The organism is Helicobacter muridarum (assembly GCF_000765805.2).
GTDB lineage: Bacteria > Campylobacterota > Campylobacteria > Campylobacterales > Helicobacteraceae > Helicobacter_A > Helicobacter_A muridarum.
Genome location: NZ_JRPD02000017.1, coordinates 1 through 45,368, shown reverse-complemented (window position 1 = coordinate 45,368; position 45,368 = coordinate 1). Strand labels below are relative to the sequence as shown.

Annotated in this window: 39 protein-coding genes and 1 tRNA gene; 23 read left to right on the top strand and 17 right to left on the bottom strand. The window is 31.5% G+C overall.

Translation table 11 applies throughout. From position 1 onward, the window contains the following. Positions 1-357: 357 nt before the first annotated feature. Complete coding sequence (gene dnaJ, locus LS73_RS07290; RefSeq protein WP_233708802.1) at positions 358-1,470, bottom strand: molecular chaperone DnaJ; 1,113 nt, start codon at positions 1,468-1,470, stop codon at positions 358-360. A gap of 103 nt (positions 1,471-1,573) precedes the next feature. On the opposite strand from dnaJ, the gene recR reads away from it, so the two are divergent. The 7 genes from recR (at position 1,574) to LS73_RS07255 (ending at position 6,836) form a co-directional block, all read left to right on the top strand. After that, entirely contained in the window at positions 1,574-2,155 is a 582-nt protein-coding gene (gene recR, locus LS73_RS07285; RefSeq protein ID WP_034558669.1) for a recombination mediator RecR, read from the top strand. 49 nt (positions 2,156-2,204) lie between these two features. Further along, positions 2,205-3,425 (top strand): chorismate-binding protein, encoded by a 1,221-nt coding sequence (locus LS73_RS07280; protein WP_052089832.1) that lies wholly within the window; start codon positions 2,205-2,207, stop codon positions 3,423-3,425. A gap of 77 nt (positions 3,426-3,502) precedes the next feature. Continuing rightward, complete coding sequence (gene rplM / locus LS73_RS07275; RefSeq protein ID WP_034558667.1) at positions 3,503-3,949, top strand: 50S ribosomal protein L13; 447 nt, start codon at positions 3,503-3,505, stop codon at positions 3,947-3,949. Between the two features lie 9 nt (positions 3,950-3,958). After that, positions 3,959-4,351: a 30S ribosomal protein S9 gene (gene rpsI / locus LS73_RS07270; protein ID WP_034558665.1), complete on the top strand. Its 393-nt coding sequence runs from the start codon at positions 3,959-3,961 to the stop codon at positions 4,349-4,351. A gap of 375 nt (positions 4,352-4,726) precedes the next feature. After that, positions 4,727-4,803, top strand: a tRNA-Arg gene (locus LS73_RS07265). Between the two features lie 187 nt (positions 4,804-4,990). Then, positions 4,991-5,302 carry a thioredoxin family protein gene (locus LS73_RS07260; protein ID WP_034558663.1) on the top strand — a complete coding sequence of 104 codons (312 nt, stop codon included), beginning with the start codon at positions 4,991-4,993 and terminating at the stop codon, positions 5,300-5,302. Between the two features lie 223 nt (positions 5,303-5,525). Beyond that, on the top strand, positions 5,526-6,836 hold the full coding sequence (locus LS73_RS07255; protein WP_034558661.1) for a hypothetical protein: 1,311 nt from the start codon (positions 5,526-5,528) through the stop codon (positions 6,834-6,836). Between the two features lie 158 nt (positions 6,837-6,994). Here LS73_RS07255 and pyrH read toward each other — a convergent pair whose 3' ends face one another. After that, entirely contained in the window at positions 6,995-7,738 is a 744-nt protein-coding gene (pyrH, locus tag LS73_RS07250) for a UMP kinase (protein ID WP_034558659.1), read from the bottom strand. A 120-nt stretch (positions 7,739-7,858) separates the two neighbouring features. Between pyrH and rnc the strand changes: the two genes are divergently transcribed. Continuing rightward, positions 7,859-8,548, top strand: coding sequence for a ribonuclease III (gene rnc / locus LS73_RS07245; protein ID WP_034558657.1), 690 nt, complete (start codon positions 7,859-7,861; stop codon positions 8,546-8,548). Positions 8,549-8,690: 142 nt separating this feature from the next. Here rnc and LS73_RS07240 read toward each other — a convergent pair whose 3' ends face one another. After that, complete coding sequence (locus LS73_RS07240) at positions 8,691-9,689, bottom strand: hypothetical protein (RefSeq protein WP_034558655.1); 999 nt, start codon at positions 9,687-9,689, stop codon at positions 8,691-8,693. 64 nt (positions 9,690-9,753) lie between these two features. Further along, positions 9,754-10,335 carry an ATP-dependent Clp endopeptidase proteolytic subunit ClpP gene (gene clpP / locus LS73_RS07235; RefSeq protein ID WP_034558653.1) on the bottom strand — a complete coding sequence of 194 codons (582 nt, stop codon included), beginning with the start codon at positions 10,333-10,335 and terminating at the stop codon, positions 9,754-9,756. Between the two features lie 262 nt (positions 10,336-10,597). Between clpP and traF the strand changes: the two genes are divergently transcribed. From traF to LS73_RS07220, 3 genes are all read left to right on the top strand, one after another. Then, entirely contained in the window at positions 10,598-12,262 is a 1,665-nt protein-coding gene (gene traF, locus LS73_RS07230) for a conjugal transfer protein TraF (RefSeq protein ID WP_052089830.1), read from the top strand. A 128-nt stretch (positions 12,263-12,390) separates the two neighbouring features. Beyond that, a complete protein-coding gene (locus LS73_RS07225; protein WP_034558651.1) occupies positions 12,391-13,800 on the top strand; it encodes a ComEC/Rec2 family competence protein in 1,410 nt (469 codons plus the stop codon). Between the two features lie 32 nt (positions 13,801-13,832). After that, positions 13,833-14,420 carry an HAD-IB family hydrolase gene (locus LS73_RS07220; protein WP_034558650.1) on the top strand — a complete coding sequence of 196 codons (588 nt, stop codon included), beginning with the start codon at positions 13,833-13,835 and terminating at the stop codon, positions 14,418-14,420. 136 nt (positions 14,421-14,556) lie between these two features. Here LS73_RS07220 and LS73_RS07215 read toward each other — a convergent pair whose 3' ends face one another. Then, complete coding sequence (locus tag LS73_RS07215) at positions 14,557-15,321, bottom strand: carbonic anhydrase (protein ID WP_052089829.1); 765 nt, start codon at positions 15,319-15,321, stop codon at positions 14,557-14,559. 224 nt (positions 15,322-15,545) lie between these two features. Between LS73_RS07215 and LS73_RS07210 the strand changes: the two genes are divergently transcribed. From LS73_RS07210 to LS73_RS07200, 3 genes are read left to right on the top strand one after another with little or no spacing between them, the layout of a single operon-like run. After that, complete coding sequence (locus LS73_RS07210) at positions 15,546-16,268, top strand: hypothetical protein (RefSeq protein ID WP_052089827.1); 723 nt, start codon at positions 15,546-15,548, stop codon at positions 16,266-16,268. 19 nt (positions 16,269-16,287) lie between these two features. Beyond that, complete coding sequence (locus LS73_RS07205) at positions 16,288-17,484, top strand: hypothetical protein (RefSeq protein WP_052089825.1); 1,197 nt, start codon at positions 16,288-16,290, stop codon at positions 17,482-17,484. Positions 17,485-17,487: 3 nt separating this feature from the next. Beyond that, the gene (locus tag LS73_RS07200; RefSeq protein WP_034558648.1) at positions 17,488-18,141 is read left to right on the top strand and encodes a type III pantothenate kinase; all 654 of its coding nucleotides are present in this window, start codon (positions 17,488-17,490) and stop codon (positions 18,139-18,141) included. Between the two features lie 81 nt (positions 18,142-18,222). Here LS73_RS07200 and LS73_RS07195 read toward each other — a convergent pair whose 3' ends face one another. From LS73_RS07195 to LS73_RS07175, 5 genes are all read right to left on the bottom strand, one after another. Next, positions 18,223-20,139, bottom strand: a complete 1,917-nt coding sequence (locus LS73_RS07195; protein ID WP_052089869.1) for a methyl-accepting chemotaxis protein — start codon at positions 20,137-20,139, stop codon at positions 18,223-18,225. A 146-nt stretch (positions 20,140-20,285) separates the two neighbouring features. Beyond that, entirely contained in the window at positions 20,286-21,095 is an 810-nt protein-coding gene (gene mreC / locus LS73_RS07190) for a rod shape-determining protein MreC (protein WP_034558641.1), read from the bottom strand. A gap of 14 nt (positions 21,096-21,109) precedes the next feature. Then, positions 21,110-22,633 (bottom strand): ribonuclease Y, encoded by a 1,524-nt coding sequence (rny, locus tag LS73_RS07185; RefSeq protein WP_034558638.1) that lies wholly within the window; start codon positions 22,631-22,633, stop codon positions 21,110-21,112. Further along, positions 22,630-23,349 (bottom strand): 5-formyltetrahydrofolate cyclo-ligase, encoded by a 720-nt coding sequence (locus LS73_RS07180; RefSeq protein ID WP_052089823.1) that lies wholly within the window; start codon positions 23,347-23,349, stop codon positions 22,630-22,632. The genes rny and LS73_RS07180 overlap by 4 nt, the downstream gene beginning before the upstream one ends. Before the next feature lie 72 nt (positions 23,350-23,421). Beyond that, on the bottom strand, positions 23,422-24,381 hold the full coding sequence (locus LS73_RS07175; RefSeq protein ID WP_104692199.1) for a chemotaxis protein: 960 nt from the start codon (positions 24,379-24,381) through the stop codon (positions 23,422-23,424). A gap of 119 nt (positions 24,382-24,500) precedes the next feature. Here LS73_RS07175 and serS point away from each other — a divergent pair, with 119 nt between their 5' ends. Then, complete coding sequence (serS, locus tag LS73_RS07170; RefSeq protein ID WP_034558634.1) at positions 24,501-25,823, top strand: serine--tRNA ligase; 1,323 nt, start codon at positions 24,501-24,503, stop codon at positions 25,821-25,823. Positions 25,824-25,875: 52 nt separating this feature from the next. After that, the gene (locus LS73_RS07165; protein WP_104692200.1) at positions 25,876-28,407 is read left to right on the top strand and encodes a tetratricopeptide repeat protein; all 2,532 of its coding nucleotides are present in this window, start codon (positions 25,876-25,878) and stop codon (positions 28,405-28,407) included. Between the two features lie 881 nt (positions 28,408-29,288). On the opposite strand, the gene LS73_RS07160 is transcribed toward LS73_RS07165, so the two are convergent. The 5 genes from LS73_RS07160 to flgH all read right to left on the bottom strand — a co-directional run bounded on the left by LS73_RS07160 (position 29,289) and on the right by flgH (position 36,433). After that, positions 29,289-30,755 carry a UDP-N-acetylmuramoyl-L-alanyl-D-glutamate--2,6-diaminopimelate ligase gene (locus LS73_RS07160; protein WP_034558552.1) on the bottom strand — a complete coding sequence of 489 codons (1,467 nt, stop codon included), beginning with the start codon at positions 30,753-30,755 and terminating at the stop codon, positions 29,289-29,291. Then, complete coding sequence (locus LS73_RS07155; protein ID WP_174887588.1) at positions 30,748-31,476, bottom strand: hypothetical protein; 729 nt, start codon at positions 31,474-31,476, stop codon at positions 30,748-30,750. Before LS73_RS07155 ends, LS73_RS07160 begins: the two co-directional genes overlap by 8 nt. Positions 31,477-31,515: 39 nt before the next feature. After that, positions 31,516-33,027, bottom strand: a complete 1,512-nt coding sequence (locus tag LS73_RS07150) for a DUF2972 domain-containing protein (RefSeq protein WP_104692201.1) — start codon at positions 33,025-33,027, stop codon at positions 31,516-31,518. Between the two features lie 156 nt (positions 33,028-33,183). Beyond that, a complete protein-coding gene (locus tag LS73_RS07145) occupies positions 33,184-35,481 on the bottom strand; it encodes a TonB-dependent receptor (protein WP_158654942.1) in 2,298 nt (765 codons plus the stop codon). Between the two features lie 241 nt (positions 35,482-35,722). Continuing rightward, positions 35,723-36,433: a flagellar basal body L-ring protein FlgH gene (gene flgH / locus LS73_RS07140; RefSeq protein ID WP_034558542.1), complete on the bottom strand. Its 711-nt coding sequence runs from the start codon at positions 36,431-36,433 to the stop codon at positions 35,723-35,725. A gap of 76 nt (positions 36,434-36,509) precedes the next feature. On the opposite strand from flgH, the gene LS73_RS07135 reads away from it, so the two are divergent. From LS73_RS07135 to LS73_RS07125, 3 genes are all read left to right on the top strand, one after another. Further along, on the top strand, positions 36,510-36,959 hold the full coding sequence (locus tag LS73_RS07135) for a GatB/YqeY domain-containing protein (protein ID WP_233708800.1): 450 nt from the start codon (positions 36,510-36,512) through the stop codon (positions 36,957-36,959). A 308-nt stretch (positions 36,960-37,267) separates the two neighbouring features. Beyond that, on the top strand, positions 37,268-39,511 hold the full coding sequence (locus LS73_RS07130; RefSeq protein WP_034558545.1) for a TonB-dependent receptor: 2,244 nt from the start codon (positions 37,268-37,270) through the stop codon (positions 39,509-39,511). A gap of 222 nt (positions 39,512-39,733) precedes the next feature. Further along, positions 39,734-40,951, top strand: a complete 1,218-nt coding sequence (locus LS73_RS07125; protein WP_052089799.1) for an aspartate aminotransferase family protein — start codon at positions 39,734-39,736, stop codon at positions 40,949-40,951. Here LS73_RS07125 and LS73_RS07120 read toward each other — a convergent pair. Continuing rightward, entirely contained in the window at positions 40,948-41,847 is a 900-nt protein-coding gene (locus LS73_RS07120) for a DMT family transporter (RefSeq protein WP_034558546.1), read from the bottom strand. The genes LS73_RS07125 and LS73_RS07120 overlap by 4 nt on opposite strands. Before the next feature lie 294 nt (positions 41,848-42,141). Next, on the bottom strand, positions 42,142-42,774 hold the full coding sequence (locus LS73_RS07115) for a restriction endonuclease (RefSeq protein WP_081955618.1): 633 nt from the start codon (positions 42,772-42,774) through the stop codon (positions 42,142-42,144). 243 nt (positions 42,775-43,017) lie between these two features. On the opposite strand from LS73_RS07115, the gene LS73_RS07110 reads away from it, so the two are divergent. From LS73_RS07110 to LS73_RS07095, 4 genes are all read left to right on the top strand, one after another. Continuing rightward, on the top strand, positions 43,018-43,632 hold the full coding sequence (locus LS73_RS07110) for a MotA/TolQ/ExbB proton channel family protein (protein ID WP_034558547.1): 615 nt from the start codon (positions 43,018-43,020) through the stop codon (positions 43,630-43,632). 2 nt (positions 43,633-43,634) lie between these two features. Further along, a complete protein-coding gene (locus LS73_RS07105; protein WP_034558548.1) occupies positions 43,635-44,027 on the top strand; it encodes a biopolymer transporter ExbD in 393 nt (130 codons plus the stop codon). A 13-nt stretch (positions 44,028-44,040) separates the two neighbouring features. Then, complete coding sequence (locus tag LS73_RS07100) at positions 44,041-44,949, top strand: TonB C-terminal domain-containing protein (RefSeq protein WP_034558549.1); 909 nt, start codon at positions 44,041-44,043, stop codon at positions 44,947-44,949. A 161-nt stretch (positions 44,950-45,110) separates the two neighbouring features. After that, positions 45,111-45,368, top strand: a 258-nt coding sequence (locus LS73_RS07095; RefSeq protein ID WP_201273579.1) for a gamma-glutamyltransferase, incomplete at its 3' end; no start/stop codon positions are given.

The following is a 45,368-nucleotide window of genomic DNA, read 5'->3' as shown; positions in this document are numbered from 1 at the left end:
AGTTTCTATGCGAAGCTGGAAAAACAAGCGATAGCTAGTTTCTATGCGAAGCTGGAAAAACAAGCGATAGCTAGTTTCTATGCGAAGCTGGAAAAACAAGCGATAGCTAGTTTCTATTGCTCTAACTCCATTACATAGCTAAGGAGAGCTAGAAAGTGACCTATTAGAGTTTTAGATATTTCTAACAAAAAGTAATTCAACCCTATCTCTTGGGGCGAGAGTTTTCTTGCTTAGAATATGATAAATAGATTCAGATAATAATAAAATCTCCTAAGACCCAAACATTATATTAACTATTAAATAAAAGCTAAAGCAATATAAATAAGGAAAGCCAAGTATTTAAAAAATAAATAATCATTATTTCTTTTTATTAAGCCAATTCTTGACCTTATCAAAGCATTCATCAATAAAACCCTTATAAGGCTTACTATTATCACCAAAACTATCTTGTAATTTTAAAACTAACCCTCTTTGCTCCTCATTAATATCATTAGGATAAGTAATTTTAATTTGTGCAACCAATCTACCCTTTCTAGTGCTATTTATATCTTGCACACCCTCATTGTTAAATACAAATTGATAACCATCAGGGGTATTTACAGGTATATTCAACTCCGCCTTACCAGTTAATGTAGGAATTTCTATTCTACCTCCTAAGATAATTGTAGTAAAAAACACAGGAACTTCCAAATGCAAATCATTACCATGTCGGACAAAATGAGAATCTTTTTGAACTTGAACTTGGAAATATAAATCACCCCTTAAATCACGTTTAACTTCATTGCCTTTGCCACGAAAAATAAGCTGATGTCCATTATCAATACCAGCCCTAACATTTAAGACTATATCCTCTTTTACTAATTCATAACATTCACCAAGACACTTATCGCATTTTTGCACAATAACTCTACCTGTTCCATTACAACTAGGACAAGCAACCTGCATTTGTATGATGGCTTGTTGCATAACAATACGACCTTTCCCATTGCATCTACTGCAATCTTGCATCTTGCCATCTTTAGCCCCTGTGCCATTACATGACTTGCAATAACTCTTGTATTTGGTTTTAATGGTCTTTTGACAGCCAAATACAGCTTCCTTAAATGTGAGCGAAAGAGGCAACACATAATCTAGATCAAAAGCATAGTATTCTTGTTGACGAGATTCTCCCATATTGAAAAAATCTTCAAAAATAGAGCTAAACATATCACCAAATCCAGCTCCATTTGAGAACCCTTGAGATTGTAAACCTTCTTTGCCATATTTATCATAAATTGCTCTTCTCTCATTATTGCTTAAGACCTCATATGCCTCATTAATTTTTTTAAAGTTTTCTTCAGCTTCTGTGTTATTTGGATTTCTATCAGGGTGATATTTGAGTGCTAGCTTTCTAAAAGATTTCTTGATAGTCTCATGATCTGCATCTCTGCTTACTTCAAGAATTTCATAATAATCCATATTAAAAGACAAAATATCTCCTTACTCAAAAAACTTAAGAATCTAAAACATTGTATTATAGTAAAAGAAAGACAATTTAATAAAATCACATAAAAATTTTGCTAGAATTCCCCGCATGAAAAATTATCAACATCAATTATTTAGCTTTGATACATTAGTAAAGGCACTAGAGAAACTTCCAAGCATAGGTAAGAAAAGTGCAATGAAAATGGCTTACGCACTAACAGTTGATAATGCTCCATTAGGATTGCAAATTTCCCAAGCCATACATGATTGCATTATAGACGTGCAAAAATGTGATGTATGCGGAGCATTAAGCCATGGAGAAATTTGTCATATATGCGCAGATTCAATTCGCAAAAATGGCTCTTTGTGTATAGTTTCTCATCCTAAAGATGTATTTTTAATAGAAAACATAGGAGAGTTTGACGGAGTATATTGCGTTATAGAAGACTATCAAAATTACAATTTTAGTCAGCTTATAAATAGAATCCGTCACGAACAAATTAGCGAAGTTATTTTTGCATTTAGCCCATCATTGCAAAGTGATGTTTTAGTTATGTTCATTCAAGAAAAACTAGGAGATCTAGGTCTAACATTTAGTAGAATAGCCCAAGGTGTACCATCAAATGTGAGCTTAGACAATATAGATCATTTTTCTCTAGCTAGAGCTTTTAGCTCTCGTGTAAGCTTATAATATGTGGCTTATTATATGAATCTAGAATTCTATTGCGAGATTTAATAATATGTTCATATATGGCAAACATATATATCTTAATCCAATAAAAACCATAGCAGCTTTTAATTATCAAGAATTATTATCATGCTTTGCCTCATTGCAAGAGCATATAGATACAAAAGGGACTGGATACTTTGTAGGATACTTGTCCTATGAAGCTGGCATAATCATGCAAACAAAAGACAAAGCATTATTTGATGATATATACAAAAATACTTGTTTAATACATAAAGAGAGGCTAGAACCACTTGCTTATTTCAGGCTATTTGAAAAAAGAGAGAAAGTTTCAAAAATATTCTTTAAACAGAATAAGCAAAACTTAAGGGTAAAGAATCTAAACATAATAAGCGACATTGACATACAAAAGTATAAAAGGGATTTCTCTGCAATAAAAGAGCATATTGCAAAAGGCGATACATATCAAGTAAATTACACGCAAGAAATTTTATTAGCTACAAATAAGCCCCATACTAATAACTTAAATAGACATAATAAATCAACAATAGATAAGAAAATACTAAAATCAGGTCTAAAACTATTTAAAGCACTATGCAAAAAACAAAACGCACCATATAAAGCATTCTTTTATAACGAATTTTTAACAATTCTATCTTTCTCTCCAGAGCTTTTTTTCTCAATAAAACGTAATGAAATTACAACCAAGCCAATGAAAGGGACAATAAACAGGGGAATAGAAGATTCTAAAAAACACAAAATTGACAAAAAAAAGGATAAAGAATTAAAGAAAAAACTAAAACAAGATAATAAAAATCGTAGTGAAAACATAATGATTGTAGATCTATTGCGAAATGATTTAAGCCGTATATATAATGCAAAAAACATAAAAACAAAAAAATTATTTACCATTCATAGCTATAGAACATTGCATCAAATGGTATCTACCATACAAGCAAAGCTACCCAAGCCATTTAAGCTACTAGATATTTTCTTAGCAATCTTTCCATGCGGATCAATAACTGGTACGCCAAAGCTTAAAACAATCGAAATCATACAAGCATTAGAGTGCCGTAAAAGGGGAATCTACTGCGGAGCTATGGGTGTTGTATCAAGCAAAAAAATTGTCTTTAGCATTCCTATTCGCACATTGATTCGATATAAAAATGAGGATTTTTATCGATATGGCGTAGGAAGTGGAATAGTATGGGATTCAGACGTAAATGATGAAATTAAAGAGTTAAAACTTAAATGCAAATTTCTCAAAATATAAAATATTGCTTAAATTAAGCTATATGTAAGTTATAGATAAATACAATTCTCGATTTAAAAACAAGTTAAGGTTTTATTATGGAAATAACAAAAACACCAAAGCAATCTGAAATAAAGCGAGATTGGATTGTAATCGATGCAAAAGGCAAGGTATTTGGTAGGCTAATAGCAGAGATTGCTATACTAATACGCGGAAAACATAAGCCCACATTCACTCCAAATTTAGATTGTGGAGACTTTGTAGTAATAATTAACGCTAGAGATGTTAGCTTTAATGGCAACAATAAACTAAACGATAAAAAGTATTTTACTCATTCTGGCTACTTTGGTAGCACAAAGTCAAAGACATTAGGCGAAATGTTGGAAAAGCAACCAGAGAAACTATACAGACTTGCCGTTAGAGGTATGTTGCCAAAGACAAAATTAGGCAGAGCAATGCTTAAGAAACTAAAAGTTTATGTTAGTGAAAATCACCCACACACAGCCCAAGTAGCAGATTCTAATGCTAATTCAAATAAAGAATAAAGGATAAAAATGAACAAGGTTTATGCAACAGGAAAAAGAAAAACAGCCATAGCAAAGGTTTATCTAGAAACAGGCACAGGCAAACTTGTTATAAATGGCATAGGCTTAGACGAATGGCTAGGCGGACATGATTCCATAAAAATGAAAGTCATGCAACCATTAGTGCTAACAAATCAAGATAAATCTGTTGATATTCATGCCACTACACTTGGAGGTGGATATTCAGCACAGGCTGAAGCTTTAAGAAGCGGTATTGCAAAAGCCTTAAATAATCTTGATAGAGAAGCTTTTAGAAAAACATTAAAAAGTGCAGGTTTGCTTACTAGAGATGCTAGAATTGTAGAACGTAAAAAATATGGTAAAAGAAAAGCAAGACGAAGTCCTCAGTTCTCAAAGAGATAATATTAGCTTGCTACAATGTATTAGCTTTAGACTTCAGTATTTTAGTTATATTACTAAACTTGTTAGATTATATTTAAGTTTTAGCTATAGGCTAGAATCCAATACCATATTTTAAGATTCTACCTTCTATATTTATTTTATTTTTAGCATAAAAGTGCAGAAAACAATTAAAATACATTTGATGAAGCTAGTAATTCATTAATAACTACATAAGTTATGGCAATTTAATGATTGTTAATTTTTTATTAATTAGCTAGGATATATCAAAGATAGCAAAATATTAATTTACAATAACTTAACATTGATACTTAATATCCATTTAGTTAATTATTTACAATAGTTGATAATTTTTAGCTATAATACTTTAAGTATAATGTGCTCGTAGCTCAGTTGAATAGAGCAACAGGTTGCGGTCCTGTAGGTCGGGGGTTTGAGTCCCTCCGAGCACGCCATAATACACAATGTAAACTGAGAATCAATATATTATTTTATCAATAACCACAATAAATATTCATACTAAAATAATAAGCTGTATAAATACTATTATGATACCAATTAATTATTAAATCAATATTTATTTAAGCATTTATAAAGTTAGCTTACAATACAAATATAGCAACTAAATAACAAGGAATAAACATGCTTGAATTAACACGAGAAAATTACTTCGATTCTATATCAAATGGCTTAGCGATAGTTGATATTGGTGCGTCTTGGTGTCCAGACTGCAGGCACATTCAACCGATAATGGAAACATTAGAAAGTGAATACGATAATATAAAATTCTTTGCTGTAGATTTTAGCAATGAAGAAGAGCTTAAAGATACTCTAAATATCAAAAGAATTCCAACACTAATTTTTTACAAAGATGGCAAGGAAGTTGGGCAAAGACTAGTTGAACCAAAAAGCAAAGCAGTAATACAAGAGCAAATTGAGAGTCTCCTCAAATAATAATCTAACCAAATAATTCAAATTATTATTAATATTGTAAGTATACAGCATTAATATATATATAATTTATAATTTTTAATAAAATACAAAAAATATTGTATAATATTAACATTAATATATTTATGTATATGTAAGCTTACAAGACTATATAGTTAGCAATAAAACAATTATCCGCATATATATAATTTTTGAAATTTATTAATATAATTAGGAGTTAATAATTATGAAGAATAAGATTCGCAACCTGTTCATTGCAACAAGTGTTAGCATTAGCATCTTAACTACAATAAGTCAAGCTCAAGATAGTAAGATAGATCTAACCACTCACGGAAGATTAAGCCTTGGATATTTCGGCAATAATGGCGCATTCACAGGCAACAATAATGCTCCCGGTCTTTTTGGGTTAAATGCTCATATTATGGCAAATTTTGGCTTGAATGAAAATTGGAATGTAGGTATGGGTGCAGCTGGTATTTGGAATGTATGGGCTCTATTCCCATTCAACAATATAGGGATAAACTCCAATGGTGATGTGTCTGACATATATGTAGCCTATAAAAATGGAGGCTTTAAACTGGTAGCTGGTAGATATAATGTAGATAAAGGAAAAACTATTATAAGAACCACTGACTTTCTTAATGGACCATTACAAGGTGTTAGTCTACAATGGATTCCAGATAACGTATCTGCGTTTAGAATGTGGTTTAGCTATATTAATTCATTCTTGGATAATGGATTCTTGCCTGGTAGAATAGGCTCTGAATTGGCTTCTTTAGCACCATATTTTAGCAGTGGAAAAATTAAACTAGGTGGAGAAGTGTTTGTTCTTGGAGCAGACTACAATAAATCACTTGGCAAAACAAAACATAGAATCTTTTTTGCCCCTTGGATTTTGCTAAACACAAAAGCACCAGCTACAAACCCTACAACCACAGTAAAACTTGATCCGCTTTTCCAAATCGGAGTAAAAGGCAGATTAAGATACGAAGTCAATGAGGCATGGGAATCTTTTACAACTGGAAATGGGGTATTTCAATATGGAAATGGATTAACGCCAAATACAACAGCAGATGATATATTAGGATTTTTTATAATCGATGAGGAACTTAAATATACTCGCAAAAGGACAAATCAAGAAGGTAAACAATATGTAGATTACTCTATATCAATGGGAGCTGGCTTTAGAGGGATATTTGGCAACCAAAATGCAAGATTTTTTACTATCAATGATAGAAATAGATTCTATGGAAGATTTTTAAATGGTGCAAACTATAATGTTGGCAACACATTAACATTCTATATATTTGGTAAGATGCAGCATCGATTTTTTGAGGTGCAAGCTTTACTTGGAGCTGGAACATATAGCGAACTTAGTCTAACTGGCTTTTACAAAGCATATAGACAAAAAAGACTAAGCGATGAGGGATCTGTATTAGGATTTGATATAGGTGCAGGATATTCTTTTGCATCATCTAGTGTTGAAACTGTTGCTGGAAATCATGGATTTATGCTATTTGGAAAGCTCTCATACTAGAAAATAGAATTAAATTAAACTTAAATTGCAATACATAGCTAAGCCAAATTATTACAATTATTGATAACACTATGCTTAAGTATTAAATCTAGAATTTGATTGATTTCTATAATTAGAAATAAAATCAATTCAAGTATAAACTAGATTACCTATAGCAACTATCCAACTCGAGAAAACTCCCCTCTGCCATGAACCAAAACATCTATTAAATGTTTAGACTTGAACATATTGCAAACGATAATAGGTAATTTATTGTCTTTGGCTAGAGCTATAGCTGTATCATCCATTACTTTGATATGATCTCTAAGAGCATCATCATAACTTAATCTATCAAGTAATTTTGCACCTTTAAATTTATTTGGGTCTTTGTCATATACGCCATTTACTTTAGTTGCCTTAACTATAACTTCCGCTTCAATCTCAATAGCTCGGAGCACAGCCGCTGTATCTGTTGTAAAATAAGGATTCCCTGTTCCTGCGGCAAATATTACAATCCTACCCTTATCTAGGTGTCTTATAGCCCGCCTATAAATATAACTTTCACATACCTCTGTGATATCAATACCACTTTGCACTCGCACACAAAGCCCTAAGCTTTCTAATGCCTCTTGAATCGCAACTGCATTAATTACAGTGGCTAGCATACCCATGTAATCACCACTCGTTCTCTTAATCAGCCCACTTTGCGCGGCAGTTACACCACGTATAATATTTCCTCCTCCAACAACTATTCCAATCTCTAAACCCTCTTCATAAAGCCCCTTAATCTCTTGAGCAATAAACTTAAGAACATCTAAATCAATTCCAAAGCCATTTTCATCAGATAATGCTTCACCTGAAAACTTAATTAAAACGCGTTTTTTTTTATTCAAATTATTATCTTGACAACTATCAAAATGCATTATGGACCTCACTATAAAAATTGATAAATTGTATTTTTTTTGTATATATAGATTTATAACAAAAATGTAATTTTATATTTTTTGTTACAATTTAAGAATCTTAAAAACTAAGGAGATAATTTGAGCCATTATAATAGTAATATAGAAAGTCTCCAAAAAAAACTTAATTATATTTTTAAAAACCAAAAATTGCTTAGAGAATCGCTAACACACAGGTCAGTTAAAAAGAATTTCAATAATGAGAGACTAGAGTTTTTAGGTGATGCGGTGTTGGATTTAATTGTAGGAGAATTCCTATTTCATCAATTTAAAGATAAATCAGAAGGTAGTTTATCTAAAATGCGAGCAAGCTTGGTAAGCGAAACTGCATTCTTCAAAATGGCATGCTCTATCAATTTGGGAGAATATATATATTTATCTCCATCGCAAGAATACAATGGCGGCAGAAATAGACCCAGTATATTAAGCGATGCTTTCGAAGCATTAATGGGGGTTATTTATCTAGAATCGGGTATAGATGAACTAAAGAGGGTTTTCTATCCAATTATGCAACAAGAGTTTAATATTAGCGAACAAATGGTTTCTGAAGATTATAAATCAGCCCTGCAAGAATTCACACAAGAATATGCATCATGTGTTCCAAATTACGTAACAATAAGCGAAGACGGTCCAGATCATGAAAAAACATTTATGATTGAAGTTACAGTAAATGGGAAAAAAATAGCTCAAGCGAGTGGAAGTAGCAAGAAAAATGCCCAGCAAAAAGCAGCAAAACTAGCCTTAGAGATATTAAAAGAATCGTTTAAGTAAGTAATTTCTAATAAAATTTAAGCTAAGAAAGGGAGTAATCAGACAAAATAAAAACTTATTTACATTCCGATACCAAATAAAAGATTGAGTTTTGATTCTAAAACTTAGACTTCATGATTTAGAGCCATGCAATGGCAAAATATTACCAATGCGTTACAGAACGAATATCATATTTATTAAGCATAGAATAAAAATTATCCATAAAATTATTCCCATAAAAAGACATAATCAAAAATTGACCCAGATTAATTGTCTCATTTTCACTTCCACGAACCAATATTTTTATGCTTCTTTTATGTGAGTTAGGATCAAGCAACTTGGCAAAATCAGATAATATATTGTCTAAGTTTTTCCTGCTTATTGAATTTAGTTTTTTATTATTATTCACACTATACTTATATGATGCTAGCAAAAATTCTAAATTACTATAATATGCCTGATATGCTTGTGTTTTGTTGTCATACCGTTTAATATTCTCATCTAGGAAATAATTAGATAAATTTGGAGCATGTATATTAATCTTTATTTCCTTGATTCCCAAATTATAATAGTTTAACCAATCAAAAATTTCATATAAAACCCCAATTGAACCAAAATTTTCGCTATTGTCAATATATTGAATTAAACGGTTTTGAAATTCTATAAGTCTTTTTGTATTGGATAGCTGAATAAAATAAATATCCTTATATCTAAATATATCCGAAACTACAAAAGAACTCACATCAATGTTCATAGTTATTGATTCTGATTTAATAGTGCAACTAGCATCACTTTTTAATACATTAGTATCTTTTTTTAGATATGTGCTATTTTCACAAACAAAGGATTTAGGGAACAAAAAGTTGTTAGACAAATATGAGTTAAACTCACCAGAGACTAGGCTTGTCATCATATCTTGGTTTGGATACTTCAATTCTAATACTAAGTTATTGATATTAAAATCATCATCCCCAATGGGCAGAAACTCACATGAAGCAAATTTAGAATCTCCGCTACAATAATATCTCTTCTCACCACTAGTAAATAACTTAGTGCTTTCATTAACAAAGTCTAGCGCGCTACCCCTCGCAAAACAAAAACCATATAAAGCAGCACAATAAATAAATAAAGTGAATGCTCTCTTTATACAACTAATCAACATAATATTCTCCTAATTAAATAAGTAATTGTGCTATCTGTTATATAAGCACATAAACTAAGGAAATTCAATGTCTAGCCATAACGCTGTCTATGATTCCATATTTTACTGCCTCATCAGCACTCATATAAAAATCTCTTTCGCAGTCTTGTATTATTTTTTTAATATTCTGTCCCGTATTTTTAGCTAGAATATCATTAATAATATCCTTTAATCTTAAAATTTCTTTTGCCTGAATCTCAATATCACTTGCTTGTCCCCTTGCTCCGCCTAATGGTTGATGAATCATAATGCGAGAATGAGGAAGAGCATATCTCTTACCTTTTGCACCACAACTAAGCAAAAATGCGCCCATAGATGCCGCTTGTCCCACACATATGGTGCAAACATCTGCCTTGATATAATTCATCGTATCATATATGCTAAATCCACTAGTAACGCTTCCACCCGGTGAGTTAATATAAAGAAAAACATCTTTTTGTGTATCTTCTGCCTCTAGGAACAAAAGCTGGGCTACAATAGAGCTAGCCACACTATCATCTATCTCACCGCTAAGCATAATAATCCTATCTTTTAATAATCGTGAGTAAATATCATAACTGCGCTCCCCCCGACCAGTTTTTTCAATAACATATGGGATGTAGTTCATATTTATAGTCTCCTTAAGCTAGTGAATATGGAATCCACTAATAACTGATATAAGCATTTTATTATAGCCAAAAAGCAAAATATTAAAATCTTAAATATACCTAACAAATCTAATGATTATGTAATATAAAATTATATTTAAAGTATTATCAAAGTGTAACAATAATTAAGTTTTTTTAATTTAAAATATATTGCAAAAGTTGAAATCTTTAAAATTAATGCTAAAATTCATTCATAATAATTTTGTTAGGGAGGGAAGAATTATGAAACTGCAAAATAAAATTTTAAAGATTAACATAAAAACTCCATTCATATTAACTAGCTTATTTGCTAGTGCAACATTATTAAACGCTATGGAGTTTGGAACTATGGGTAACGTATCAGCATCAATGGGTGGTGCTGGAGTTGCCCTTAAAAGTCCTTTTGGTCTATATTACAATCCTGCATTGATAGTATCAGACACTAGGACTAGAATAGGATATAGCATTGGCATAGGTTTTAGCCAACACAATCTTGACAAATTAACGAATCTAAATTTCGTCAAGATGTTTGATACCCTAAATAGCGTTGGCAATCAAATGGCTGGAGGGAATAAAGAAATAACCAAAGACCCAATTACAAACAATCCAAGTAATGGTTCAGCAAATCAAACTGACAATCTAAATAAAGTGCTTAAAGAAGCATTGCAAAAAACAATTGGTAATACTAATGAAACTGATTTAGATAAATTGTGGAAAGAATACAGCGGCAAACACACAACTGACCACTCAACATTGGCAACAAACTTAGAAAAAGAAGTGCAAAATTCAAACATGCCTCAAGATCTAAAAGATGTATTTAGCGACTTTGCTAGATCGGTAGATTGGAGTAACTTTGATGTAAGTAACGGCAAAGTCTCTAAAGTAACTATAAAGTCTGGGAGCAATGGTGCTCTTGATGCTGCTATGAAGGACTTAGATACGATATTTAAAGTATTTAAGGATAATAATATCAACCTAGTAAGTCAAAATGGTTTTGTAATACAATTTTCTAGCGAAACCCTAAAAGAGAAATATGGCAGTATGGCAATAGGAATCTTTAACACTGTGCAAGCAGGTGTTGCACTAGCAGCAAATAAAGAAAAAGTGCGCTTAATATTTGGAGATTCCCAAGGTTACTATGAACTAAAAATAACAGATAATGGATACACTTTACAGCAATCAGATAAAGATACTCATGATAAGTATTCACTTATGAAAGCAGTAGATGATGGTGATGTGCACAAAATTGTAAGTTCAATCGTTACAGTTACAGAATTGCCAGTTGGTTATGCATATAATTTTAATTTTGGTAACTATGATCTTAGTTTAGGTGTAGCCCTTAAAGCTATGTTAGGCACAAGCCTATATCATGAGCAATTTCTAAATGCAACTATGCGATTTAATAAAAACTTCTCAAACTTAGTGCAATATTCAGGGACTGCTGGAATTGATGCTGGAGCATTATTTTCACATAGAATAGGAAATAACCAAGAGGTATCACTAGGACTTGTAGTAAAAAATATTAATTCTCCTAAGTTTGAGTTTAATACTGCTCCAACAATTTTAATAAAGCCTCAATATCGTGCTGGTGTAGCATATAATGGAAAGTGGTTTTCTTTAGCATTTGATGCTGATATACTGCCAAACGAAAGGCTTAATTATAGCAATGATGGATTGTATTCACAGGTTGTTGGTGGAGGATTCAAACTTGATTATCGTATTGTTGATATAAGGGGTGGTGTTTCATACGACTTTAGGCAGGATAATGGAATCATATTTACTACAGGTATAAATATCCTAGGATTCCTAGATATTGCAGCAGAGCTCGGAACTAAATGGGTGAATTACTTCGGATATAATGCTCCAAAATATGCAAATGTCCGCATAGGGGGAAGCTTTAGCTGGTAATTACCTAAAAACAAATGAAGTACTAATAATTATAAATCATGAATATATCATGATTTTGTCTCTATTAATCAGCAATAAATATATGTTAAATGCCGATTAACAAATATATAGCGATTATAAAGCAAGAGATGGCAACTCTGTTAATAAAAGCTTGGGAATTAATACAAAATATATACTATCTAAATACCCGCCATAGCAAAGCTATATATTTTGATATAAAAATCCCTATTAGACATTATATTTGTCTAATTCTTTTTCTCTTAATAATCCTATGTATTAATCTGTATAACAAATATCAAATATTTCAAGAGTTAAAAGATGGACGAACTTTTGAAGCTAGAATCATTAATCACTATTCAAAACCAAAGTCAAAGTCAAAAATCAAGACCTCAAGCGAAACATTTAGATTCCAAGATAATTTTGGCAATACTTACTATGGTATATATAGGGGAAAATTTAAGAATCTAAAAGGAATGAAAGCAATAGTTTATGGAAAGATATATAATTGTAGCTTTTGGCAATTCTTAAAAAGTTGTAAAATTTATCACTCAAGTTTTAATATTCTCCCAGAAAAGCAAATAAAATCAAGTCTAACTAAATTTATACAGTCTCAACATAAAAATCCGCTTATAGCAAATTTATACAACACCCTATTCTTCGCTGAAACACTAGATAGCTCAGTACGCCAAGCTGCTATTGCGCTCGGTATATCACATCTAATAGCTATTAGCGGACTTCATTTAAGTGCCCTATTAGGAATATTTTTATTATTTATCACACCAATATATTTTTGTTTACATCGATATTTTTGCTATCGCAACGCTATGTATGATTTAGGGTTATTAGGACTTATATTTAGCTTTATTTATTTGTGGTTAATTGATTTTCAACCTAGCTTTCTTCGAGCATTTATCATGTTTTGCATAGGGTTTTTTATGATGTTTAATGGAATTAAAATCTTAAATATGATGAATCTTTTCTTATGTGTGATACTTGCCATTGCACTTAATCCAAATTTAATATTTAACATCGGATTTATCTTATCTATCTCTGGAGTATTTTATATATTTTTGTTTATCAAATACTTTATAAAATCTCAAAGATACTCAACTACCAAATCTTTAGATAATTCAAATAAAGAATTAAATTCATTAAAACTACTAAAATTATTCTTTAAATTAATATTGTTTATGTTAATAATATTCTTACAAATGATTCCAATAACACATATATTTTTTCCATATTTCTCGCCAATGCAATTGATTTCAATACCTCTTGGCATTATATTTCCTCTGGTTTTTCCATTATTGATTTTCATGCATATTACAGGATTTGGCGATATTTTCGATTTTATAATTGAACAAACAATGACGCACGAATTTTTACTATCACAAGTAACAACCCCCATATGGTTAATTACCTCATATATTATATTAAGCCTATTTGCTATATATAATAAGTTGGCTTACTTTGCTAGCTTAATTATGGCTATTAGCTTTTATATATATAATATCATTATCTACCTACTAAAGCTTTAGTATAATGAATAAGAAACTTAAAGGAGTATAGATTGGTAGTAGCTTTTTTTGATTTTGATGGAACCATTACTAGAGGAGATTCATTTGCATTATTCTTAAGATTCATGATTGGTAAAAAATTTATTATAAAAATAATTCAGAATCTGCCATCATTAATATTATATAAATTAAAAATGCAAGACAACACAACTACAAAGGAGAAGATTCTATCATCTTGCTTAAAAAATATGGATATAGATTATTTCAATACAAAATGCAATGACTTTACGGCCATACTAAAAAATTTTTGCAAGGACTCAGCATTGCAAAAGATTCATTGGCACAAGGAGAGCGGGCATAGAGTGATTATGGTTTCAGCAAGCTTTGAAGAATATTTACGTCCATTTTGCAACACATTAAATATAGAGCTACTAGCAACAAAAATGGAGGTAAAAAATAATAAACTAACAGGAAAATTAGCAAGCCCAAATTGCTATGGAAAAGAAAAAGAGAGGCGAATAAGAGAATATTGCAACCTAGCATCATTCAAAAGCATATATGTATATGGAGATACTAAAGGCGATAAGGAGATGCTAGCCCTAGCTAGTCCCTATCAAGCCTTTTATAGAGTTTTCAACTAATATGCATTTTAAATAGTAAGCATTATCCAAGTATGCTTGATAAGACTTTACTGCCACTCCATAAATGAGATTGCTATATATTAAAACATAAATTAGCCTAATATCTATCAAGTTGAAAGATTTAGATTAATAAAATTTAATAGCTTATACTTATGGTTCTGCCATTTAGTGGTTGCACATCTCTGGCATTATCCTTCATAATTTCATTTAAAGCATGTATTTGAGACTTTGAAGCATCTATTGAATCCCTCATAACAACCCATGTAACATTGCCACTACAAGGAGGAGTAGTAAGGCTTCCTTGGAATTGGTAGTAAGCTATATTTTGGGGAAGCAATGAGCTTAAAGATATATCTTTAAAGTCTATTTTTGTATTTGGCTTGTTAGGTGCTGCTTTCAAGATTGATTGTAAGGCTAAATTTGTATTCCCTTGTTTAATAAATACACCTACAACAAGAAGATTCCCACTAGAATCCTTATGAACCATATGAACTTCAGCTGGAAAACTTCTGTTATTTAATTGATTTTCAGAAGGTGTGTGAAAATGTAATTGAACAAGATCATAGCTTACCCCATCAAAGACCAAAGAATTCCCCGGATTGAAATTCACTTGAATCGTATGCCCATTATTTACAATATCTTTTGAATTCACTGTATATGCGTTTTTTAATATGAAATTTGCACTAGATTTTGTAGTCTTAGAATCTAAAATATTTATCGGAGATTGAAATTTCTCCATTTTGCAAGCAGAATAGCTAGGATCTAACTCACCCCACATCTTAGGACCACTCTCGCCGCTGTAGCTCCAATGAGCGTGATGATCACTTGCCCCATAACAAAACCCCAACAACAAAGTAGCAAAAAAACCTTTCTTTAATAAGAGAGATAACTTCAACTTCATGACAAACACTCCTTATTTTTTATTTTTAAGCTATTAAAATTCTAACATAGAAATGAAGATGCTAATATCTTTGATATTAAAAAATTTCAATAAAATAACTTATCTTAAGTTATGAGTAAACAACAATTATAATGATTTTGCATCCAAAATTAATAGTCGTTACATTAATATTTAAAACTATTTTGCTATTATTTGGAAGCCTCATACATTTCTCAAGGAACACAATGTCTTTAGAAAATAATCTACAAAAAATTACAGATAAATTAGCAAAAGATCAAAGCAGTATAATTAGCGCGTTTCGTCTAGAGATGCTATATAAAAAATATAAAGTATTGTTTTTCATGGTTATATCTGTGGTTAGCTTTGTAATAATATTCTATGCAATTAGCTCCTATCAAATCAAGCAAACTAGAGAGAAATCAAACCAAATACTCTCTAAATTATATAAAATTCCAGCTAGCGATGAGACAAGTAATGAGCAGAAAAAGTTAGAAGCAGAATTGCAAATCATAGCCCCGTCATTATATGATTTCTATATCTACACAAATCTGCAAAGGCTATCTAATGCGCAATTATTACAAGAAGAGAATCTCTCTAAACTAAAAAAACTAACAGAATCAAAAAATGAGCTAATAGCAACTCTAGCTACATACCAATATACGGTCATATCACAAGACTTAAAATCCATGGAATCGTTTCAATCAAAATGGTTAAACAAAAAGGATAAAGACACACTAAATAACAATGATATACTAAAGGATAGACTAACGCTTCAAGCAGCATACATATATATGCAAAATAATAATATCCAAAAAGCGCATCAATTATTAGATTCTATTACTCCAAAAGAGAATAATCAATATGTGCTTAAGACAGCAAGAGAGCTTATACATTATGGCGTAGGAATGGATAAAGATATTGTAGAATCTAGCCAAATAAAAGAATAATAGTAGTGGGTTGGAATTTATGAAAAATTTAACTTGCCATATAAATAACATAAAAGCTAACAGAATAATGAAACATAACCACAATGTCATATTTGCTTTAGCGATTATTCTAACAATAATATTTGTAGGTTGTAACTCTAAAAAATACTTTAAACCAGAATTCACAAACGGTAAAATTGAATTCAATTCCACCTTAGAAAAACCAATAACTCAAGCTACAAGAGTTAATGCAAGATTGAAGAATGATAAAGCAGTTCTATATAATGCTAGATTTATCAAACTATATTCTAATCAAAACGTTCTATTTCAAGATGATTCAGAGATAATTGCAACAAATGGTTGCGCGGGAATAGATATAATTCCATATAATTTACAACAAGATACAAACACAATTGAGCCACAAGAATCTAAAGCAATTCACATTAATACACAAATCTGCGTTATATCAGCTAGCAAGAAAGATAATATGGTAGCTGGGATATTGGCAGATAATACATTATTCCTCTATGATATAGAGGCTAAACAAATGATATTTCAAGAAAAGTCAGAATCAATATATGCAATATCATCATTAAATGCTAATCCAATTTTCCTAGATACATTGGTAATATTCCCAACCCTTGATGGTAGGCTTAGCACATTGGATATAAAGCAAAAAAAAATTGTTCGTAATATAATAGTAAATACAGAAAAATTCCTAAACAACATTATATATCTCAAGGTTGAAAAAGATGAGCTAATTAGTGCAACACCAAAAAAGATATACACTCTTATTCGGGGGGAATCATACTCCATTGATATGGAGCTTCGAGATGTATACTTTGATGGTAATTTCATATATACGCTAAACCTAAATGGAATCATCTATCAGCTTGATAAAACACTAGCCATAATCAAATCAACAAAGCTTCCATATGCTAATCTAAATGGAATCATCATAAAAGACAATAAACTATACACCCTTGAAAGCAATGGAGGATTCTTAATTGCTTTAGACTTAAACAACTTTAATTATGATGTATTTAAACTAAGCGGATTTAAAAAGAATGCAACAATATTTTATAATAAAGATACATTCTTCATTAATAACAAGGAACTAAACCTTAGTAAAAACTACCACACAAAGCTCTATGAGCGAAAACCAAAAAAAGAATCTAAGGAAAAATATAAATCTGAAGATGAAAAAGTAGATTCCACATCAAAAAAACGAGAATAAGCAATGTCTCATGTTATTCTATGTGATATTGGAAATTCATTCCTACATTTTTATTATTCAGGTAAGATATGGAGAGAAAATCCCTATGACATTACTCTAAAAAAACCTCATATTCCTATTTATTATATCAGTGTGAATACAAGTTTTGAAAAAAGGCTACTTGATTCTCATAAGAAATGCATTAATCTTGCTCCATACATTGATATTTCAACCTCATACAAAGGTTTAGGTATTGATAGAAAAGCAGCCTGTAAGGCAATAAGTGATGGCATAATAATTGATGCTGGAAGTGCTATCACAGTTGACATTGTAGAGGATAATAAACATATTGGAGGCTATATACTACCAGGAATTGGCACGTATCAAAATTTATACAAGAGCATATCACCGTCATTAGATGCCACTCTAAACTTTGGTGTGAATTTATATTCTCCACCACAAAATACAAAGGATGCCATTAGCTTTGGAATCCTAAAAAGCATTTTATTCATGATAAGGCATACTTCACAAACAAAAAAAATTTATTTCACAGGAGGTGATGGTAAATTTTTTGCAAAGTTCTTTGAAAATGCAATATTTGACAATACACTAATATTTAAAGGTATGCAAATAGCAATAAAGGAAATAGAACAGAACATACATCAGAGCAGCAATTAAACACCCACAAATAGAGAATTTGGACATAAAAACACCATATGCAGAATTATATTAGCACAAAAATAATTCTAAATACAATATTCAAACCTTAAACATACTCAAGAATTGATTTAAATCAACAGTTTGTTTATTAAGCTCACTCGAAGACTTTTGCATAGAATCATTTATATTTAATAAATCCTCTACACACGATGCAATCTTCTCACCATTCTCAAGTATGCTTGTAGTATTCTCATTTATTCTATTAATATTGTTTAGATTCATTAACGATTGATCAACTACATTAACTATTACTGAGGATAGATTATTTACATTGCTTTGCATATCACTAGAACGTCTAGATAGAGTATGCATTGATTGTAGATTGCTCTTTCTTTCCTCATTTATCTCAACAATAGATTTCAATATATTTTTAATAATTGATTCGGTTTCTGTAATGCTCTTTTGAGTTCTCTCTGCTAAATTCCTTACCTCATCTGCTACAACAGCAAATCCTCGCCCATGCTCACCTGCTCTTGCTGCTTCTATTGCCGCATTTAATGCTAGTAAGTTTGTTTGGTCTGCTATATCCGTAATCACATCTAAAACACTTTGTATATTTTGAGCCTCTGTAGATAGTGATTGCATCTTGATTGCATTACTCTCTTCATCTTGCATACTATTTTGAACATGCTCATATATAACATCAACTGCATTTTTGGTATCAGAGACATTTTTTAATACTCCATCAAGAAGCTCCCTAGAGAGATTGACACAGGCTATACTTTCATCTAATATCTGTCTGCTAGAATGGCTTAAATCCGTATTGTTATAACTTATTTCCTTGATTTTTTTAGAGTTTAAATCCAAATCAACAGAAATATTACTTAAAGATTTTGAAATGACAATATTATTTTTTATTTGGCTAAAGATTCTTTTCAGCGTATGCTGCATATAATCTATGAATGCATTTACAGACTTCACCATGGAACTTATTTCATCATTTGCTATGACTGCAATCTTACCTGTGAAAGTTTTGCTATCTATAATATATTCAAGCTCTTTATTAACATCTTGCAATCTTTTACAAATACTTCGAACAACCAAAAATGATAAGACTAAAGTAATACTAATTAGCAACGCTTCACATATAATAATAAATATAAAGTAGTAAGTGTGATCTGCAATCTCAAGCTCAATGTGTTTTGCTAGATTCAAGTTAATATTATCTTCTACTTGCTTTAGTAGGTCAATCTTCTTTGTAATTGTGTCAAACCAAGCTGATGGATTAATATCAAAGTTACCTACTAGATATTTATCAATCAAAACCTTTCGCATAGATTGCACATCTTCAAAGCTAGAATCTTTTGAAATATTATGAAACAAGAGCACACTTTGGCTATCACCAAATGACAAGAAAAATTTCTCAAAGACTTCTTGTTTGGCTATTAGATTGATTAGTTTATTGTATTGACTTGTGTTTGCTGGAATATTTGCACTAAATATTCCATTAGCGGTTGCCCGCTCTAGCCCAGACATCTCTTTGGCATAAAGAAAATTAACATAGCCTAATACTTCATTTGAGATTCTAAAGTTTGGTATAATTTTAATAGATTCTAACAATGTATCAAGCAGCATAGAAATACTCTGCGTAAAGTATCCAACTGTATCACCTAATATATCTTTTTTATTATCAGAATTCATAGAATTACGAACTTGTGGCAATTTTGATAGTAAGTTAAGTCCATTTTGCAAAGCCTGCATATAGTTATAATTCAAACCAGAAGTTGACTCTATAAATCTTATTAGCGATTCTAGCTTTTCATCTGTATACTTTCTTTGTTCTTGTAATTCTGCATCAAACTGAACTCCATTACTAGATAAAAAGCCAGCACTCATTCCACGTTCTTTTTGCATCTCATGCACTAGCAATGACAAATATTTAGAAATCTCTATTTGATTTGCCAAATCCTTATTCTGTGCAAGGAGGTCATATGTCTTGTATAATTGCCAAAACATAAAAAACAATAAAGCAATCATAGGAATAGAAATTAAAAATACAATTTTACTTTGTAGCTTCAAACTATTCAATAATTTCAATACAACCTCCTATAAAAAAGATATTACAAAATTGTAGTTATGTATTTTACTGTGAAAAATCTATACTACTTATAATCTTGTGTTGTGTAGTCAGGATTTAGTCTTGTAATTTGAGGAATCTTGGTGTCTATTAGCCACACATAATTCAAACGATTGCTAAATGAATAGGGTTTAAGTTCGGCTCGCAAATATGCTTCTTGCAATTGAATATTATCAATTACTCCTACATCAACTTTTTCAAAGAAGATTCCATCAAGCCCACTAGTAACTACTCTATCGCCTGATTTAATACTCTGCCATGCAGGAATATAATCTACAACAATAGATCCATCAGATAATGTTCTAACTGTACCAGGAACTCTATTCTCTCCTATATAAACACTATAACTACAATCTTGATCGCCATTAAGAAGCCCTAACAAATGATTATTAACTACCTTAGCAATACCTATAGCATAGCCATCCTTAACAATACCAAATATCTTTCTTGGATCTTTTTCTTGATTATAGAGAATCCAAATCTTAGTATAAGAACCAAGATTAGCATATGATAATACCTTGACTAAATTAACATCTGGATCTTCATAGTGTTTTTCAATATCTAGCGAATAGCGCAGATTATCAAAATCTGAATATAATGCTTTATATTCAATACTAAGCTTCTCCAAATCTATAACTTGCTCTCGCATTTTCTTGATTTGATTTGCTTGATTGATGTGATCATCAATAAACAATGTAATATTTTGTTGTTTTTCAAGATAAAACTCTTTAATCCCAAACGAAACATTTATAGCATATTCGCGAAGCGCAGGTATAAAACCTATCATCATAAATAAAGCTATCAAGATAGATATATAGATAAACATGGTCCTCATAATAAATCCTGCGTTTATACCAACTCAACAGCTCGAACTTCTCGAATTACATTAACTTTGATTCCGCCAGGATATTGAATATGTTTTTTAATATCATCAACAATTTCCTTTGCTAATACAACAGATTTATCATCATCAATTAATTCTGTATGAACAATCACTCTAATCTCACGTCCCGCATTAACAGCATAAGCTTGTTTTACGCCAAATTTCTGCATAGCAATCTTTTCTAAATCATTTATTCTATTTATATAGTTTTCTAGAACCCCAAGCCTAGAACCAGGTCTAGCTGCACTCAAAATATCAGCTGTGCATACGGCACTACACTCTATACTTTTGGCTTCTTCATGTCCATGGTGAGCTCTGATTGCATTAATGATTACTGAGTGTTCATTATAACGTAAGCAAACTTCCGCTCCTAAATCCACATGATTGCCGCCATGCTTATCCGTTAAAGCCTTGCCAATATCATGAAACAATCCGGCTCTCCTAGCAAGTTTCTCATCTCCTCCAAGTTCAGATGCAATTACTCCAGCGATCTTGGCAACCTCTATTGAATGCGCTAGCGCATTCTGACCAAATCCAGCGCGATAGTTAAGCTTCCCTATTAGTTTTTTTAACTCAATATGAACAGATCCAATATCTAAATCTTGTATAATGGTTTCAGCATCTTGAATAAGTTGATCTTCCATTTGATTCTTGACTTTTTCATACACTTCTTCGATTCTTGTAGGATAGATTCTACCATCTTCAATTAGACGCTCTAATGTTTTAGTTGCAATCGCCCTACGGTATAAGTTAAATGAACTAAGAAGTATTGAATTAGAACCATCCTCTATTATCATATCTACACCGCTTACAATCTCAAAAACACGAATGTTTCTACCATCTCTACCTATAATTCTACCTTTCATTTCATTATCTGGAATATTAATTACATTAACAAATTTCTGACTTGCAAATTCACCAGCAAAACGCGTAGTGGCTTGGGCTATAATAAAATTTGCTCTATTCTTTGCCTCCTCTATAGCCTCCATCTCATATCTTCGTATTAAATTTGATTTTTGCTGACATAAATCCTCTTCCAATAGCCTCAAAAGAATAGACTTTGCTTCATCTTTTGTTAGAGAAGTATAATTTTGTAAGATGGAAACTAACTCATGCTTTTGTTCCTTATATTGGTTTAGAATCTTTTCTTGCTCTTCCTTACAGCGTAATATATCTAATTTAGCTTTTTCTATAATATTGTTATTATCAATTGCTTCTTGTAGCTTTATTGATAACTGTTTTTCTAGTTGGGTATTAGAATCATTCAAGTGTATTTTATCACTAATAATAGATTGTTTTAGTGTAGGGGCTACATTTACATTCAAAGAAGAAGTTAGTTGTTTAATTTTTGATTCCAATGTAAGAATTTTGTCATTGCTACAACTTAATGCAATGAGCATTCTTGATAAAATAAGTTTTTTTACAATAAAAAATACAATCAATCCAAAACACAAAGAGCTAAGCATAGAACAAGCAATAATATCTATCATTTTCCACTCACGTATACATCCGCATGTATATCATAATCACAACATAAAGCAACATTAGAAATAAACTGCTTTCTGCTTACAAATACAGTGTAAGGCCTGAACCTAAGTTTAGCATAGAATCTATCATACATACCCTTCCCAAATCCAACACGCTTAAAATTCTTATCTACACCCAAAACTGGAACTATTGCAATATCTATCATATCAATTTTATATGATAACCTGCTATTTGGTTCTTTAATGCCAAAGCGACCAACTATTAAAGGCAAATTAAATTTTACTATTTTAAAGTCATTTTTCATAATTTTAGGGACTAACACATAATACTTCTTATTTTTGCGTAATGAATTGATTAAATTATACAAGCGAACTTCAGAAGTAATAGCGCAATACATCAATATATGTAGAACATTATGATTTGTTCGAACAAAGCTTAACTTCCCATTATTGTTATATTTAACATAAGACGGCTTTGTATAGGATTCTATAATATGATGTATCTTACGTTCAATAAGCCTATCTCTAGGATATGCAATAGAATGTGAAAAATTGCTAGAGCAAGACTTTGATTTCAAACTACAAGAATCTTTAGAATAAATAGAGTTGCTTATATTAGAATCTTCATAATTTCTAAGATTTTTAATGGAAATATGCCAGATTCTTGGCTTTGTGATTTGAGATTTGATATATTCACGATAGCACTCTTTTGTCTGCATTACTCTCTCTTATATTCTAAATATCTATCTAATAATAATTAGATGCTAAGTTTCATTAATTTTACAAGGAATTTAAAGTGCTAAAGCCTTTCTCAAAGCATCTTCAATTTCAGATGGATTGGACTTAGTAATAAAGGCATTAGCTTTTAGAGAATGTGCTTTCTCGATATTGGAATCATTGGACATAGAAGAGTTTACTATGACTGGAATATTCTTTGTGTTCTCATTGTCTCTAATATGCTTTAGCACCTCAAAACCAGAGATTAAGGGCATTTCCAAATCAGTTATAATAGCACCAACAGTATTGATAACCCCAGGGCTACTAAGATATTCTAACAATGCTTTGCCATTTGGAAATGTAAAATACTTCAATTCCAGTCTCTCCATGATGATTTGCAAAGAATGCTGCGCAGGCTTAGAATCTTCGGCAATGAGAACCACTTTATCGCTCTTAATAGAGCTTAAACTATCCAACTGTAGTTCATGGTTAGCTGAAAATATTGGGAAAGCATCAACTATCATTCTCTCTACGTCCATGATTTGTACAACCGAGCCATCATCAAACTTTGTGGTAGCTGTAATTTTATTATTGCCATCAAAGCCATACTCACTACCAACTATTACAGAATCCCAATTTCTTTGAATAATTCTTCTAACGCCAAGTATCTTTAACCCAACAGTGCATTGAGAGAAGTTACATATTACAACTAGATTTTTACTATTAATGCTATCTACAGAATATTCCCTTAAGTCTTGCTTTGGATTGCTGCTGTTAAAATAAAGCCATCTGCGCATATCAACAAGAGGAATACTCTCTCCTCTAACAGTTAAAAATCCAAGTATGATTCCATCATTTTCTCCGGCTGTTTCAGTTAACTCACCATCATAATAGATAATTTCACGAATCTTAAAAACATTCATCGCATAAAGTTGGTTACTTTTCTCATCATCGCTATCCTCTAGAGTAAAGCACAGGAATTGAGCTTCATTATTGAGGTGAAGCGATGTAGTTTTATCAATATTGCTTATCACGATAGTTCCTTAATTATTTTATTAGAATAAAACATGTTATTTTAACAAAAAAACATTTTATCAAACATAATTTATTGGTATAATATATTTTAGTTATTTTAGTCTTAAGGCATTAAATCATGATAGACACAAGGATTTTACTTAATGACTTTGAGTTCGTGGCAAATAATCTAGCCAAAAGAGGTATAAATAAAGACATACTACATAATCTTAAGCAAAAAGTAGATACACATAAAAAACTAAAGGCTCAAACAGAACGACAACGATCAAAACAAAATAAACTCTCAAAAGATTTCCACTTAGTAAATAAAAGCGGAAACCCACAAAGCATAGAATCTTTTAAGAAAGAATTACAATATCTAAAAGAATCTATTAAAGAAAATAAGGAGATTTTAGATTCCCAAGTAATAGATATAGAACAAATGTTACTAAAGATTCCAAATCTAATTGACGAAAATACTCCAATAGGTAAAGATGAAAGTTGCAATATAGAGATAAAAAAAGTTCTAGCTCCCAGCAAGTTAGATTTTATTCCAAAACAACATTGGGAATTGGCAAAACAAAACAAATGGATAGATACGGAAGCCGGAGTAAAACTTGCCAAGAGCAGATTCTCTGTGCTAAGAGGCATGGGGGCTAAATTAAACCAAGCAATAATATCATATATGTTAGACTTCAATGCAAAAAACGGATTTGAAATATGCTCCGTGCCAATTGTAGTTAACGAAAGGGCATTGATTGGGACTGGGCAATTACCAAAATTTGCAGATGATATGTTTAAATTGGAGAGTTTCTATGATGACGAGATTGACACAGAAGCTAATCAAGCCAAACCAAAAAATAGCAAAAATACATCAAAAGGACATAATTTATATCTAATATCAACCTCTGAGATAGCCCTAACAAATCTATACCAAGATACAATCATTCCAAAAGAATCTCTACCAATAATGCTTACATCATATACGCCATGTTTCAGAAAAGAGGCTGGAAGTGCTAGAAAAGATACAAGAGGTATTATTAGGCAACACCAATTTGACAAGGTAGAACTAGTAGCAATAACTACACAACAAGAAAGCAAGGCAATACAGCAAAAAATGATTGAAAATGCATCAAAACTCTTGGAATCATTAGAACTACCACACAGACTAGTACAGCTATGTAGTGGGGATATAGGATTCTCTGCTACAAATACTGTGGACATAGAAGTATGGCTACCAGGACAAAACTGTTATAGAGAAATTAGTTCTATTTCAAATTGCGGAGATTTTCAGGCCAGGCGAGCTAAGATTCGCTACAAGGATAGAAACAATAATATTCTAGCCCATACCCTAAATGGATCTAGCCTAGCAGTTGGCAGGACATTGGTAGCTATTATGGAGAATTTTCAGCAATCAAATGGCGATATAAATATCCCAAAAGTCTTGGAAAAATATCTATAAATCAAATAATATTTTTGCTTGAATCCAAACATCATAATCTTTAGGAAGTAAAATGGCAGAAGAAAAGGAAAAGCCTACAAACTCGAATGAACAAGATGATACACAAGATACAGAAGCATCAAAGTCCAAAAATAATAAGTTTAGCAAGCTTATGTCTTGGTTTACTCCTTTGGAAAACTTTACAAGAGAAAATGTTAGAGATTTACCATTAATTAGAATATTAGATGACAAGCTTGGAATTACCACAAAGAGAGTTTTACTTGTTTTAGCTTCCATTTTATTTATTGCCATAATTATAGTTTTATTTATGATTGCATTCAAACCAAAACATGATAACGATAGTGAAGCTATAGCTTCTCAAACACAATCTGATGCAAGTCAGGGAAATAAGAATGAAGCATCTGATGTTAATAGCCCTATAAACAACAACAATGCCAACTCATCTATAAATGATATTTCAATTCCAGATGTCAAGGTAACAACTAAACCTCCAATAATTGATGATAAGAATCTAGAAACTATAATAAAAAAAGCAGATCTTATGTATAAGACAGGGAATAAAGAGGAAGCATTAAGATTATTCAACCATGTCGCGAGCTACTCAAAGGCAATTGCTAATTACAACTTAGGCGTAATAAATGCAAGATCGCACGAATATGAAAAAAGCATTCAATACTATGACAGTGCAATACAAGCAGGCGAAGATATACCATTAAGTGCAATAAATGCTGCAGTTAGTGCATTTCACATTGGAGACATGAATAGATATCAATACTATATTAATATAGCAAATACATATGCTAATCAAGTTAGCAATTTACCGCCCTATGCATATTCTTACGCGCTAAATCAATACTATCAAGGACAATATTTTGAAGCTTTATCTCCACTTAACAATGATGATAAAAACTTCATTAAGGACACAAAAAGGCTAGCAGCAAAGTTATACACAGTCTTTAATGACAATGTAAATGCGTATAATAATCTCAAAGAAATTGGTGAGAAGCAAGATGAGTTAGCCTTAGGACTACTTCTAGCTAGACAAGGAAAATTAAGTGAAGCGCGAGGACATATATTTTCATATCTAAGTCAATATCCAGATGATTGGAATGGAAGAATGGCTTTACAAATTATTAGTTTAAAGCTAGGGGACTTTATAGAAGCGGCACGTCTTATTAGTGAATTCGAAACAGCTCAAAAGGAATCATCAATAGCAAATCCATATCCAATCAAAACTCGTGTGAATCCAAGCATATTTGACGTTGAAATTGCACAACAACAATTTTGGAATCGGACATTTGAACAAACAAACTTATTAACAAGCAAGATTCTCTTCTACTACTCTCCATATCGAGTATTTGATATATCTGAAGCATTAGGAATTATTTCTGAAGGGGTGTTAAATTCAAAGATTAATGCAAACAATCTTGAAGAAACTCACTCTGTTCTTATTAGAGGTGCTACTATATCTAATATAAATGTAAATATTGCAGAAGCACTAAGTCAAATTAACAAAAATAATCTAAGACAGGCAATCAAACTGCTAAATGGACTAACAGAAAAAAACCCAAGTCATGCTATTCTACATTATGACACAGGATTAATTTATGCCCAGATGGGAGATTTCTCTCAAGCACATAAACATTTTTTAAAAGCATATCATTTAGATATGACAGATTTAAGGGCTGGAGTATTTGCCATAATAACAGGCAATCTAATCTATAAAGACATTAGCATGCTCAAAGCAAACATAGCACAAAGCATAGCAGATAGCAAAATCCCACAAAATGAATTGGAATTATATATTAAACTAAGGGATTGGAGCAATGACCCAAAAAAGGTTGGAGTCTATATTCCTGATCCCAATGAAACCAGACCTCTATTTTTTGCCTTTCAATCTATTAGTGCTATGCGCTTAAGAGATATAAAAAATATCTTAACTGGTTTTGAGCAGCTAAAGAAAAAACAGCCAGATGATGTAGTATCAAATCTACTCTATGATTTAGCTAGAAATTATGGAACAAATATAAAAAACTCTGCACTGAATATGCAATATATATTTAGAGAGAAAAATATAAATTTAGACAATGTATTCTATGGTCCAAACTTAGCTAGAGAGCTGTATATTTATGTTGGATTCATAACAGGAAATCTAGAAAAACAAAAAGAGTTGCTAAATTATAAACTAAGCACTCAATCAAAGAATCCAAATGGCTTGTTACAAGCATTGGGATTGTTAAATATTTACTTGCATAATTTTGAGGAAAGTTATACTATATATGACAGGCTGATTAATACGCTAAAAGAGGATGATAGCATTACGCGCTATATGGGTGCAGTAGCTGCAATCGGAGCAGGACAAAAAAATGCAGCAAGCCTACTTTTGCAATTATCCAAGATGGATTCTAATATCAACCATGAGACTAGATATGCGCTAGGATTGTTATATCAAGAGGCGCAAAACTATAATGCAGCAGCACAACACTATAATACTATATCAAATCATGGATTTGAGAATTATGGCTTTGAGTCTGAATTCTTAGATTTTACAATAGATGATGAAAAGATTAATTCTCCAGAGTGAATTACCCCCCCCCCCCCATTTAAAAGTTGTGGAAGCAAAAAACTAAGTTCAAGTATTCTTATGTGTTCTTAAATACTGATAAGGCTTTTTGTTTATAGTCAAGTGGCTAATTCCTAACCCAAACGAATCTAATCCACAATCTAAGATATTAAGACTTGCATTTATCTATATGGACTATATTGCCACAAGATTCACAAATATATTCTCTATCTTTTAGCGTGAAATTATCTTTGATATTTCAATAAACATTACAAGTTTTATTGTGTATTGTGGATTCACTTTCACAAAGAATTTGCCATTATGCTAATTCGTGTCATATTATTATCTCCATAGCATAACTATGTCTAAAATAACTTGATATATTTTAATGCCAAAAATTTTTAAAAATAAGAAATGATGCCTAATCGGCGATAACCAATTCATCTCCCAACTAAGAGGTGAGAGTTTTCTTACTATGGTTTGATAAATATTTACAAATATGAAAATTTATATGCTATTTGGTGCTTTTGCAATATTACTATGCCAAATCTAGCCGTAAAGTCCACTAGCTTGCTATGTGAATATAGGTCTTTAAAAAATGTTAATTTTTAATGTTGAGTTATTTAAATGTATTTTGAGTAATGAAAGTTTAAATATATTTAGAGTTAGGCATCAATTCTTAGAGGAAAATTTTAGATTTGTTGATACCAGAAACTCTCACATTTACTCGTGAGGATGGTGTCATAAGAATAAATGTAGCTTTATTGATCTATTTTAGACTCTTTAGATAGGGCTTTGAGCAGTAAACTTATATAGATCCTTTGTTATTTCAGATTCCTTAATAGTCCAAACATAAATACATAAAAACAAATATCTATTCAACACAAACAAAAATTTGCATTCTATATGTTATTTAGAACCTCAAGCACACATTTCTTGTCGCTAAATGGAATTTTATTATCTTTAAATATTTGCACATCTTCATCACCTTTGCCTAAAACTAGCAACACATAATCTTTAGGCATTTCTTTTATAGCTAAGGATATTGCATCTTTCCTATCTAAAATAACTTTAGCAAAGATTCTACTACAAGCAATATAATCCATATTAGAATCAAGCCCAGAATCTGATAACCCATATTGTGTAGCAATTCTAGACCGCACACCAGCTAATATTTCTTTAGCTATTTGATTTGGATCTTCGCCTCTGGGATTATCATTAGTTATATATATCCTCTTGGCATATATTGCAGCGCATTCGCCCATTTTAGCCCGCTTGCTCTTATCTCTATCTCCTCCTGCCCCAAAAACAACACTAATATTCCTTGTTTTAAAACTCTCAAAAACTTGCTTCATTCCATCTGTGGTATGTGCGAAATCTATAATTATAAGCGGATCTGTGCTTATAACCTCCATGCGACCTTCTACTCCACCAAAGTTCTCAAATAGATTACATACATTTTGCAATGAAGCTTTGGTAATAAGCTTTACTGCTAGCAATGCTGCAAGGGAGTTATATAAATTAAATAAACCAAACAAACCAATATTCAGGGTTGCTTCTTGGGTCTTCGCGTGTGAGCTAGAATTCTGCATAGATTTTCCAAGAGTTTTAGAATCTATGGATTTTTGCTTTATTAATTGAGGCAAAACAAGCATAATACCAGCAAAGATTCCTTGATTTAAAGAATAAGCATTAACAAATAAATTACCTTTAGATTCCACACCATAACTAAATACATTCTTTAGGAATCTCATATTAGCTACACTGCTATCATCAAGATTAATAATCTTTATACATTCCTGATCTCGCAAAAATCTTATCTTAGTCTCTGCATAATCCTCCCAAGTTTTATGATAATCCAAATGATCGCTAGTAATATTAGTAATAATCTTCATAAAGAATCTAAGACCATAGATCCTTTCTTGCTTAATCGCATGTGAGCTTACCTCCATGATGAAATATTCGCAACCAGCCTTAACAGCAATATCTATATCTTTATATAACTCTAATAATGTAGGTGTGGTTAATCCCTTTGGCTTAATGCGTTTTCCATTAATAAACATGCCCCTAGTCCCAAGCAATGCAACGCTACAGCCACTATCTAATAGCAATGAATATATCGCTGCTGTGGTTGTAGTCTTACCATTTGTGCCTGTAACACCAATTATCTTAATGTCGGTATTAAAATAACTATGTAATGAATCTCTTTGTATAACTCTGATATATGCGGGTAAAGTATGAACAAATTGCTCATTTTGTGGTGTTTGCAAAAAGAGATAATCATTAGAATCTTTGCTAAGATTTAATAGTCGAGTATCATCTATGATGTCTACAAAATTAGTATCTTTATAATTGATATACTCATTCATACTTTTTCTTTGAGTTAGCATCAATTATATAATTATTAATATTATTTTTATTTGCATTCCCATCAGCAAAATTATCAGTGTTTGAGTTCTTTTTAATTTTCTTAGATAGTCTGCCATTAATCTTCTTACTAGCCTGCTCTATAATAGGAATAATATCCATATCATAGCGTGGTAAGGAATCAATATAGCTAAGTGATATATCCAAATAATCATTCTCAATCAACAATGACAAAAACTCATAAAAATCACCTTTATGGGTAAATATTATCTTTGTATTGAAGCAAAGGCTACTATACACTTCCTTGAAGTCCTTTGTATTTAATGCCTCTTTAATATCGCTATAATTAATTGCATCATAACTCTCCATCATTGCCTTTTTACTATCTTGCATAGTTTGAGATAGATGATGAGTTTTATTGTCAAATGCACTAATTAGTTGCAATATCATCTTTTGCACTCGTCTCCTATTGGATCTTGGCTCATAGGCTAAAGAGCTCTGATAAAACTCATAAATGCCCATTGCCTCCGAGCCAAAATCAAGTCCCACATCAGATAAATAAAGTCCAATCCTTGAATCCAAATCACTAGTATCTAACCAAAAGGCTTGCTCAAACAAAGCGAATGCTTCTTTAAATTTAGCTTGAGATAGATACATGCAAGCCTTTTTTTGTAATAATTTTTTACTTGGAGAATTCATACTTCTAGTATCAATAACCTTCATAACATAATCCTTAATTTGCTTATGAGAGTATAAATGATTTTAACATATTTTTTCAAATTCTTGATAATAAGCCCATTTTTCCACAATGTCGGCTCTGCGAGACTTAACATCTGCATACTCTAAATCAAAAGCAATCTTAAACTCCCTAGCTAAGTTGATATTGCTTTTTAAATATTCAATAATGTCTTCTTCGTTAAACTGCTTTTTCATTTCAATTTCATCTATTCTAATTAATGCCTGAATATAACCATCTATATATTTAGATATATCTTTTAGCAAGTCTAGCTTAAATTGCAATGCATCATATACATCTTTCTTTGCAATAATTCTAATACCATAAGGATTAAAACCATCATATAAAATTGATGTCATATCCACATATACAGAATCTAGAATTTTATTATCACATACTCTTAATACAATGAGTTCTATATTTGAATTCTTATCGCATACTAGTGTAAAAGGAAATAATGGGCTTCTATTAGAGCCATTTATCTTGGTTTCAAAAACTTCTCTTCGCTTTGGAGAATCAAAGCCATATTTCTTAGACAATGCATAAAGTGTATCAAAGGCTTTACTAGTTCCAATATCTTCAAATGGGATGTAGTGTATATTGGTTAAATTTTTTGATAATAGTTCTATTCGTATTCTTAGAGTATGTTGGCTATTTTTCATACTAGATAGCACATCAGGAAGTCTATCTAGCGATGGTGTGTAAATATCATTTTTACTAGCATAGTAATATTCTGCAGGCAAAATAACATCTTCATAATTATCTCCTAAATTAATGACTGGAATCCTATCAAATCCTTTGTTGCCAAGATGATTGATTAGCGGTTTTATAAGAGAAATTGGATCGCGCACCACACATATAGCTGGCACATTGCTATCAAGTAGATAATATAATTTTGAGGATTCAAAGTTATATGCCCTAGCCCATATGGCAATATATTTATCTCTTCTAAAAACTAAATTTTTAAAATGTGTAAAATAAATATCCCTATCAGAATCGAATCTGGAATTTGTAGCAATATTGCATTCCTCTAAGAAGACTTGCATAGCCCCTGCTCCACAGCCATGTATAGCAAGGAATATAAAACCATAACCGCTAGGCAAAGGCAAATTAAGCTCCCAAGCCAATAGAGCTGGAATCTTAGAATATCTCGCAGTTCGCGGATTTAATAGCGGTGGATAAGGATGATTTGTATTGATATATTTTTCCTGAAATTCTTTTGAACGCACCCAAGTTAGTATGTCTTGATTGATAAAAGATAATTTGATTCTACATACTGCAACTGCGAAGAATTGTCTTATCTTTCTAGAAAGTCTTGTTATAAATCTCTTAGAAGGCTTAATATCTATAATATCAAATAGGGATATTACCCCCCCCCCCCCACTATTTCTTATAATGCTTATGTTTGAAACTTTCATATTTGGATTTTCTAAATCTGAACTATCTATTTTATCAACATCAGTAGTTTGTATGGAAGAAGCTTCCATATAACGTTTAGTTGCAATAATATCTGGTATGTAAATATTAAAAATACCCATAACTTTCCTTAAATAAACAAATTGGCACCTGATTTATAACCCACAATATAGCATATATATCATATAAAGCAATATGCTCTACCAATTTAAAAGAATAACATAAAGAAACTATAAATCCAAAGCTTTGAAAAATCAAAGATAAATGCCAATAATAAGCTATTTTACATTCCATTTATAACGTAGCTGTGCATAAAAGCTTGCTCCCTGCACAATATAGAAATCATAATAACGGTTATTTGTAATATTTAAAAATTGCATTGATATATCAAAACCTCTATCAAAAATATATCCTAATTTTGCATTTAGGCTAAATTGCGCTTCATAATATCCAAATGTATTAGAAAGCACAGGAGAATTCCTAGAATCATTAAAAAACTCTGAAGCAAAATGTGCCCATAAACTAGCATATACCCCGCCTATATAATTTGTATCATTATTTGTTTTTCCAATATAATCAAGTGTTTTCGCAGAAGATAAATGCAAAGCAACATTACCCATATGTATAGGAATATCTGGGAGATACTTACCTATGCTACTAGGATCTGCGCTGTTTTTTATAATTTTAGAGTTTGTTAGTGTATAATTACCCTCAAGACTTAAAGATCCCCAAGTTCCAAAATCATATATTGGAATAATAGCACTTACCTCTACTCCATTAATCCTGCCATAGCCCGCATTTTTGAAGATCCCAGGATCATTAACTGTTATACCACTGCCAGATCTATATATCATATCGAAGAGTTCAGTTTGAAAGTAATACAAACTTAAGTTAGCATATTTACTTTGCAATTCAGTACCAAACTCAAAACTCAATCCAACCTCTGGCTTTAGGTCTGTATTAGATCTGAATTCTCCTGCATTGAGTGGAAATATCTCGCGAAGTGTTGGCATTCTAAACCCAGAACCGACACTTGCTTTCATAAGCCAATAAGATGTAATATTATAGTTTATTGAAGCCTTGGGGCTAAATTGCTGGGTTTGTAATGGCTTTTGATTTTGACTACTGGCACTAGATGAAGTCCCCTTTGAAAATGATTCAAAATTCTGCCAATAGTCATACCTCAATCCAAAACTTGTAGAAAGATTGTCCATCCAATTTGAATCTAGATTCACATACCCTGATGCAACTATTGCTTGAGAACCATAAGCACGAAAAGATTCTCCTTCTCGTTTAGGCAAAATTGGTATGCCAATCAGATTAGTATCTTTCCTCCAATCTGTAAGGCTGTAATTTTCTTGGATTAAATAGTAATAACGAAATTGCAAGGCTGTTGATATTGAATGTATATTGTTTATAGAGAAATTATAGAGAAAGTCCAAGTAATTACTAGAAGTATTTATATCTTGAGTTGTGCCAGGACCACCAAATCTATTGCCACCTTTAGTCAAATCTGCATCCTGCCAAAAGCTTAATAGATTTACTGAAGATAATGAAACCTTGAAAAAAGCTTCATCAAACTCGGAACTATATGAGACATTGCCAATTATGTGTGTATAACTCCCATATCCTCCAAACCCAGATCCTACAAAATAGTCTTTGTCTGTATTAATAATATTGTGTCCATCTTTTAGATAGCTTGTAAAGTCCTTATAATCATAGCTATGATTAGATATGCTAAACATGCTACTAAGCATAGATGTATCACCTATATCGTATTCAATCTTTGCTCTAGTATCCCATATAATAGTATCTCTCCTACCACCATCTCCTATTATTCTCCTACCTACCTTATCTACAAACGAGCCCATCAAATTGCTGCCATTATTGCCACCATAAACTGCTGGGAAATTTGGATAACCTCCATCGCTATTAATCCCAACACTTATCTTCGTTCGCAATTTTTTATCCAAAAACGCATTACCAACGCTACCATAAAATCTTAGGACATTTCTATTAGCAGTGTTTTTTTGAAATTCACTACCATATCCAGCAATAGCCTCTAATTGCAATTTATTTGGCATTGAAGTGATAAAGTTTATTACACCTCCAATAGCATTTGTGCCATAGAGGCTAGAAAACGCCCCGCGCGCCACTTCCACGCGTTCAACATCATAGAGCGAAATTTGATTTAAGATTCTAGTCTCTCCCTCCAAATCACTAAGTATTACGCCATCTAACATTATTAATGTGCCATAATTAATACCTCTTATCCTAATTGATGGACGAGGATTAAATCCAGTATCTCTTTGCACATAAACACCGGCTAGCCTTTTTACAATATCTGCTGGTTTCATATTTGGCATTTGCGTAATGTTTTGCTTATTGATTATGGACACATTGCCCGGTATTTTAGAAATATCACTTGCAATAGGAGAGCCAGTTGCGATTACATTATCAATTATATACGATTTTACTTCATCTGTATTGGAATCTAAGCTTAATGTTATATCATCTTGATTGGCATGAAGTATTTGGGAAACACAAAACATTGTAATTATACAGTAATTTTTCATTGTTAATCCTAGAAATAATATTAATTTTATTAACATTTTAATACTAAACAATATTATCATATTTAATACAACGTTGCATTAAATTTATCATGATGATTTTATATGCTTATGTTGCAATTTAATATTATTAAGGCTCTATTAAGAATAGGCTTAGCCTATTATGTTAAGATAAAGGATTGGATTAGCAAGAATGTATTAATTGAGGTCGCTTAATGTGGTAATTGATGAAGTTAAGATTAAATTAATATGGCCAACTTGATTCTACTGAATCTGTGGTAGGCTTTTTTGTTATAGTGTCTGAAATCTTGCCAACACTAACTAGAGAAATCTTGCTATCTGATATATATTGAGATTCTATTGTATTATCGCGTTGAATATCGTAGGGTCGTATAACTCCACTAATTTGTAAAATTTGCTTTTCACCATTAACAAGCATTTCTTGCTTACCATAGATAAAATAATTACCATTTTCCATAACCTTTAGAATCCTAGCAGTAAGCGTAAATGCAAGATTTTGCGCTTGTGAATAAGTGCCGCCTCCTTGGAAGCTAGTTGCATTATTAGGCTTACTAAGAGTATAATTTACTTGATCATTTAAATATTGTGTATTTGCTTGTTGTGTAGAATCTTGTCCATTATATGTAAGTAATGGCGGAGTTATATTTCCTCCGCTACTACCACTATATTTTTTATCTATCTTGAAGTCATTATTAATATTTTCTTTAACCTTGACTGTAATCAAATCATCAACCCTCATAGCCCTCCTGTCTGCAAATAATGGTCTCTCTCCTTGTCCAAACAAGGAGCCAGGTCTAGAAAACTCTGGCACAAAATCCTTTGATGGCATATCATTTACATAGTCTGGTGGATTCATATCTATCTCTGGCTCATAGCTATGTAAAACACTAGTAAGCAATAATGGCAAAAACCATGTAAAATTTATCTTTTTCATAACTAATCCTTTAGTAAAAGTTGTATAATACAAGCAAATTACATTCCTAATAATAAATCATAAGGAGAAAAAGAGCATGGAAATTGCTATTAAAAATAGAATTTTAAATGATATTAAAGAAGCTATGAAAGCAAAAGATTCCAAAAAAAGAGACGCACTGCGCACATTGCATTCTGCCTTGAAACAAGTTGAAATTGATAAACGTATTGAATTAAATGATGAAGATTGCTTGGGGATTCTAAAAACCGCGTTAAAACAAAGGGAAGATGCTAGAGAGAGCTATCAAAAAGCTAATAGAGATGACCTAGCAGAAAAAGAAAACTATGAGATAAATTTAATTATGGAATATATGCCAAAGCAAATAGATGATGTCCAATTAGATGCGAATTTAAGAGACATTATAGCTAGAGTAGAAGCAAAAGATTTAAAAGATTTAGGAAAAGTTATGGCAGAGGCAAAATCGCTTAGCTCTGTGGCAACAAACAAGAGAATTGCCGATATGGCAAAGAAGTTACTTAGCTCTTAACTATCATTTATCCTTGCTTTAATTACTTCAATACCTACATACATTAGCCATAAAATTAAAACATGGCTTTACTCATTATCTAACATAAAGCTTATACATTGTGCGATGCACATATATATTAATTAAACTGCATTTTTATCGTTAATTTTATAGTTTTCCTTAGATTCAGAAAATTTGTAACACAATATGTCAAGCTTGGTATTACTTAAGTTGTAATTAGTAATATTTTTATAATAAATATCAATAAAAATTGATAGAATAAATACTTTATAAAAAATTAACAAGTATAAAAAATGTAAAGGAAAAATATGAAAAAAATATTTATTTTATCATTCGCTCTTTGCCAAATTATGCTTGCGGTCAATGGCGATACACAAGAAGATGTAGAAATAGATTTAAGTATAAATAATAATCAAAAATATTCCTTAGAGAATGTAGTCGCAACAGGTAGCGCATTAAAAAGTGATGTGGTAAATATTCCGGGCAATATATCGGTTATAGAATCTAATAAAATACGTAAAACAGCCAATACAAAAATCTCAGATATTGTTAAAAAATCAGCAGGTGTTAGGATTGACAATGACGTATCGTTTAATCCGCGTCCAAAGATAAGAATTCGTGGTATCAATTATGGCACTTTGATCTTGCTTGATGGTTTAATACTAAGCGATTTAGAGGGAGAAAATCGCATTATTAATCAAATCTTTTTAGAAGATGTTGAGCGAGTAGAAATTGCTAGAGGTTCATATTCTAGTCTCTATGGAACAGGGGCTATTGGTGGAGTAATACATTTTATTACTGCCATGCCAAATGAATTTGAGGTAAGGGCTAGTATTGGCTATGGAAATGAGTTACAAAAGGGAGTAGCAGATAAAAATGTAGTTAGGCTCTATGGCTTAATTGGTGGTTCTTTACTGGACAAAAGACTAAGGTTAAAGTTTAACTTTGGCTATAAAAGAAGTGATGGCTATTCTAGCTTTCCTACATATTTTGCTAAGGGTTCTACGACAGTTACAAATGCAAGCACTCCAGTAACTGGATTTATTATTGATAAGGCTGGACAGACTATCATTGGCACAGGTGGAGATAGAGCTTATAATATCTATGATACACGCATTAAAGCAGAATATGATATAAGTGATAATGATATGCTAAGTGCTATGATTGGCTTATCTAGCTATGATTATGAGTTTAAGAATCCTATAAGCTTTTTACGTAAGCAAAAAACTGGAAAGCCTACAAATTTAATTGATGGCAAAGACTATTTTGTAGGTTCAGGGCTTGGAGGTAGAGGTAGATATTCCCATATATATGGAACTCTTAGTTATACACATAGCTTTGAAGATTCTATACTTAAGGTTTCACTTCAATCAATGAATTTACTAAGCATTTGGCAAGACGCCTTGCAAGGTAGTGGAGATAGAAATGGTGGTCCTGGCACTACACAAGACATAGATTCTACTAGCAATTATTTAGATATTATCTATCAAACTCAAGTCTTTGATTCTCATAAAATTTCTTCAGGGATACAATTTCGCTACTATGGATATGTCCAAGCTCAACGAGATATGACAAATTGGCTTGATAATAGCACACGCACCACCAATCGCATAAAATTTGGTCAACAAGCCTTTGTAGGCTCATTTTATACAAATTGGGAAGCACAATGGTTCGACAACTTCAATACAAACCTTGGAATTAGATATGATTATTGGCGCAATTTCAATGGTTATATCATAAATAATCTTGTAATGCCAAACACAACTCAAAATGACATAAAAAATTATGAATCTATCTTTAGTCCTAAATTTAGTGTTAGCTATTTTCCATTTTCTTTTTTACTTATAAAATCTAGTATTGGAACAGGCTTTAGAATGCCTACAATACGGGATATGTATCAATTCACACATGCAAGCAACTTTTGGGCATTAAATCCAGATCTAAAGAAAGAAAGTGCAATAAGCTTTGACATAGGAGCAGAGTTAAATACAAAATATCTAATAGGCTCTATTTACTACTATCAATTAGAAATGAAAGATATGATTTATCGTTCAGGATCAGGCAAAATGAATGATCCATGGAGATTTATTAATGCGGGTAAGGGACGTGTTAATGGAATTGAGCTAAATATGCTTATTCCGCTTTTTTTAAGCGACTTATCACTTGAGGCAAACTATACTCTCACAAATGCAGTGATTTTAAAAAATGCAGCAAGACCACAATCTGTGGGCAAGCAACTTGTAGGCCTGCCAAAACATATGCTAAATATCTCACTTAACTACATTCCAAAATATGGGTTTTATGCTTCGCTATGGGCATATTACACACCGCCATTTTATAATGATGATGCAAATTCAACTCCTATTAGCTACACTTATGGTTATTATGATTCTCAATTTACCCTAAATGCAAAACTTGGTTATACATGGCGTATGGGTTTAGACTTATCAGTTAGCTTTAATAATATAACAAACAACCGCTACTATGACTTTTATCAAGTAGAAGGGGCTAACTTCTATGCACAATTAAGTTACAAATATAAGGGAAAATAGCGCAATATTAAAGCTTTTTACATATTGTTAAAATTATATAAGCTAAGATTAACATAATTGAGTTAAGTTTAATATGTTAAACTTATACAACACAAACCAAATAGCTAAGCAAACTAGCATTTATGAAATCCAATTCTTTTTCTTTTAAGTATATTTATGCAATAATTATAATTCTATCAATTGCTTAAATCAACAATAAATCAGAAATCTACAAGGATAATCATGCAACAAACACAAGATTCTAATCATTCAGAGCTAATTGCACAAGCAGAGAAAGTGCTACTAAAAACATACAATAGAAAACTAATTATAGATAGGGGTAATGGTGTTTTTCTTTACGATATTGACAATAATGAATATTTAGACTTTGGTGCAGGTATAGCAGTTTGCGCACTAGGATACCAACACAAGGATTTAAATGAAGCCCTATATAATCAAATAAACAAAATTTTACACACATCAAATCTTTACTACAATGTCCCAGCAATCACTGCAGCAAAAAAGCTTAGCGAAGCTAGTGGGATAGAGAAAATATTTTGGACAAACTCAGGAACGGAAGCAAATGAAGGTGCAATAAAGGCTGCAAAGAAATATGCTTTTTTGCGAGACAAGCATCATAAGCACAATATCATAGCATTCAAAAATAGCTTTCATGGTAGAAGCATAGGCGCACTATCATTAACAGGCAATCCTGTATATCAAGAACCATTCAAGCCCCTGCTAGATGGTGTTCATTTTGCTGATTTTAACGAAATAGCAAGTGTTGAGCGTAATATAGATTCTCAAACTTGCGCCATATTCCTAGAAACCATACAAGGAGAAGGCGGAATTACTCCAGCTAAAAAGGATTTCTTGGTTAAGATTCGGAAAATTTGCGATGAAAATGATATATTGCTTGTGCTTGATGAAATTCAATGTGGTATGGGGAGATCTGGCAAGATGTTTGCATGGCAACATTATGGAATCAAGCCAGACATATTTAGCACAGCAAAGGCACTTGGCTGTGGGCTTCCTGTGGGGGCTTTTGGCGTGAATGAGCGCGTAGCTTCTAGCTCTCTTGCAGAAGGGGACCATGGAACAACTTATGGCGGAAATCCTCTGGTATGTGCAGGAGTAAATGCTGTATTTGATATATTTCAGAAAGAAAAAATATTAGCCAATGTAGAATCTATGTCAGAATATCTAATTAACGCACTAGATTCCATAGTAGAGCAATATGATATACTAACAAAAAGGCAGGGATTAGGATTATTACAGGGGGTTTGGATAATAGAAAAATATAAAAACACAGATATAATCTCTAAAGCCCTAGAACAAGGGCTAATTATCTTACCAGCTGGTGATAATAGCTTGCGTTTTGCTCCGCCTCTTATTGTGCAAAAAGAGCATATAGATATGATGATTGATAAACTTAAGGTAGTCTTAGACAGTATTGACTAAGGTTTAAATTTACCCAAATATTTTTCTAATATACTAAAATGCTTAGGATTTAAGTAATTGATCAAATAAATAGCAAATATTGCAATAAATCCTCCAACTACTGTATACCATTGTGGGATTTCACCAAGCAAAACCCATGAAAATCCCAAAGCGAACACAGGCACAAGCAGACCATAAACTCCTCCTTGTGTTATACCAAGCACCTGCAATCCACGATAATAAGTAGCTGTAGAAAATGTAGTGCAAAATAAAGCAACAACAATCATAGAAATCCAGAATCTAAAATCAGATTCCAATACTCCATCAATACCATAATAAAAAAAGCTAGGCATAAGAGATATTGCAGTAATTAGACTAGAATAAAAACTAAGCGTAATAACAGAAATATACTCTGTGGCATATCTTGAGATAATCATTAATATAGCCCAGCAAAATGCAGCTAAAAGATATATACTATTAAATGGTGTAAGTAGATTTTGTATATTTGCAAATACATTAGTAAGAAAAACTCCAGATAAAACACCAAATGCTAATCCCCATTTTTCACGTTTGAGCAAACTTGATTTACGAATTAAGCTCCAGATGAATGTTGCAATAATCACAGGTAAAACCTCTGTCATAACACCAGCACTACCTGCATCACCATATTGCAATCCTATATACATTAGATAATTGTATATAGCAGTAAAGATTCCCATTAAACAAATTGGGATTATAGATATTTTTGGAATCTTAAATGGAATCCTAAGATATATCATAATGGGCATAAAGCTTATACTAACAATTATGAAGCGAATACAAGAGGCTTGTTCTGGATTTAAAATCTCAACAATAAGCTTAGATAGCGGCCACACAAGCCCCCAACCCATCATGGCAATTATCATTAATGTTTTCATAGCTCTACTTACTAAAATAATGCTAATTCTAACACAATCATTAGAAAAATAAGAATCAAAACAATAATATGAGATTAAATGCTTTATGATATGAAATTAAGTAATAATTAAAATTCAAAAAAAAGATAATTTCATATAATAAATACCTATTTTACTAAAATAAAATATCAAGTAAATTGGCAAATATTGAATATAATTATTATAAATTATACTACTTAATAAATAACCAAACTTATGCTAATTTAGCAAATTTATAAACCTAGTTCAATATATTAAAGTAAATTGATTAAATAGCTAAGAATATGGAATCACTATATATTCTACTTCATTCTCCTCTATATATCTCTGCAAGGCATAATCTTGATTTTTACAACTTGTTACAAAAATCCTACGAACATCTTTATTCTTAAATTTATTTAGATTCTTTTCTAAATACGAAGAGCAATCCCCCATAAAGATTCTTAAATGTTCATGCTTTACTTGTGTCCTCTCCCAATTTTTACATTGTATTAGCGCAACTTCTTTGCCATTATATGCAATCAAATCAATACCATTATCTCTTCTTCCTTCATTAATACCCTTGAAATAAACTTTATAGCCTTGTCCTTGGAAAAGTCTTCCAATTTGAATCTCATATTTATCTCCTTTCTCCTTATAATATGCCTTTTTTCTGCTTTCATTATCTTTTTTACTAATATTAGCGTGTGAATCTTCATAAGACTTATAATCTTGTTTAGCATTAATTCCTACATCTTGTTTGGAATCTTGTGCATATTGTTTAAAGTCTTCTTCATTAGAATCTTTATTTTTAGAATCAAATGGTTTATGATTTTTGCTCCATACAGAAACAATTTTTATAAAGATAAAAAAGAAAAGCAATACAATTATTATAAGAAAGACTTCTGATATCTGTATATTATCTTCCATTCTAACCTCATCTATTTTTAATAGAATTCTATACAGTATTAAAACTTAAGTATTGTTATGCAACACAATACAACCTAGATACATTACTAAGATTTACTCTTAAAATACCAAAACATCATTAAAATAAGATAGAATTATAGTTTTGTTAGAATCTTTAGCAATACATTAGCATATTATACAATATTGGCATTCAGAGTTGCTATACATTCTTCTTATTTTATAGCTTTGTTGGTAGGAATACAAATGGAAATGTTTATTCGCTTTTTTGAAACAAGCGGGATTATAACTTTAATTGTTATTGCGTGGCTTTCAATCTACTTGATTGTTACATTTTGGATTTTTATATACAAATGGTTTATCATCAGAGGTATGCAAGATAGAGAATCTTATTCTCTAGATTTATTGCTATCAAAGGATATTAACATTCCTCAAAGTGCAGTATTTACAAGAGCAAATGGGCACAACATACTCTCAAAAGAAATGCTGCATGTATGGAAAGAACAATTACTAAGAAACGCTAGTAATGGGCTAACATTCCTTAGTATTGTTAGCTCTACTGCCCCCTTCATAGGGTTATTTGGCACTGTTGTAGAGATTCTTGAAGCTTTTTCGCATTTAGGATCTAATGGACAAGCTACATTCGAAGCAATTGCACCAATCATCTCAAAGGCTCTTGTAGCTACTGCTTGGGGAATATTATGCGCGATTCCGGCTTATTCTTTTTATATGATTTTAAGACGTAATATTTCTGTGCTTGGAGTTTGTTTACAATCTCAAATTGACATTGCAATCTCTGCTAAAGACAACAATCAAGAAATAACTATTAAAAAGACTATTCAGAGTGTCCAAAGGAGCTAGTAATGAACGATTTACATCTTGACGAAAAACCAGAATTAAATATTACTCCATTAGTGGACATTATGTTAGTATTATTATCTATATTAATGGTTACTACTCCAGCTATTGTATATAGGGAAGATATAACCTTGCCTCAAGGCTCAAAAACAAGCAAAGCAGAACCAAATAATATTTTATCCGTAAGAATTGATAAGGAAAAAACTGTTTTTGTTGATACTAAGTCATTTGAATACTCAGAATTCTTGGAGAATTTTTCCCTACAAACTGGCGAGTTTGACAGAAATAAGCCAGTATATATTTATGCTGACAAACAACTATATTATGGTGATGTTATGCCGGTATTTGCTAAATTAAAAAATGCTGGATTCACTAAGGTTTCATTGGGAACTCAATAGTTTAGGAGCATCTATGCAAACAAATATTGTGCATACTAACTCGAGTCTCCCGCTTTGTTTTATGAGCGGTGTCGCGGCTTTTATTATTTACTTACTCATGATTATGATATTAATTAGCATAATTTTTCATGTGCGCAAACAAGTAAATATTAACACATATAACACAGAATCTGAATTTATTTTTCAAATTGATTCGGCTATTGAATTATCTCAAGTTATAGATTCAAATCCTAAAGAAAGTCAACAAGAAGAACAAACAAAACCAGAAGAGACTGAAGAAAATCCAGAGCCTACTCCAACACCACAAGAGAGAATAGTCAAAAAGCCTATTGAGCCAAATCTAATTGATGTATTTTCATTTATTCCATCAGAAACAATACAAAACAAAAACCCACTTGAAGAAGAAAAACAAAGAAAAGCAGAAGAAGAGGCAAGACAAAAAGCGCAACAAGAGAAATTAGAAAGGGAGCAAAGAGATAAAGAAAGAACAGAAGCCTTGTTGCGTCAAGCAGATGCAATTAAGCAGAGTGCTCAAGCACTTAGACAAACTAGTCAGACATTTAAAAATAGTGTAAATGATGCAATCCAAATAAAGATTACTGTGGAAAAAGCAAATATTTCAAGTAGTCCAGATGATATGCAGAAATATGATAAATGGTATGATGATATTCAAGAGATTCTAATGCTGGAATGGCAAAAAAATAGATTCTATCAACAAACTCCAACCGGAACTACTGTTAGAATAAAGGTAGATAATTCTGGTAAGTTATATTATATGTATATAGTAAGACCATCACCATTTAATGAATATAATAATGCTGTAATCACATTCTTGCGATCTATGGAAGAAAAAATATTCCCTATACCCCCAAGAGATTCAATAGAATTTAATATAAACATCAATAGTGATTTACGCTATTAATAAATGCTATCAACAAATGTTACATTATTAGAAGTATTTAAATTTTTAATTAAAATTTTTAGATACTTAACATTGACTTAATATTTAAAAAACACTATCATGCAGTATCTCACAACAAGGAAATTTACATGACTTTCCAATCCATTAAAATCAACAAAGCGATGAGTTTAATAAGCACTTTGCTAATCATCTTACTAACCCTAAACTTACTAAATGCAGCTAGCTATCCACCTATTAAGGATATTAATGGCAATGGTCTTGCAATTAGCAGTAGTCAATATGCTACAAAGATAGGTAAAGAAATTCTTGATAAAGGTGGTAATGCCATTGATGCAGCTGTGGCTGTTGGATATGCTTTAGCTGTAACTCATCCTGCAGCAGGCAATATTGGTGGAGGTGGATTTGCTATTATTCATCTA

Excerpts from the sequence above, each read along its gene's own strand:
- LS73_RS07110 (WP_034558547.1), top strand. The coding sequence starts at position 43,018 with ATGGAAATGTTTATTCGCTTTTTTGAAACAAGCGGGATTATAACTTTA.
- LS73_RS07240 (WP_034558655.1), bottom strand. The coding sequence starts at position 9,689 with ATGTTGATTAGTTGTATAAAGAGAGCATTCACTTTATTTATTTATTGT.
- LS73_RS07100 (WP_034558549.1), top strand. The coding sequence starts at position 44,041 with ATGCAAACAAATATTGTGCATACTAACTCGAGTCTCCCGCTTTGTTTT.
- LS73_RS07255 (WP_034558661.1), top strand. The coding sequence starts at position 5,526 with ATGAAGAATAAGATTCGCAACCTGTTCATTGCAACAAGTGTTAGCATT.
- LS73_RS07200 (WP_034558648.1), top strand. The coding sequence starts at position 17,488 with ATGTCTCATGTTATTCTATGTGATATTGGAAATTCATTCCTACATTTT.
- LS73_RS07210 (WP_052089827.1), top strand. The coding sequence starts at position 15,546 with ATGTCTTTAGAAAATAATCTACAAAAAATTACAGATAAATTAGCAAAA.
- LS73_RS07195 (WP_052089869.1), bottom strand. The coding sequence starts at position 20,139 with ATGTTTTGGCAATTATACAAGACATATGACCTCCTTGCACAGAATAAG.
- LS73_RS07125 (WP_052089799.1), top strand. The coding sequence starts at position 39,734 with ATGCAACAAACACAAGATTCTAATCATTCAGAGCTAATTGCACAAGCA.
- LS73_RS07205 (WP_052089825.1), top strand. The coding sequence starts at position 16,288 with ATGAAAAATTTAACTTGCCATATAAATAACATAAAAGCTAACAGAATA.
- serS (WP_034558634.1), top strand. The coding sequence starts at position 24,501 with ATGATAGACACAAGGATTTTACTTAATGACTTTGAGTTCGTGGCAAAT.
- flgH (WP_034558542.1), bottom strand. The coding sequence starts at position 36,433 with ATGAAAAAGATAAATTTTACATGGTTTTTGCCATTATTGCTTACTAGT.
- LS73_RS07225 (WP_034558651.1), top strand. The coding sequence starts at position 12,391 with ATGGCAACTCTGTTAATAAAAGCTTGGGAATTAATACAAAATATATAC.
- LS73_RS07105 (WP_034558548.1), top strand. The coding sequence starts at position 43,635 with ATGAACGATTTACATCTTGACGAAAAACCAGAATTAAATATTACTCCA.
- mreC (WP_034558641.1), bottom strand. The coding sequence starts at position 21,095 with ATGAGGACCATGTTTATCTATATATCTATCTTGATAGCTTTATTTATG.
- pyrH (WP_034558659.1), bottom strand. The coding sequence starts at position 7,738 with ATGCATTTTGATAGTTGTCAAGATAATAATTTGAATAAAAAAAAACGC.
- LS73_RS07260 (WP_034558663.1), top strand. The coding sequence starts at position 4,991 with ATGCTTGAATTAACACGAGAAAATTACTTCGATTCTATATCAAATGGC.
- LS73_RS07165 (WP_104692200.1), top strand. The coding sequence starts at position 25,876 with ATGGCAGAAGAAAAGGAAAAGCCTACAAACTCGAATGAACAAGATGAT.
- LS73_RS07145 (WP_158654942.1), bottom strand. The coding sequence starts at position 35,481 with ATGAAAAATTACTGTATAATTACAATGTTTTGTGTTTCCCAAATACTT.
- LS73_RS07280 (WP_052089832.1), top strand. The coding sequence starts at position 2,205 with ATGTTCATATATGGCAAACATATATATCTTAATCCAATAAAAACCATA.
- rny (WP_034558638.1), bottom strand. The coding sequence starts at position 22,633 with ATGATAGATATTATTGCTTGTTCTATGCTTAGCTCTTTGTGTTTTGGA.
- LS73_RS07135 (WP_233708800.1), top strand. The coding sequence starts at position 36,510 with ATGGAAATTGCTATTAAAAATAGAATTTTAAATGATATTAAAGAAGCT.
- LS73_RS07155 (WP_174887588.1), bottom strand. The coding sequence starts at position 31,476 with ATGAAGGTTATTGATACTAGAAGTATGAATTCTCCAAGTAAAAAATTA.
- rpsI (WP_034558665.1), top strand. The coding sequence starts at position 3,959 with ATGAACAAGGTTTATGCAACAGGAAAAAGAAAAACAGCCATAGCAAAG.
- LS73_RS07115 (WP_081955618.1), bottom strand. The coding sequence starts at position 42,774 with ATGGAAGATAATATACAGATATCAGAAGTCTTTCTTATAATAATTGTA.
- LS73_RS07130 (WP_034558545.1), top strand. The coding sequence starts at position 37,268 with ATGAAAAAAATATTTATTTTATCATTCGCTCTTTGCCAAATTATGCTT.
- LS73_RS07180 (WP_052089823.1), bottom strand. The coding sequence starts at position 23,349 with ATGCAGACAAAAGAGTGCTATCGTGAATATATCAAATCTCAAATCACA.
- traF (WP_052089830.1), top strand. The coding sequence starts at position 10,598 with ATGAAACTGCAAAATAAAATTTTAAAGATTAACATAAAAACTCCATTC.
- clpP (WP_034558653.1), bottom strand. The coding sequence starts at position 10,335 with ATGAACTACATCCCATATGTTATTGAAAAAACTGGTCGGGGGGAGCGC.
- LS73_RS07150 (WP_104692201.1), bottom strand. The coding sequence starts at position 33,027 with ATGGGTATTTTTAATATTTACATACCAGATATTATTGCAACTAAACGT.
- LS73_RS07215 (WP_052089829.1), bottom strand. The coding sequence starts at position 15,321 with ATGAAGTTGAAGTTATCTCTCTTATTAAAGAAAGGTTTTTTTGCTACT.
- rplM (WP_034558667.1), top strand. The coding sequence starts at position 3,503 with ATGGAAATAACAAAAACACCAAAGCAATCTGAAATAAAGCGAGATTGG.
- recR (WP_034558669.1), top strand. The coding sequence starts at position 1,574 with ATGAAAAATTATCAACATCAATTATTTAGCTTTGATACATTAGTAAAG.
- LS73_RS07120 (WP_034558546.1), bottom strand. The coding sequence starts at position 41,847 with ATGAAAACATTAATGATAATTGCCATGATGGGTTGGGGGCTTGTGTGG.
- LS73_RS07160 (WP_034558552.1), bottom strand. The coding sequence starts at position 30,755 with ATGAATGAGTATATCAATTATAAAGATACTAATTTTGTAGACATCATA.